The sequence below is a fragment of the Arthrobacter sp. AG1021 genome, from assembly GCF_003633665.1.
Lineage (GTDB): Bacteria > Actinomycetota > Actinomycetes > Actinomycetales > Micrococcaceae > Glutamicibacter > Glutamicibacter soli.
The window spans coordinates 1-55115 of record NZ_RBLB01000014.1 but is presented as its reverse complement, the minus strand read 5'-3'; the positions used below and the strand labels follow the sequence as shown (position 1 = coordinate 55115).

Annotated in this window: 55 protein-coding genes, 1 tRNA gene and 1 pseudogene (1 of these 57 running past the window's edge); 25 read left to right on the top strand and 32 right to left on the bottom strand. The window is 65.2% G+C overall.

Annotation, left to right across the window (positions count from 1 at the left end; genetic code table 11):
- A protein-coding gene (locus DFO58_RS18025; RefSeq protein ID WP_183043263.1) for an MFS transporter crosses the window boundary here: on the bottom strand, nucleotides 1-1110 show its 5' portion. It extends 108 nt beyond the left edge of the window; 1110 of the gene's 1218 nt are visible here — the first part of the coding sequence; its start codon is at nucleotides 1108-1110; the stop codon falls past the left edge of the window.
- A 131-nt stretch (nucleotides 1111-1241) separates the two neighbouring features.
- Here DFO58_RS18025 and DFO58_RS18020 point away from each other — a divergent pair, with 131 nt between their 5' ends.
- Complete coding sequence (locus tag DFO58_RS18020) at nucleotides 1242-1748, top strand: amino-acid N-acetyltransferase (protein ID WP_047117660.1); 507 nt, start codon at nucleotides 1242-1244, stop codon at nucleotides 1746-1748.
- 1 nt (nucleotide 1749) lies between these two features.
- On the opposite strand, the gene DFO58_RS18015 is transcribed toward DFO58_RS18020, so the two are convergent.
- Nucleotides 1750-2550: a DUF1206 domain-containing protein gene (locus DFO58_RS18015; protein ID WP_120991921.1), complete on the bottom strand. Its 801-nt coding sequence runs from the start codon at nucleotides 2548-2550 to the stop codon at nucleotides 1750-1752.
- A gap of 52 nt (nucleotides 2551-2602) precedes the next feature.
- Nucleotides 2603-3511: an A/G-specific adenine glycosylase gene (locus DFO58_RS18010; RefSeq protein ID WP_047117662.1), complete on the bottom strand. Its 909-nt coding sequence runs from the start codon at nucleotides 3509-3511 to the stop codon at nucleotides 2603-2605.
- Between the two features lie 84 nt (nucleotides 3512-3595).
- Here DFO58_RS18010 and DFO58_RS18005 point away from each other — a divergent pair, with 84 nt between their 5' ends.
- Nucleotides 3596-4198, top strand: a complete 603-nt coding sequence (locus DFO58_RS18005; RefSeq protein WP_047117663.1) for a hypothetical protein — start codon at nucleotides 3596-3598, stop codon at nucleotides 4196-4198.
- A gap of 19 nt (nucleotides 4199-4217) precedes the next feature.
- On the opposite strand, the gene disA is transcribed toward DFO58_RS18005, so the two are convergent.
- The 3 genes from disA to DFO58_RS17990 are packed head-to-tail and all read right to left on the bottom strand — an operon-like array spanning nucleotide 4218 to nucleotide 7882.
- Complete coding sequence (gene disA, locus DFO58_RS18000; RefSeq protein ID WP_047117664.1) at nucleotides 4218-5291, bottom strand: DNA integrity scanning diadenylate cyclase DisA; 1074 nt, start codon at nucleotides 5289-5291, stop codon at nucleotides 4218-4220.
- A gap of 33 nt (nucleotides 5292-5324) precedes the next feature.
- Complete coding sequence (gene radA / locus DFO58_RS17995; RefSeq protein WP_047117665.1) at nucleotides 5325-6719, bottom strand: DNA repair protein RadA; 1395 nt, start codon at nucleotides 6717-6719, stop codon at nucleotides 5325-5327.
- 20 nt (nucleotides 6720-6739) lie between these two features.
- Nucleotides 6740-7882 (bottom strand): FUSC family protein, encoded by a 1143-nt coding sequence (locus DFO58_RS17990; protein WP_120991920.1) that lies wholly within the window; start codon nucleotides 7880-7882, stop codon nucleotides 6740-6742.
- 216 nt (nucleotides 7883-8098) lie between these two features.
- Here DFO58_RS17990 and pstS point away from each other — a divergent pair, with 216 nt between their 5' ends.
- The 6 genes from pstS to DFO58_RS17960 all read left to right on the top strand — a co-directional run bounded on the left by pstS (nucleotide 8099) and on the right by DFO58_RS17960 (nucleotide 13117).
- Nucleotides 8099-9217: a phosphate ABC transporter substrate-binding protein PstS gene (gene pstS, locus DFO58_RS17985; RefSeq protein ID WP_047117667.1), complete on the top strand. Its 1119-nt coding sequence runs from the start codon at nucleotides 8099-8101 to the stop codon at nucleotides 9215-9217.
- A 115-nt stretch (nucleotides 9218-9332) separates the two neighbouring features.
- On the top strand, nucleotides 9333-10268 hold the full coding sequence (gene pstC / locus DFO58_RS17980) for a phosphate ABC transporter permease subunit PstC (protein ID WP_047117668.1): 936 nt from the start codon (nucleotides 9333-9335) through the stop codon (nucleotides 10266-10268).
- Nucleotides 10269-10276: 8 nt separating this feature from the next.
- A complete protein-coding gene (pstA, locus tag DFO58_RS17975) occupies nucleotides 10277-11410 on the top strand; it encodes a phosphate ABC transporter permease PstA (RefSeq protein WP_047117747.1) in 1134 nt (377 codons plus the stop codon).
- A 49-nt stretch (nucleotides 11411-11459) separates the two neighbouring features.
- Nucleotides 11460-12239, top strand: coding sequence for a phosphate ABC transporter ATP-binding protein PstB (pstB, locus tag DFO58_RS17970; RefSeq protein ID WP_120991919.1), 780 nt, complete (start codon nucleotides 11460-11462; stop codon nucleotides 12237-12239).
- Between the two features lie 204 nt (nucleotides 12240-12443).
- The gene (locus DFO58_RS17965) at nucleotides 12444-12920 is read left to right on the top strand and encodes a hypothetical protein (protein ID WP_052772149.1); all 477 of its coding nucleotides are present in this window, start codon (nucleotides 12444-12446) and stop codon (nucleotides 12918-12920) included.
- On the top strand, nucleotides 12920-13117 hold the full coding sequence (locus DFO58_RS17960) for a helix-turn-helix transcriptional regulator (protein WP_047117670.1): 198 nt from the start codon (nucleotides 12920-12922) through the stop codon (nucleotides 13115-13117). The genes DFO58_RS17965 and DFO58_RS17960 overlap by 1 nt, the downstream gene beginning before the upstream one ends.
- Nucleotides 13118-13141: 24 nt before the next feature.
- Here the strand turns inward: DFO58_RS17960 and DFO58_RS17955 are convergent, their stop codons facing one another.
- The 4 genes from DFO58_RS17955 to DFO58_RS17940 form a co-directional block, all read right to left on the bottom strand.
- Nucleotides 13142-14161 carry an inorganic phosphate transporter gene (locus tag DFO58_RS17955; RefSeq protein ID WP_120991918.1) on the bottom strand — a complete coding sequence of 340 codons (1020 nt, stop codon included), beginning with the start codon at nucleotides 14159-14161 and terminating at the stop codon, nucleotides 13142-13144.
- Nucleotides 14162-14166: 5 nt separating this feature from the next.
- Nucleotides 14167-14781 carry a hypothetical protein gene (locus tag DFO58_RS17950; protein WP_047117672.1) on the bottom strand — a complete coding sequence of 205 codons (615 nt, stop codon included), beginning with the start codon at nucleotides 14779-14781 and terminating at the stop codon, nucleotides 14167-14169.
- Between the two features lie 242 nt (nucleotides 14782-15023).
- Complete coding sequence (locus tag DFO58_RS17945) at nucleotides 15024-16235, bottom strand: MFS transporter (protein ID WP_231736035.1); 1212 nt, start codon at nucleotides 16233-16235, stop codon at nucleotides 15024-15026.
- A gap of 74 nt (nucleotides 16236-16309) precedes the next feature.
- Nucleotides 16310-16975 carry a hypothetical protein gene (locus tag DFO58_RS17940; protein WP_120991917.1) on the bottom strand — a complete coding sequence of 222 codons (666 nt, stop codon included), beginning with the start codon at nucleotides 16973-16975 and terminating at the stop codon, nucleotides 16310-16312.
- Nucleotides 16976-17088: 113 nt separating this feature from the next.
- Here DFO58_RS17940 and DFO58_RS17935 point away from each other — a divergent pair.
- A tRNA-Lys gene (locus tag DFO58_RS17935) sits at nucleotides 17089-17164 on the top strand.
- 63 nt (nucleotides 17165-17227) lie between these two features.
- Here the strand turns inward: DFO58_RS17935 and DFO58_RS17930 are convergent.
- Nucleotides 17228-17809 (bottom strand): TetR family transcriptional regulator, encoded by a 582-nt coding sequence (locus DFO58_RS17930; RefSeq protein WP_286163665.1) that lies wholly within the window; start codon nucleotides 17807-17809, stop codon nucleotides 17228-17230.
- Nucleotides 17810-18111: 302 nt separating this feature from the next.
- Between DFO58_RS17930 and DFO58_RS17925 the strand changes: the two genes are divergently transcribed.
- Nucleotides 18112-19035: an alpha/beta hydrolase gene (locus tag DFO58_RS17925; protein WP_082344592.1), complete on the top strand. Its 924-nt coding sequence runs from the start codon at nucleotides 18112-18114 to the stop codon at nucleotides 19033-19035.
- A 10-nt stretch (nucleotides 19036-19045) separates the two neighbouring features.
- On the opposite strand, the gene DFO58_RS17920 is transcribed toward DFO58_RS17925, so the two are convergent.
- From DFO58_RS17920 to DFO58_RS17890, 7 genes and pseudogenes are all read right to left on the bottom strand, one after another.
- The gene (locus tag DFO58_RS17920; protein ID WP_082344593.1) at nucleotides 19046-20782 is read right to left on the bottom strand and encodes a 2Fe-2S iron-sulfur cluster-binding protein; all 1737 of its coding nucleotides are present in this window, start codon (nucleotides 20780-20782) and stop codon (nucleotides 19046-19048) included.
- 46 nt (nucleotides 20783-20828) lie between these two features.
- A pseudogene (locus DFO58_RS17915) lies at nucleotides 20829-21425 on the bottom strand (dienelactone hydrolase family protein); the annotation flags it as partial.
- 66 nt (nucleotides 21426-21491) lie between these two features.
- Entirely contained in the window at nucleotides 21492-21743 is a 252-nt protein-coding gene (locus tag DFO58_RS17910; RefSeq protein ID WP_047117676.1) for a hypothetical protein, read from the bottom strand.
- Between the two features lie 65 nt (nucleotides 21744-21808).
- On the bottom strand, nucleotides 21809-23413 hold the full coding sequence (locus DFO58_RS17905; protein WP_120991916.1) for an ABC-F family ATP-binding cassette domain-containing protein: 1605 nt from the start codon (nucleotides 23411-23413) through the stop codon (nucleotides 21809-21811).
- A 267-nt stretch (nucleotides 23414-23680) separates the two neighbouring features.
- Nucleotides 23681-24382 carry a class I SAM-dependent methyltransferase gene (locus DFO58_RS17900; protein ID WP_053797159.1) on the bottom strand — a complete coding sequence of 234 codons (702 nt, stop codon included), beginning with the start codon at nucleotides 24380-24382 and terminating at the stop codon, nucleotides 23681-23683.
- Nucleotides 24383-24438: 56 nt separating this feature from the next.
- The gene (locus DFO58_RS17895) at nucleotides 24439-25410 is read right to left on the bottom strand and encodes an SRPBCC family protein (RefSeq protein WP_120991915.1); all 972 of its coding nucleotides are present in this window, start codon (nucleotides 25408-25410) and stop codon (nucleotides 24439-24441) included.
- Between the two features lie 10 nt (nucleotides 25411-25420).
- Nucleotides 25421-25759: a metalloregulator ArsR/SmtB family transcription factor gene (locus DFO58_RS17890; protein ID WP_120991914.1), complete on the bottom strand. Its 339-nt coding sequence runs from the start codon at nucleotides 25757-25759 to the stop codon at nucleotides 25421-25423.
- A gap of 299 nt (nucleotides 25760-26058) precedes the next feature.
- Here DFO58_RS17890 and DFO58_RS17885 point away from each other — a divergent pair, with 299 nt between their 5' ends.
- From DFO58_RS17885 to DFO58_RS17850, 8 genes are all read left to right on the top strand, one after another.
- Nucleotides 26059-27282: a GAF domain-containing protein gene (locus DFO58_RS17885; RefSeq protein ID WP_120991913.1), complete on the top strand. Its 1224-nt coding sequence runs from the start codon at nucleotides 26059-26061 to the stop codon at nucleotides 27280-27282.
- 235 nt (nucleotides 27283-27517) lie between these two features.
- On the top strand, nucleotides 27518-29041 hold the full coding sequence (locus tag DFO58_RS17880) for an aldehyde dehydrogenase family protein (protein ID WP_120991912.1): 1524 nt from the start codon (nucleotides 27518-27520) through the stop codon (nucleotides 29039-29041).
- A gap of 155 nt (nucleotides 29042-29196) precedes the next feature.
- The gene (adhP, locus tag DFO58_RS17875) at nucleotides 29197-30222 is read left to right on the top strand and encodes an alcohol dehydrogenase AdhP (RefSeq protein ID WP_047117683.1); all 1026 of its coding nucleotides are present in this window, start codon (nucleotides 29197-29199) and stop codon (nucleotides 30220-30222) included.
- A 188-nt stretch (nucleotides 30223-30410) separates the two neighbouring features.
- Nucleotides 30411-30824: a DUF779 domain-containing protein gene (locus DFO58_RS17870; protein WP_120991911.1), complete on the top strand. Its 414-nt coding sequence runs from the start codon at nucleotides 30411-30413 to the stop codon at nucleotides 30822-30824.
- 292 nt (nucleotides 30825-31116) lie between these two features.
- Nucleotides 31117-32190: an epoxide hydrolase gene (locus DFO58_RS17865; protein WP_120991910.1), complete on the top strand. Its 1074-nt coding sequence runs from the start codon at nucleotides 31117-31119 to the stop codon at nucleotides 32188-32190.
- Between the two features lie 184 nt (nucleotides 32191-32374).
- Nucleotides 32375-32833 carry a pyrimidine dimer DNA glycosylase/endonuclease V gene (locus tag DFO58_RS17860; RefSeq protein WP_047117685.1) on the top strand — a complete coding sequence of 153 codons (459 nt, stop codon included), beginning with the start codon at nucleotides 32375-32377 and terminating at the stop codon, nucleotides 32831-32833.
- 38 nt (nucleotides 32834-32871) lie between these two features.
- Nucleotides 32872-33306 carry a thioesterase family protein gene (locus DFO58_RS17855; protein WP_047117686.1) on the top strand — a complete coding sequence of 145 codons (435 nt, stop codon included), beginning with the start codon at nucleotides 32872-32874 and terminating at the stop codon, nucleotides 33304-33306.
- The gene (locus DFO58_RS17850) at nucleotides 33306-33638 is read left to right on the top strand and encodes a hypothetical protein (RefSeq protein WP_047117687.1); all 333 of its coding nucleotides are present in this window, start codon (nucleotides 33306-33308) and stop codon (nucleotides 33636-33638) included. The genes DFO58_RS17855 and DFO58_RS17850 overlap by 1 nt, the downstream gene beginning before the upstream one ends.
- Nucleotides 33639-33709: 71 nt before the next feature.
- Here DFO58_RS17850 and DFO58_RS17845 read toward each other — a convergent pair whose 3' ends face one another.
- The 7 genes from DFO58_RS17845 to DFO58_RS17815 form a co-directional block, all read right to left on the bottom strand.
- Nucleotides 33710-34693: a diaminopimelate dehydrogenase gene (locus DFO58_RS17845; RefSeq protein WP_047117688.1), complete on the bottom strand. Its 984-nt coding sequence runs from the start codon at nucleotides 34691-34693 to the stop codon at nucleotides 33710-33712.
- A gap of 243 nt (nucleotides 34694-34936) precedes the next feature.
- Nucleotides 34937-35098 (bottom strand): hypothetical protein, encoded by a 162-nt coding sequence (locus tag DFO58_RS17840; RefSeq protein WP_113608018.1) that lies wholly within the window; start codon nucleotides 35096-35098, stop codon nucleotides 34937-34939.
- A 36-nt stretch (nucleotides 35099-35134) separates the two neighbouring features.
- On the bottom strand, nucleotides 35135-35413 hold the full coding sequence (locus DFO58_RS17835; protein ID WP_047117752.1) for a metal-sensitive transcriptional regulator: 279 nt from the start codon (nucleotides 35411-35413) through the stop codon (nucleotides 35135-35137).
- A 43-nt stretch (nucleotides 35414-35456) separates the two neighbouring features.
- The gene (gene trxA / locus DFO58_RS17830; RefSeq protein WP_047117689.1) at nucleotides 35457-35828 is read right to left on the bottom strand and encodes a thioredoxin; all 372 of its coding nucleotides are present in this window, start codon (nucleotides 35826-35828) and stop codon (nucleotides 35457-35459) included.
- A gap of 24 nt (nucleotides 35829-35852) precedes the next feature.
- A complete protein-coding gene (locus DFO58_RS17825) occupies nucleotides 35853-36740 on the bottom strand; it encodes a sulfite exporter TauE/SafE family protein (protein WP_120991909.1) in 888 nt (295 codons plus the stop codon).
- A 9-nt stretch (nucleotides 36741-36749) separates the two neighbouring features.
- Complete coding sequence (locus DFO58_RS17820) at nucleotides 36750-37355, bottom strand: rhodanese-like domain-containing protein (protein ID WP_183043261.1); 606 nt, start codon at nucleotides 37353-37355, stop codon at nucleotides 36750-36752.
- Nucleotides 37356-37388: 33 nt separating this feature from the next.
- Nucleotides 37389-38786: an MBL fold metallo-hydrolase gene (locus tag DFO58_RS17815; protein WP_120991908.1), complete on the bottom strand. Its 1398-nt coding sequence runs from the start codon at nucleotides 38784-38786 to the stop codon at nucleotides 37389-37391.
- A gap of 460 nt (nucleotides 38787-39246) precedes the next feature.
- On the opposite strand from DFO58_RS17815, the gene DFO58_RS17805 reads away from it, so the two are divergent.
- On the top strand, nucleotides 39247-39429 hold the full coding sequence (locus DFO58_RS17805; protein ID WP_120991906.1) for a hypothetical protein: 183 nt from the start codon (nucleotides 39247-39249) through the stop codon (nucleotides 39427-39429).
- Here DFO58_RS17805 and DFO58_RS17800 read toward each other — a convergent pair.
- On the bottom strand, nucleotides 39426-39878 hold the full coding sequence (locus tag DFO58_RS17800; RefSeq protein WP_120991905.1) for a hypothetical protein: 453 nt from the start codon (nucleotides 39876-39878) through the stop codon (nucleotides 39426-39428). The two genes, DFO58_RS17805 and DFO58_RS17800, sit on opposite strands and share 4 nt — an antisense overlap.
- Before the next feature lie 17 nt (nucleotides 39879-39895).
- Nucleotides 39896-40549 carry a GntR family transcriptional regulator gene (locus DFO58_RS17795; protein WP_053797170.1) on the bottom strand — a complete coding sequence of 218 codons (654 nt, stop codon included), beginning with the start codon at nucleotides 40547-40549 and terminating at the stop codon, nucleotides 39896-39898.
- 131 nt (nucleotides 40550-40680) lie between these two features.
- Here DFO58_RS17795 and DFO58_RS17790 point away from each other — a divergent pair, with 131 nt between their 5' ends.
- A complete protein-coding gene (locus DFO58_RS17790) occupies nucleotides 40681-43512 on the top strand; it encodes an FAD-binding and (Fe-S)-binding domain-containing protein (RefSeq protein ID WP_082123727.1) in 2832 nt (943 codons plus the stop codon).
- A 60-nt stretch (nucleotides 43513-43572) separates the two neighbouring features.
- Here the strand turns inward: DFO58_RS17790 and DFO58_RS17785 are convergent, their stop codons facing one another.
- From DFO58_RS17785 to DFO58_RS17775, 3 genes are all read right to left on the bottom strand, one after another.
- Nucleotides 43573-44184 carry an FABP family protein gene (locus tag DFO58_RS17785; RefSeq protein WP_047117696.1) on the bottom strand — a complete coding sequence of 204 codons (612 nt, stop codon included), beginning with the start codon at nucleotides 44182-44184 and terminating at the stop codon, nucleotides 43573-43575.
- Between the two features lie 15 nt (nucleotides 44185-44199).
- Nucleotides 44200-44655, bottom strand: a complete 456-nt coding sequence (locus DFO58_RS17780; protein WP_120991904.1) for a Fur family transcriptional regulator — start codon at nucleotides 44653-44655, stop codon at nucleotides 44200-44202.
- Between the two features lie 126 nt (nucleotides 44656-44781).
- A complete protein-coding gene (locus DFO58_RS17775) occupies nucleotides 44782-45258 on the bottom strand; it encodes a MarR family transcriptional regulator (RefSeq protein ID WP_120991903.1) in 477 nt (158 codons plus the stop codon).
- A gap of 126 nt (nucleotides 45259-45384) precedes the next feature.
- On the opposite strand from DFO58_RS17775, the gene DFO58_RS17770 reads away from it, so the two are divergent.
- From DFO58_RS17770 to DFO58_RS17755, 4 genes are all read left to right on the top strand, one after another.
- Nucleotides 45385-46731, top strand: coding sequence for a TIGR01777 family oxidoreductase (locus tag DFO58_RS17770; RefSeq protein ID WP_120991902.1), 1347 nt, complete (start codon nucleotides 45385-45387; stop codon nucleotides 46729-46731).
- A gap of 359 nt (nucleotides 46732-47090) precedes the next feature.
- On the top strand, nucleotides 47091-48158 hold the full coding sequence (locus tag DFO58_RS18365; protein ID WP_147407333.1) for an ECF transporter S component: 1068 nt from the start codon (nucleotides 47091-47093) through the stop codon (nucleotides 48156-48158).
- 202 nt (nucleotides 48159-48360) lie between these two features.
- The gene (locus DFO58_RS17760; RefSeq protein WP_053799292.1) at nucleotides 48361-50013 is read left to right on the top strand and encodes a thiamine pyrophosphate-binding protein; all 1653 of its coding nucleotides are present in this window, start codon (nucleotides 48361-48363) and stop codon (nucleotides 50011-50013) included.
- 148 nt (nucleotides 50014-50161) lie between these two features.
- Nucleotides 50162-51139, top strand: a complete 978-nt coding sequence (locus DFO58_RS17755; RefSeq protein ID WP_047117700.1) for a hypothetical protein — start codon at nucleotides 50162-50164, stop codon at nucleotides 51137-51139.
- On the opposite strand, the gene DFO58_RS17750 is transcribed toward DFO58_RS17755, so the two are convergent.
- Together DFO58_RS17750 and DFO58_RS17745 are read right to left on the bottom strand one after the other, a co-directional pair.
- Nucleotides 51136-52437, bottom strand: a complete 1302-nt coding sequence (locus DFO58_RS17750; RefSeq protein WP_183043260.1) for a D-arabinono-1,4-lactone oxidase — start codon at nucleotides 52435-52437, stop codon at nucleotides 51136-51138. The two genes, DFO58_RS17755 and DFO58_RS17750, sit on opposite strands and share 4 nt — an antisense overlap.
- Entirely contained in the window at nucleotides 52434-53624 is a 1191-nt protein-coding gene (locus tag DFO58_RS17745; protein ID WP_120991900.1) for an alanine racemase, read from the bottom strand. Before DFO58_RS17745 ends, DFO58_RS17750 begins: the two co-directional genes overlap by 4 nt.
- Between DFO58_RS17745 and DFO58_RS17740 the strand changes: the two genes are divergently transcribed.
- Nucleotides 53592-54524, top strand: a complete 933-nt coding sequence (locus DFO58_RS17740) for a hypothetical protein (protein WP_286163664.1) — start codon at nucleotides 53592-53594, stop codon at nucleotides 54522-54524. The two genes, DFO58_RS17745 and DFO58_RS17740, sit on opposite strands and share 33 nt — an antisense overlap.
- The last annotated feature ends 591 nt before the right edge of the window (nucleotides 54525-55115 follow it).

The following is a 55115-nucleotide window of genomic DNA, read 5'->3' as shown; positions in this document are numbered from 1 at the left end:
GATCAGCAGGCCCATGGCCAGCGGGCCGATGGTGAATCCGCCGAACTGCCCTGCCGAGACGATGCCGCTGGCGCTGCCCATCCGGCTGATTGGAATGGCGCGCAGCAGGGCGGCCATCAACACCACCGAGACGCCCAGCGCCGACGCGCCGTGAAGCACCACGGCAAGCCACAGCAGCACGGCCGAATGAGCCTGCTGGGCCATCAGGAAGCCGAAGCCTCCGGCGGTGGCGAGCACTGCGAGCAGGAGCAGCAGCTTCGGCGCGGGAACGCCGCGGGACATCATCCTGCCCCAGCCCACGCGGGCGCTGACGCCCACCACTCCGGCCACTGCGGCGGTGAGGCCGCCTGCAACCAGCGAGAAATCCAGTTCGCGCACCGCAAAAAGCGGGATGTAGACGTTCGTCGCTTGGACGCCGATGCCGTTGATGAAACCGAAGAGGGCCAGCGCGAAAACGATGAAGCGTGTAGAGGCGGTATCCGGGCTGGCCGCCTGCCCGGACACCGAACGGGGCGCCGCGGGCGCCGGAGCCTGCAGCAGCGGGACCGCCGAGACCACCTTGATGGCAAGAACGCCCAGCAGCGCGGCGACCACGGCGCCAATCAGCGACGCGCCGTGCCATCCGATGACCGCAGCGAGCATAGGGAAACCCACGCTGCCGATCAGCTGGGACACCTGGACGCCGGACTGCTTGATGCCAGTCCAGGCGATGCGTTGGTTCTTCGGCACCCGCTGGGCGAGAATGCGGTTGGTGACCCCGTTGGGAAATGACTGGGCGAAGCCCGAAATGCCGGAAGCAACCAGCAGGAAGACGTACCCCGCCGGCAGCGCGGCAAAGCCCATGGCCAGCGCGGCCATGCCGAAGACCAGCAGGAGCAGCCGGATATCAGGTTGCCGATCGGCGAACTTGCCGAACGCCACGTTGCCGATGGCCGCGCAGCCGAAGCACACGGTGGCGAGCAACCCGAACTGGGTCTCGCTGATGCCCAGATCCCTGATGACCAGGTCGCTGGTGGCACTGAGTCCGTAGTTCAGCAGCGGGGCGATGCCAACCGCTGCAAGAAGGATGGATAGCAGCCCCATTCCCGGGCGAGCTGTGCTCTGCGACATTCTCATCCTTCACTTCAGCCGGTAGTCATCACCGACACCAAGTTTGGCACAGGTCACGTGGCACGGTGCGCTCCGTGACATATCGGCCGCGAAGCTCGAATCCATGATCCTGCGGGCATAGGATTTGAAAGGTGAATACTTTTACCGTCCGTTCAGCGAAGACCACCGATGTCCCTGCAATCCGGAACCTCGTGCGACCACTGGCCGAGGAGCGCATTCTGCTGGACAAGGAAGCGGTGACCTACTACGAGTCCATCCAGGAATTCGTGGTCGCTGAAGACGCAGACGGGAACGTAGTCGGTTGCGGCGGTCTTCACGTGATCTGGGAAGACATTGCAGAGATCAGGACCTTGGCCACCTCCGCAGATCTGCGTGGCAAGGGCGTGGGGCACGTACTGCTTAAGGAGCTGCTCCAGAGGGCACGCCAGGTAGGGGTGCACCGTGTCTTCTGCCTGACCTTCGAGGTGAAGTTCTTCGAGCGCCAGGGCTTCAGCGTCATGGCCGACCAGAGCGCCGTGGACCCGTCGGTGTACCAGGAAATTCTGTTGTCCCGCGACGAGGGTGTGGCCGAATTTCTGGACTTGGCAAGGGTCAAGCCGAATACGCTGGGCAACACCCGGATGATTATTTCCCTCTAGCTCAATCCTCCATGGTGTCGAACCGGGAACGGAAGACCAGAAACAGCGCATAGGACAGCAGGCCCGCGCCGACGAGTACCAGCGCAAAGGGGCCGAACTGCTGCTCGCCCAGAGCCTTCAACGCCCCGTCGATACCCGTCGATTCCTCGGGATCGCCCTGCACTGTGGAAACGATGAACAGCAGCCCCACCGCTGCCAGCACCAGGCCCTTGGCCGGATAGCCAACGACGCCCGAGACCGTAATCGCCTTGCGCAAGGCGCGATGGCCGGTGGTCTGCAGGTCCTTCAGGAATCCGCGGGTTATTCCGCGGTATACGAAATAGCCGCCGACCCCGATCAGCACCACTCCCAAGGCGATCAAGGCTCCGCGGCCTGCGGTGGAGCGCATCAGCATGGCGCTGAAGGAGCTGGTGGTCTGCCCCGAATCGCTCTGGTTGCCGAGAGCGAATTGCAAAAATGCCCCGCTGAGCCCGAGGAAAACTATCCCGGTGCCCGCGGATTTAAGCCTACTGAACGCTTTGGGTTGGGGCAGTGCTGCCTGTGCGAGGGACCAGAGGCCCAGCAGGGCAGCTCCGATCGCGCAGACCCACAGGAGCACGATCCCCCAGGGTTGCCCGGCCAGCGTCTGCAGCGCCCCGCTCTGGTCGGCTTCGGCGCTGCCACCCCGGGCCAGCACCAAGGCAAGAAAACCGAGCGTCGCGTGCAGCACCGCATTGGCCACGTAGCCGAGCCGCGCCGCGCGTTGGAACCATGGGTTCCGGGCCGTCTGGCGTGCCTTGCCGGCAGCAGAAGAAATGTCCATGACCCTAGCTTAGGGGCGCATCCGTATTCTGGCACAGGCTTTCGGCCATCGCTCAGGAGGGGAGCCTGACGCCTTCCGGGTCGGCAACCGCCAAGCCGTCCTTGAGCAATCCCGCCAGCGCCCGCTCGCGCTGCTCCAGCGGGGATTCGAGCTTGCCCAAAGCGACATACATCGCGTGGGTTTGCGCAGAAAGATCCGCCAGGAACGTCGTCTCCGGCACCGGATCTTCGTGCTCGCGCAGGATTGCCATGATGGCCCCGCGCACCTGGCGGTCCGTGCCGTGCCAGGCCTGCCCCTTGGGGGTGTAGTGCGGTTCCGGCCTTCCTGCAGTGATCCAGGCGCAGTCATCGAAGACCGGGCACAGCTCGCACTTGGGGCTGCGCGCGGTACAGACCAGCGCGCCGAGCTCCATGACGGATATGTTCCAGAGGTTCGCCTCCCGGCGGTCGTCCGGCTGCACCTCGCGGGCCCGGGCGAACTCGCTGGCGCGGGGGTTGGGTTCGGGCAATGCCATGCCGCCGAACACCCTGGCCTGGACGCGGCGGATGTTCGTATCAACCACCACGGTAGGCTCGCCGAAGGCGAAGCAGGCGATGGCAGCTGCGGTGTAGTCTCCCACTCCGGGCAGCGCCCGCAGTTCGGCTTCGGTCTGCGGCACCTGGCCGTTGTATTCGGTGGTGATCTCAACCGCCGCGGCATGCAGCCGCTGGGCGCGGCGCGGATACCCGAGCCTGCCCCAGGCTTTCAATGCCTCGGACAGCGGTTCGGCCGCCAGATCTTCAGGAGTTGGCCAGCGTTCCATCCACTCTTCCCAGACCGGAAGCACCCGCACCACCGGAGTCTGCTGCAACATGAATTCACTGACCATGACTTCCCACCCGGTGACCCCGGGGCGGCGCCATGGCAGGTCGCGTTGGTTGTTCAGGTACCAGTGATTGATCTTCTCGTGAATTTGCTGCACCCATCCACTCTAAGTCAGCTGATTCACGGTGCAGAACCGCTGGATATCACACGGTGCGGGCGTGCAATGAACTAGCCTTAAGCCATGAGCAACACATCCGGGGGCAAGCCATCGGCCCGCGTCTATCGGCGCCGGCGCATCACCGTGGCTGTTTTGGCTCTCGTGCTTGTCGGACTCATCGTCTGGGGCGTCACCGCGGTCGTCGGAATGTTCGGCGCAGACGACGAACCCAAGGGTGCGAACCCGACCCCTGTCGAAGCTTCGCCCAATGCCTCCGAGCCCTCCGGGGAAACGGAATCTAACGCCTGCAAGGCCGGGGAAATCACCATTACCGCATCCACCGACAAGCAGTCCTACGCCTCGGAAGAGGACCCGGTGCTCACCCTGGGAATCGAAAACACGTCCAAGCGCGACTGCGAGCTGAATGTCGGCACCAGCCAGCAGGAATTCCTGATTTCCAGCGGCTCGGACAGGATCTTTTCCACGGTCGACTGCCTGAGCAACGGCGAAGACGTCGTGCTGGCTTTTGCCGCCGGGCAGAAGGAAAGCGCGAAGTTCACCTGGAACCGCAACCGCTCCGCCCCGGGCTGCAAGGCGGTCAACGCCAAACCGCTGCCGGGAACCTACAAGTTCACCGCGGCGATCGGCGAGATGACCAGCGACCCGACGACATTCGTGCTCAAGTAGCCGACCGCCCGGCGCGCGCCTAGATGTAGCGGTCAAGCAGCGAGGACTCGGCCATGCGCGCAAGTCCCTCGCGGATCGAGCGGGCACGCTGCTCGCCCACGCCCTCGATCTCCATCAGCTGGCTGGTCGACGCGGCCATGAGCAGCTGCAGGTTGTCGAAGGACGCAACCAGGCGCTCGCCGATGGCCTTGGGCACCGTGCGGATCTGCGACAGCAGGCGGTACCCCTTGGGGGTGAGCGTATCTTCCTGGTCTGCTGTCGAATTCGGGAACAGGATCTTGGTCAGCGCCTCGGGCTCGATCAGCTGGGCATCGGAAATCTCGTGCAGCTTCTCCAGCGCCGCCTCGATGTCCAGTTCCTGCCCCTCGGCGTGGGAGTAGTCGCGCAGCAGCAGCTGGTTGTCCACCTGGATGCCGGCCAGCAGCTCGGTGTGCTGGGAGGCCAGCAGGCGGCCGTCCGCGCCGAGCTCGAGCACTGAACGGGAAATTTCTTCGCTGGTGCGGCGCAGCATCTCGGTGCGCTGCAGCACCGCCAGCACCTCGCGCACCGTGGCGGTGTCCTCGATCTCCGCGGCAGACAGCGCGCTGGTCACCTGGTCGAGCCGGTGGCGGTAGCGTTCGAGGGTGGCAATCGCCTGGTTGCCGCGCGCCAGCAGGCGTTCGGCCGGCTCGAGCACATGGCGCTCGCCGGCGGCGTAGAGGGTAATGGTCTGCATCGACTGCGACACCGAAATCACCGGGAAACCGGTCTGCACCGCGACGCGTTCAGCGGTGCGGTGGCGGGTGCCCGATTCCTGGGTCTCGATGGCCGCATCCGGCATCAGCTGCACCCCGGCCTGCAGAATCTGTCGGGCCGAAGCGTCGAGGATGATCGCGCCGTCCATCTTGGCCAGCTCGCGCAGTCGGGTGGGGGTGTAGTCCGTGTTGATCCGGAAACCGCCCGAGCAGATGGATTCGACCTCCTTGTCGTGCCCCAGCACGATCAGCGCGCCGGTGCGCCCGCGCTGGATGCGTTCCAGCCCTTGGGCCAGCTCGGTGCCCGGGGCGATCCGGGCCAGGGTGGAGAGTAGTTCGGGGGCGGGATGCGATTTCAACGTGCGTCCTTTCAACGGGCAGCAGCTCCCATTTTATCGTGTGGGCTTCTGCCTCTGGTTGAACGCGATATCCAGGGCCTGGGCAATGTTCTCCACCTGGAAAACGCGGATGCCGTCCGGGATGTTCTTCAGCGGCTCGGGTGTCGCCGGGGCCATGGCGAAGGAGAAGCCCAGACGCTGGGCCTCGGTGATGCGCCGCGCGATTTCCGGAACCTGGCGGACCTCGCCGGCCAGCCCCACCTCGCCGAAGGCGACGAAGTCCTGCGGCAGCGGGAACTCATTCAGCGATGAGGCCAGTGCCAGCGCGCAGGACAGATCCGCGGCCGGCTCGCTGATCTTCACCCCGCCGACCGTGGCGATGTATGAATCCATGGAGGACAGGTCCATGTGGGCGCGGGCCTGCAGCACCGCGACCACCATCTGGGCGCGCGCCGCATCCAGCCCGCTGGTGGCACGCCGCGGGGCTGGCCCGCTGCCGCGCGAGAGCAGGGTCTGCACCTCGGCGACCAGCGGCCGCCGGCCTTCCAGCGTGACCGTGATGCAGGTCCCCGGAACCGGGTTCCGGGTGCGGGTGACGAAGAGCTTGGAGGGGTCGGTCAGCGATTCGATGCCGTCCTCGTTCAGGTCGAAGCAGCCGACCTCGTCCGTTGCCCCGTAGCGGTTCTTCAATGCGCGAAGTATGCGCAGGCGGGAATGCTTCTCTCCGTCGAACTGGCACACCACGTCAACCAGGTGTTCCAGCAGGCGCGGACCCGCCACCGAGCCTTCCTTGGTCACGTGCCCGACCATGATGGTGGTCATGCCGCGGGTCTTGGCCGAGTTGATGATGGAGGCCGCCACCTCGCGCACCTGGGAGACGCCGCCGGCTGCGCCGTCGACCTCTGCGGAGGAGAAGGTCTGCACCGAGTCGAGGATGAGCAGCTGCGGGTTGATCTCCTGGATCTGGCCCAGCGCCAGCGAGAGGTCGGTTTCGGCCGCCAGATAGAGGTTGTCCGCGACGGCATTGATGCGCTCGGCGCGGGACTTCACCTGCGCTGCGGATTCCTCGCCGGTCAGGTAGAGCACCTTCAGCCCGGTGTGGGCCGCCTTGGCCGCGACGTCCAGCAGCAGCGTGGACTTCCCGACCCCGGGCTCCCCGGCCAGCAGGATGGCCGCGGCTGGCACCAGGCCGCCGCCCAGCACGCGGTCAAGTTCCGAGACCCCGCTGGGGCGGAAGGCGGCTTCGGAGCCATCGATCTGGGCAATGGGCTTGGCCGGATGCGCGACCTTTGCCGCGGGGGCGGTGCGCGCGGAGACCACACCGACCTCTTCCACGGTGCCCCAGGCCTGGCATTCGCCGCAGCGTCCCACCCATTTAACCGTGGTCCAGCCGCATTCGGAGCACTTGTAGCTCGCGGTGGATTTGCTGCGCGTGGAAGTTTTGGCCATGGGTTAATGCTAGCGACCGGCTAGGACAACTTGGGCAGCACCTCGATGGCGGCCTCGTGGTCGCGTCCGGCGGCTTCCAGCAGATCCACCAGCATCGGGCGCAGCAGCAGCACCAGTCCTTCCCCCTGCAGGCCCTCGACACCCAGCGCCCGCGGGTCGAGCTGCGCGGCGGCGGCCTCCAGCTGGCTGCGGGCGCCCTTCTCGAACTTGCGCTGACCGGCCAGATTCGGCTCGCGCACCGAGTGGGCCAGCGCATTGATACCTTCGGAGATCTCGCGCAGCAGCGGCGCCAGGCTGGCGGATCCTTCCGGGGTCAGCGCGCTGTTGCTCAGCACCGAGGAAAGCCTGCGGGCGAAAACGCGGGCGTTGCGGGCGGCCCAGTCGTAGTGGTTGAAGCGTTCGGAGAGCCGGGTGAGCTCCTCGCGGTGCCGCCGCCCGGCCGGGGAGAGCATCGCGATTTCCTGGGCCGCCCTGAACGCTCCGGGCAGCTGGTCCAGGTGCTTTTGGGTGGCGCGGGCCTTGATCAGCGCGTGGAACGCCGCCCGGCGGTCGTCATCCCGGATCGCCCAGGAGCATTCGAGCATCGCCTCGGAGAGCTCCTTGAACAGTTCCGAGAGCGCTGCCACCGGGGTGCGGCGCGGGTCCGAGGGCCACAGGATGATGATCAGCAACGCCAGCACCGAACCGGTCAACGCGTCCAGGGACCTGGAGAACGGCCCGTCCACGCTGATCGGCAGCAGCACCACCAGCGCCGACTGCATACCCAGCTGGGTGGAGAAGATCGGGCCCGAGTCCAGATAGCGGGCCACCACCAGGCTCAGCGACATCACCACCGCCGCCTGCCAGATGCCCTGCCCGAGCAGGTGCATCAGCGTATCGCCCAGGGCCACGCCCAGGGTGCACCCGAGCGCCACCTCGGCGGTGCGGCGGATGGTGGTCGCCCCGCCGAAGCCCAGCGAGATCAGTGCGCTGGTCGCCGCGAAGATCGGCTGGGTATGCCCCAGCATCGTTTCGGCCACCCAATAGGCGCCGACCGCGCCGAGGGTCATGCGGATGATCCGCGGCAGGGAGTTCCCGGCGCGGGCCAGCCCGGCGGCGTTGCGCCGGGCCAGGAAGTTCACGAGGTCTCGGCGATTGCTGCCGGAGGTGCGAGCGGTGGCCATGAGCCTAGTCTTTCATGAGCCGCGCAGGCTCCCGGGGCAGAGACACAGCAGATGCGGTGATCAGGATCACTGCAAGTTAAAGGCGTTGTTAACCTTTCGTTCACCTTCGCTGGGGAATCTGGTTACTTTGGCTCCTTAGCCTCGTAAGTGAAGCGGGACAAATGACCGCTGAAGGTTCAGATTCTTATCTACCGACTCTTATGGGGAGTAACTCTCGTGAAGCTCAATCGTCTTGGCAGTGCAGCTGCTGTTCTTTCCGTCGCAGCTCTCGCACTGACCGCTTGCGGTTCGGACAACCCGACCGGCGCCGGCGCGTCGGCATCGGGCGAAGCCCCGGCCGCCAACGCCGAAGTCACCGGCACCCTGACCGGCATCGGCGCGTCGAGCCAGAAGTCGGCCATGGAAGCCTGGATCACCGGCTTCAAGGCCGAAAACCCGCAGGCCAACGTCCAGTACTCGCCGGACGGCTCGGGCGCCGGCCGCAAGGCCTTCCTGGCCGGCGGTGCGCAGTTCGCCGGTTCGGACGCCTACCTGAAGCCTGAAGAGGCAGAAGAGGCCAAGCAGGTCTGCGGCCCGGACGGCGCATTCAACGTCCCGGCCTACGTTTCCCCGATCGCCGTGGCCTTCAACCTGGATGGCGTGAAGGAGCTGAACCTCGACGCGGCCACCATCGCCAAGATCTTCAAGAAGGAGATCACCACCTGGAACGATGAGGCCATCGCCAAGCAGAACCCGGACGCCACCCTGCCGGACACCGCGATCACCGTGGTGCACCGCAATGACGAGTCCGGCACCACCGAGAACTTCGTGGAGTACCTGAAGGCCGCCGCAGGCGACGTGTGGACCTACGACGTCTCCGGCGACTGGCCATCGGACATCCAGTCGGAGAACGCCAAGGGCACTTCCGGCGTGGTCTCCACGGCCGGCTCGACCGACGGCGCCATCACCTACGCCGACTTCTCCGCGGTGGGCGACCTGTCCACCGTGAACGTCAAGGTCGGCGACGAGTACACCAAGATTTCCTCCGAGGCCGCAGCCAAGGCCCTAGAGACCGCAACCCCGGTCGAGGGAGCCGCCAAGAACGACCTGGCCCTAGACCTGGAGCGCGACACCACCGAGGCCGGCACCTACCCGATCGTGCTGCTCTCGTACCACATCTTCTGCACCACCTACAAGGACCAGGCGACCGTTGACCTGGTGAAGGCCTTCGGCAACTACGTCGTCTCGGCCGACGGCCAGAAGACCGCTTCGGAATCGGCCGGCAACGCCCCGCTGTCGGCCAGCATGGAAGAGAAGGCAGCGGCTGCCATCGATTCCATCACCGTCGCCAAGTAGCACCCCGCCGGGAAACCGGCATCCGGTGTGGGCGGGCAACCGCCCACACCAAACCCCCTCCACCCCCGCAGCGCAAGCTGCAACACCCCTCCAATATCCGTAAAGGCTTAAGCCAATGACTACCAATGCTTTGACGAGCAAGTCATCGACTTCCGGCCGCGCCGGGGACAAGATCTTCTCAGGCGCCGCGCTCGGCGCCGGTGTACTGATCCTGATCACCCTGTTCGCGGTGGCGGTCTTCCTGCTCATCCAGGCCCTGCCGACGTTCTTGGCCGATCCGGCCGATATTTCCGGCGGCGCCGGCTTCTTCTCCTACATCGCTCCGATCATCGTCGGAACCGTCGTCGCAGCGGCCATCGCCCTGCTGATCGCCACCCCGGTCGGACTGGGCGTGGCGCTGTTCATCTCGCACCTGGCCCCGCGCCGCATCGCCGGCCCGCTGGGCTACGTGATCGATTTGCTGGCCGCCATCCCGTCGGTCATCTACGGCGCCTGGGGCTACATGGTGCTGGCCCCGGCGCTAGTTCCCGGCTACGACTGGCTGGCCACCAACCTGGGCTTCATCCCGATCTTCGAAGGCCCCGCCAGCCAGACCGGCAAGACCATGCTCACCGCCGGCATCGTGCTGGCAGTGATGGTGCTGCCGATCATCACCTCGCTGTCGCGCGAAATCTTCCTGCAGACCCCGAAGCTGCATGAGGAAGCCGCCCTGGCCCTGGGCGCCACCCGCTGGGAAATGATCACCACCGCGGTGCTGCCCTTCGCCCGCCCAGGCATCATCTCAGCCACCATGCTCGGCCTGGGCCGCGCACTGGGCGAGACCATGGCAGTGGCCCTGGTGCTCTCCACCGGCAACCTCATCCCGTCGCTGATCAAATCCGGCAACCAGACCATTGCCGCCGAGATCGCGCTGAACTTCCCCGAGGCCTTCGGGCTGCGTCTGGCCGAGCTCATCGCCGCCGGCCTGGTCCTGTTCCTGATCACCCTGGTCGTGAACATGATCGCCCGGGCAATCATCGCCCGCCACAAGGAATTCTCCGGAGCCAACTGATGAGTGCCATGACTACTTCCGAACGCAGCAACACCACGACGCAGCCGACGCCTCCGAGCCGCAAGCGCAATTCGCTGGCCAAGGGCAAGCTGCCCAAGTGGGCCATCCCGGCCATCGCCGGCGGCTCGATCATCCTCGGCGCGGCGGGCTCCACGCTGACCGGCTTCCACGTGGCGAGTTTCGCCATCTACTCCGCAGTCATCTTCCTGATCGCCGCCTCGGTGGCCACCACGGTGGTGGAGGGCAAGCGCCGCGGCAAGAACGCGACCTGGACCTACCTGATCTACGCTTCCTTCATCCTGGCGCTGATCCCGCTGGCCTCGGTGCTCTACACCGTGCTGGAAAAGGGCCTGCCGGGCATGAACATGCACTTCCTGTTCAGCTCCATGAACGGCGTGACCGGCGCGGTCGACAACCAGACGGTCGAAAACGGCACCCCGGTGCTCGGCGGCGCCTACCACGCGCTGATGGGCACCTTGCTGATCACCCTGTGGGCCACCGTGATCTCGGTGCCGGTGGGCATGCTCACCGCCATCTACCTGGTCGAGTACGGCAAGAACGGCCCGCTGGCCCGCGCCATCACCTTCTTCGTCGACGTGATGACCGGCATCCCGTCCATCGTCGCAGGCCTGTTCGCCGCCGCCTTCTTCGGCCTGATCCTGGGCCCGAACTCGCGCATGGGCATCGTCGCGGCCGTCGCCTTGAGCGTGCTGATGATCCCGACGGTGGTCCGCTCCACCGAGGAAATGCTCAAGATCGTCCCGAACGAGCTGCGCGAGGCTTCCTACGCGCTGGGCGTGCGCCGCTGGCGCACCATCCTGAAGGTGGTCATCCCGACCGCGATCTCCGGCATCGCCTCCGGCGTGACCCTGGCCATCGCCCGCGTCATCGGCGAAACCGCCCCGATCCTGGTCACCGCCGGCATCGCCAGCAACATCAACCTGAACGTGTTCGCCAACTGGATGTCCACGCTGCCCACGTTCATCTACTACCAGATCATGACGCCGACCAGCCCGACCAACGTCGACCCGTCGATCCAGCGCGCCTGGGCAGCTGCCCTGCTGCTGATCCTCATGGTCATGGCGCTGAACCTGGCCGCCCGGCTGATCGCCAAGCTCTTCGCTCCAAAGAAGGGCCGTTGAGCCAGCGCTCCGGCCCTCGACACCCCAAGAATTTTCAAGGATAAACACCATGGCAAAACGCATCGACGTCAACGACCTGAACGTCTACTACTCCAAGTTCCGCGCAGTTGAGGGCGTGTCCATCAACATCGAGCCGAAGTCGGTCACCGCCTTCATCGGCCCGTCGGGCTGCGGCAAGTCCACATTCCTGCGCACCCTGAACCGCATGCACGAGGTCATCCCCGGCGGCCGCGTCGAGGGCGAGGTCCTGCTGGACGGCGACGACCTGTACGGCCCGGGCGTCGACCCGGTGACCGTGCGCAGCCAGATCGGCATGGTCTTCCAGCGCCCGAACCCGTTCCCGACCATGTCCATCAAGGACAACGTGCTGGCCGGCGTGAAGCTGAACGGCAAGAAGATCTCCAAGTCCGACGCCGACGCGCTGGTGGAGAAGTCGCTGCGCGGCGCGAACCTGTGGAACGAGGTCAAGGACCGCCTGGACAAGCCGGGCTCGGGCCTCTCCGGCGGCCAGCAGCAGCGCCTGTGCATCGCCCGCACCATCGCGGTGAAGCCCGACGTGATCCTGATGGACGAGCCGTGCTCCGCCCTGGACCCGATCTCCACCCTGGCCATCGAGGACCTGATCAATGAGCTGAAGAACGACTACACCGTGGTGATCGTGACCCACAACATGCAGCAGGCCGCGCGCGTCAGCGACAAGACCGCCTTCTTCAACATCGCGGGCACCGGCAAGCCGGGCAAGCTCATCGAGTACAACGATACCGCCGCCATCTTCTCCAACCCGGAGCAGAAGGCCACCGAAGACTACGTCTCAGGACGCTTCGGATAAAGATTTCGTCTACCGCCTGCCGTCAGCAGGCCGGTAGGTGAACCGGAAGGGGGGTCTTCCGGGGATCCTGGAGGGGATCACCGCCAGCGGCGCACCGAAAGGTGCGCCGCTGGTTTTTAAACCTTGATGTAAAGCAACCTTGACTGTAAAGGAAGCTTAACTATAGATTGATGCCACGAGGAAGAACCGACAGGAGGAAGAGCGATGACCGAGATCAAGAAGTCGGCCTGGGGCCGCATGCGTTCGGGTGGGAACACCCGCACACTGCTTTTGCTGAGCTTCGGAGGAGGCCTGGCCGCCGCGCTGGGTGTTGCCGCGCTCGTTGCCGCCGCGGGGCCCGAGGAGCGGTTCCTTGCCACGCTGCTGGCCTTCGGGTTCAGCTTCTGGCTCCCGTTCTCCGCGCTGCTCTGGGTGCTGCTGGTTGACCGCGGGACCATGCGCGACGCGCCGCGCAACGTCGAGGACTCGGTGGAATACCGCTGGAGCGAACGCGCTTCGGCAGGGGTGTTCCGCGACATGCTGGTGCTGCTGGGTGCGGGCGCGGCTGTGCTCAGCGTCTTGGAGGTCGCCATCGACCTGACGCTGCGCTGGCCGCTGCACCTGGTGCTCGCGGGCCTGGTGGTCCTGGCAATGGTGGATTTCGGCATCCGGATGCAGCTGAGCAAGCGGGCTGAGGGCTAGTGCGCAATTCACTGGCCGAACGGCGCAAGGACAGGGGATTGTCGCAGCAGGCGCTCGCCGACGAGCTGGGGATCTCGCGCCAAAGCATCATCTCCTTGGAGAAGGGCCGCTACGACCCCTCGCTGCCGCTGGCGTTCAAGCTGGCCGCGCTGTTCGGGTGCCCCATCGAGGACCTGTTCACGCCGGATCCGGACTAGCCCGGCCAGTCGCCGGGAAAACCGCTAGAACAGCGGGCTGATGGCCAGCGTGAGCACCGCGCCGCCGAAGACGCACACCACGGGCGTCAGTACCCAGTGCCAGGCCACCCTGGCGACATTGCGCCAGAAGACCGACTCGAAGGCCTGGTTCTTGCCGGCGCCGACGATGCCGCTGGTGACGGTCTGGGTGGTGGACAGCGGCAGATGGAAGACCAGCGAGCCGACGAACAGCATGATGGCGGAGACGCCCTGGGCGATCATTCCGCGCATCGGGTCGAAGTTCACCAGGCGGCGTCCCAGCGTGTGGGTGATGCGCCAGCCGCCCAGCAGCACGCCGAAGGACAACGCGGCGCCGGCGGACAGCTGGATGGCCCAGGTGACCGGCCCTGGGTCCATGGCGTCCCCGGTGATCAGCACCAGCGCGATCAGCGCGCCGGTGCGCTGGCCGTCCTGCAGGCCCAGCCCCAGGGCCGAGGCGCAGGCGGTGACCGCCTGGCCGGCGCGCGAGACCTCGTTCACGGTGCTCGAGGTGTCGTGCCGAACCAGCCACATCGCCGGGATCACCACCAGGTACGACAGGGTGTAGGCGATGATCGGGGAGATCAGCAGCGGCAGCAGGACCGAGCCAACCAGCAGCGCCCAGGCCCCGGACATCGACGCATCCCCCATGAAGGCCGCGGCGCCGCTGGCGCCCACCAGGGCGGAGAGCAGCGAATGGGTCGAGCTCATGGGCAGGCCGCGCCACCAGCAGTAGAGCCCCCAGGCACCGGCCGTCAGCAGGCCGCAGATCACCAGCTTCAGCCCGTCGATGCCGTCCGGGACGTTGAAGTTCAGCGCGTCGACCAGCGCGGTGCTCAATCCCGAGGTGGCGATGGTGCCGAGGAAGGCGAAGAACGATGCCACCACGACGGCCACCACCGGGGTCAGCGCCCTGGTGCGCACCGCGGCGGCCACCGCTGTGGAGGCGTCCCTGAAACCATTGAGCACGGCGTAGCCCAGGGTCAGGACCACCGCAACGGCGGTAAGGGACGAAATAACGGTCATGGGTCTTAGGACTCCTTGACCAGCACGCGGCCCAGGTGATCGGCGAACTGGCGCAGGGTGTTGGCGGTGAGCATCAGGTGGTCGGCCACGCGCTGGTGGCGGTGGATGGTGCTGGCCTTGGAGAAGCCCGCGATTTCATCCACCCACACCAGGTGGGTCCTCGCCGCGCGTTTGGAGGACTGCACCATCTGCAGCCAGTTGTCTTCCAGGTCGTCCAGGTTGCCAAGGTGCTGGACGGAGTCGGAGGCCAGGTCGGCCAGCTGCGAGATGAGCTCAAGCTGCTCCGAGGAGCGCTCAGAAAGCGGGGTGGTGCCGATGTTCATGATCAGCTCTCCGGTGCCGCGCAGCTGTTCCATGGTTTCGTGCAGCAGCCTCGAGAGCGTGTACATGTCCTCGCGGGGCAAGGGGCTGATGTAGCTGGTTCGCAGGTGGGTCAGCACCGCGTGGACCAGGTCGGAGGCCTCGGCCTCCGCCGCGGCCAGGTCGCGCAGCTGCTGGGGGCGCCCCTCGGGGTTGCCGATCATCTCGGAAACGCTGGCGACCGAGCGTCGAATCGTTGCGGCGAGGTCGCGCAGCAGCTCAATGCCGCGCGAGGCTGAGGGAAAAATCTGGAACTTCACTTTGTACGGCGCACCATTCGACTAGGGCATGCGGGCAGGTACCAACGCAGAACAGTTTACGTCGTTGAAGTGAACACAAGAATTGTGGTGGTGCCGGACCGGGAACGCCTCTCGGCGGAAGGCCGCTCTAGGCGGCAGAGTTTTGGAGCCCGGGGTTACCAGCAGCCCGGCACCGACTCCTAGTTTTCTCGCTTGAAGCGCTTGCTGTCAACTGCCTGCCCGACGGCGTGCCGTTTCTCACGTTATCGCCGCAGCGACTTCTCGATTCCGCTGATCCCCAGCAGCGCGCAGCAGAACCAGATCGCCCCGGCAGGGCCCATGCCAGCCGCCACGGTACTTGCGATAATCGGCAAACCTACTTGTCCGAGCCGGTTTCCCATGAGCCGGAGAGCCAGCGCGGCACCCCGGTCGGCCGGTTCCACCGAGGTGGAGATCATGGTCATGGTCAGCGGCTGGCCAAGTCCCAGGAAGAAACCGCCGACCAGCATCGCGGCGCCCGAAATCCACAGCGAGTCGATGAAGAACGGCGCGATGGCGATGGTGGCGGCCGCCAGGTACAAGCTGGTGGTGAGCAGGGCCGGGCGGCTGAAGTGCGCGGATAGCTGCGGGATCACCAGGCGCGAGACCACCGAGGCGCAGCCGCGGATGGCCAAGAGCACACCAACTGCCACAGGTGTGACGTTATGTTGCTCGGCGACCAGCGGCAGGAAAGCGGTGAGGATGTCCAGCATTGACAGCAGTGTCAGCGCCGCGAGCATGTGGGAGGTCATGCCGCGCACCCGAAGGATGGCCCAGGCGGAGGTCTTGGGGCGGGCCGATGCCGCGGAAGCGGTGTTCTTGGTGGTCGACGGCTGGAAATTGGCCAGCAGCAGCGGGGCCGCCAGCAGCGAGCAGCCGGCACCGATCCACAGTGACAGGCTGATGCTGGCGATGCGCTCTGGGGAGTCGGCCGCGGTGCCGGTGCCCAGGATCAGGCCTGCGGCCAGCGGACCGAGGAATTGGCCGGCGGAATACGCGGCGGTGAACCAGCCGAATCCCTTGTCCAGTTCGCTGTCGGGCAAAAAGCGTGCGATGGAGGACTGGCCGCCGATGGTGAACATCAGGTGCCCCATGCCCAGCACCGCGCTGGCGGCCGCGACCAGCAGCGCGTTGGGGGACAGGGCGATGCCAGCGCCGCCGAGCGCCAGCAGGACGACGCCGCCCAGCATCAGGTAGCGGATCTGGCGCATGCGGGAGCTGAGCCGGCCCATGGAAATCGCTGTCACCAAGGGCAGCAGCGCGAAGGCGGCCGTGGCCGCGCCAACCGTCACCGGACCGGAACCCAGCGCAATGAGCTTGTAGGTCGTGACCGGGCGGATTACGTTCAAGGCCGTCTGGGACAGCAGCGCGGTGGCAATCAGCACCAGGAGCCAGCGCATGGCGCCCGAGGATGCCGCCTTGTTGTTTGCGCCCACGCACCGGCCCTTCGCTTGAGGAATTCTGCCGTCCCAATCCTAAGGCCACAGGGAGGCGGAGCCGATTTTTGTTGCTAGTCCAGCGTGCCCTGGCGCCACATTCGGGCGCAGATCTCCAGATCCTTGGCGGTGTTGTCCAGCGAGCGCGCCCGCAAGGTCAGGTTGGTGCCGCGCTCGCTGCTGGCCAGGTCCGCGGCGTCGGCGTGCTCGGTCATGCCCAGAGCCAGCACTCTGCAGTAGGCGGCGGTGCGCTCAAGGGCGTGGGCGAAGTCCCCGTTGAAGGCCCCTGAGAGAATCGAGCTGGTCATCTTCTTCAGCTCCTCGGCGCTGGGCGGCTCGGCGGCGCCGGCGACGATGCGTTCGACCTCTGCGCGGTGGGCTCCGGCGGCGAACCGTGCGGCCATGACGTCGGGCATGTTCAAGGTGGCGGTGCGGACCGCGTACAGGCGCCAAAGCGCGCCGGGCAGCGAATGCGCCGGGGCCTCGCTCCAGAGTTCGGCGAGCACCTCGATGCCCTCGTCCTCGGCGACGGCAATCAGCCTCCGGGTGACCTCCGGGTCGTCGTTGGCCAGCCCTTGCTGGACGAAGGCGCGCGCGGACAGGTGCGCGGCCTCCGATATCCGCGCGGGATCGGCCCCGCCTTCATAGGGCTCGAAGTCGATCGGGGCGAAGGGGCGGGGTTTGTGATGCCGGTACCCCGACTCGTGGGCGGTTTGCGATCCGGAACGTGCACCTCTCATGGCGACTAGGTTACTCCCTTATCCTTGGCGTTTTCCGCTGCTTGCGACGTGGATCGGCCTCGATTAAGGATGGACGGGCACTTCAGGTAATATGGTTTCTGGCCGTAGGCCGTGCGCCTTTAGCTCAGCTGGTAGAGCACTGGACTTTTAATCCATTGGTCGCGGGTTCGATCCCCGCAGGGCGCACCAGACAAAACCCCGCCACCCCGGTTTCACCGGAGGAGGCGGGGTTTTCCGTGTTCCGGCAGGAGGCTAGCTATCGAGGCAGGCGGCCAGGGCGCGGCGGATGACCGGCGCGAAATCCAGCGAGTCGTCGACCGTGATCCGGTGCAGCAGTGCGCCGTCGAGCGTGGCCATGATGAATCTCGTGCAGCCCAGGGGGTCTTTGGCGCCCAGGGCGGCCAGCGTCGCGGTTGTCCAGTGTTCGAAGACCCTCCGGTTGTCCTTCAGCGGCGCAACAAGTTCCGGAGAATGGGCCAAGTCGATGAACAGCGCGTAGCGGGCCAGCGTCCTGCTGCGGAAAATCCCGCTTTGGGTTTCCAGCATTCTGGTGAATGCCTCCTCTGCCTCCGCGCGCTCGAGGATTGGCGCAGCTTGGCCGAAATCCTCGCGTTCGCGCTGGGCAAGGTGCGATGCGACGCCCTCGAGCAATGCCTGCTTGGTACGAAAATAGTTGGATGTCGATCCTGCTGGCAGCCCGGCTGTCTGGTCGACGCGGGCATGGCTTAGTGCCCGCACTCCTTGCTCGCCGAGGAGCGCAAGTGCTGCGTTCAAGGCCCGCTGTGCCCGGGAACTTGGGTTGGAAGTGGAAGTCTCCATAATTTCATTCTCCATCACTATAATCATAGTGACAATTCATTGTGGACGTAGTATTGTGTGAGAGTGGGCAAAGCTCTCAAAGTTGAATACGCCATGTTGTTGGCGCGAGCCGGTCTGGGCGTTAGGCGACAGGAAACCCTCGGGTGCTCCTGCGGGTCCTTCCAAATGACCCGAGCGCGAGCATGCGCCCTGGCTTTTGGCCAAGGTTAGTCGATAAGCCTGGGTCCCTTCCCGCGGTCCCCGATGCGTGATTGCTTGGCGCGCGGCAACACGGCGGTGAGAAGGATCCCAAGAATTTCACTGTGGTGGGATACAAAATGACTACGGAAAGCCAAGCATGGCCGGCCATGCCGGTGGTGGCTGGGGTCGACCACGAATTCCTGGAAGTCGCCGGTGGGCAGATGCACGTGGCGGCTATGGGGTCCGGCGACCCGGTGCTCCTGTTGCACGGATTCGGTCAGACGTGGTGGCAATGGCGAGAAATCATGCCGGCACTTGCGGCTCAGGGGTATCGGGCCATCGCGCCCGACCTTCGCGGTGAGGGATGGACTCGCCTGCCGTACCGGGACATCGATAGGACTCGCCGAACTCGAGACATCCTGGAATTGCTCGACGTTTTGGAGCTGGGCGAGGTTCGCATGGTGAGCCAGGACATGGGAGCCGTTTCTGCATTCCAGCTGGCGATGCACTACCCGGAACGAATAACCAGTCACGTGATGATTGCCGTGCCGCCTCCGCAAATGCGATTTGATCTGGGCATGATGCCAGGCATGAGGCACTTGTGGCACCAGGAAGCGCTGTCCATGCCGAAGCTCGGTCCCTGGCTCATGCGCTCGGGACGAATGACCCGCCATTTCTTCTCGCCGATTTTCATGGTCCAGCCCCTGGACCAGGCAGTGGTCGACCAGTATCAGGCAATGATGAGCCATGAAAACTCCGCACGGGCCGCCGTGCCCCTTTGCCGCCGTATGGTCCTCCCGGAGCTGATGCGGATAATACGAGGCAGCTACAGGGCTGAACGCTTTGCCATGCCATCATTGTTCATTTTCGGAACCAAGGATGCTGGGTTCCCACCGGCAGTCGTGCGCAGGGCTTTCGCTGATACTTCCATTTATGGGACTGATGTGCGCTTGGAAATTATCGAGGACGCCGGGCATTTCATAGTCGACGAACAACCAGCGGCGATCATGAAGGCGATTTCCGAATTCTTCGACTCGCTCAGGCCGGACCCCAGAGAGTAGCTCCGCATGCCTAGAGCTGCAGTTCCAGGTCCTCGGCGGGAGCCGCCATGCAGGCCAGAATCTGGTTCTCCGCCACCCGGGCGCTGGGATCCAGCGGGTAGCCGACGCTGCCGCGGCGCAGCGTCAGTGCGCATTCGCCGCAGGACCCTGCCCGGCAGGAGCTGTTCGGGGTGAGCCCTCGGGCCTCCAGCGATTCAAGCAGCGTGCCGTCCTGCGGGCGCCAGGTGAATCCCGCCGCGCCGGAGGAGAAGAAAATCCGTGCCGGGGCGTACTGCTGCAGCAGCTCGCCCAGGTCGGCGGCGGGGGAGGCAAAGGTTTCCCGGTGGACGTGCTGCGGCGCGATGCCGGCCAGCTCGCAGGTCTCCAGTGCCAGCTGGGTGAATCCGGCCGGGCCGCAGATCACCACGCTGTCGCAGGACTCGATGGCCTGGGCCAGCTGCGCCGCGGTTGGCCGGCCTGCCCGGGAATCGACGTGGCTGATCCGGGCGGGCAGCCCCAGGCCGCGGGCCAAGGCGCCAGCGCGCGTGAACAGCTCGCCACCGGGCCCGCGCTCCACATGGAACAATCGCAGTTCATTCAATTCAGGTGCCTGGCCGGCTCCGCGAAGCAGCCCCAGGGCGGGGGTGATGCCGATGCCGGCGGTGAGCAGCGCGGTGCGGCCGTGCAGCACGCGGCGTGCGGTCATGGTGCCGTGGGGTCCCGAAGCCAGCAGCTTGTCCCCGGCCCGCAGGCCGGCCATCTTCTGCGAGACGGTTCCGGCGGTGCGCACGGCGATGCTGATGACGTCCCGGTGCACCGCGGTGATGGTGTAGTTGCGCCACAGCGGGTCGGGCAGGTGCACCCGCAGATGGGTGCCCGCCTCGTCGTGGGCCGCGATCCAGCCGTGCGGGTCGCGCAGCGAAATTTCCACCGCATCGCCGTCCAGCTGCCGGCGCTCGATGACCTCGAGGTAGCGCGGGGTGCGCTTGGCAGGCGCCAATGCCAGCGCGCGCCGGTCTTCGGAATCAATGCGGATCTCGTCCCCTGCCTGCAGCGTCCCGCCGGCCAGGACCGTGCCGTAGACGCCGCAGTGCAGGTGCCCGAAATGGCTTGCCAGCAGCCGCGGCCCGTTGACGTCCACTTGCGTGGTGGCGGGATTGACCGACGTGGCAGGGCAGCGCTCGATGGACTTGGTGATCGCGATCCGGGTCTCGCCGATACGCAGGACCTTGCCGATCAGCTCGAACTCGCCGAAGGCCGGCACCCCGTCCAGCAGGATGTTGCCGCGGTAGCGTAGCGGATCCAGCGTGACGCCCGCGGCCTTCGAGAGCGCCTCGACCGTGCGGGGGTTGATCAGCGAGATGCCAGAGAGGCGGGAATCGAACATCCCGTGGGAGGCGGCGACCAGGGTGCGGGCATGGCCTCCCTGCGCCGGGATGTGCGCTGCCATGTAGTCAGCGGCCGCCGAGCGCTCGCCGGCATCGGAGGAGTCGAAGGTGAAGGGAGCGGCCCCCGTGGCCGCCGGGGCTGTCACCGTGATGAATGGGGGAGCGGAGACGACCTGCCACTGTTGCAGGGACGTGTCGTTTTTCAGCGCGGTGAAGGAGCCGCAGGACTGCCACTGCCCGTCCGCGACAGGGGTGCTGCCGTTGCCCAGTGCGACGGCGCGGTCCCCGGCTACCCCGCCCTCGGCGCTCACCGCGGCGCGGGTGAGCTCCTCGGCGGGCAGGCCCTTGACTGGGAAACGGAACAAACGCTCGATTCGCATATCAAGATTCTAGTGGGCGGGGGAATTGCCGGGCAGGTTGATGGCCCTAGATGTCGGCCAGGAACTTCTTGATGCGCTCCATGACCAGCGCGCGAGCCTGCGGGTCGTGGGACGGCAGCGAGCTGTCGGTGAACAGGTGCTTGTCGCCGGGGTAGGTGAACAGCTGCGCGAGCCCCTCGCCCTGGTCGTTGACGAAGCGTTCGGCCGCCTCCAGGTCGCCCTCGCGGGCGAAGAACGGGTCGTTGTCCATGCCGTGGATCTGCACCGGCACGGCGGTCGGCCAGGGGCCGAAGCTCCATTCGGCATCCAGGTCCACGAATGACTCGAGCAGGACGGCGCCCAGCGCGCCCGGACGCTGCTGCGCGCACTGCTGGGCCAGGGCCGCGCCCCAGGAAGTGCCGATGTAGACCAGTTCGTCGGGCAGGTTCTTGAACAGCTTGTCCACGCGCTGCTGGATCTTGTCCTCGCCGACCTTGTTGGCCAGCAGGATGCCAGCCTCCAGATCCTTGGGAAGCTTGCCGGCGAACAGGTCCACCGGGTGCACGGTGTGCCCTTCGGCCCGCAGTTCCGCGGCCATTGCCTGGACTCCCGGGGTCAGGCCCTGGACGTGGTGGAATAAAACAATGGTTGCCATGGGAAAACTCCTAGGATCGGCTCGATGCGAGCCGGAATTCGGGGGTGCCGCGGTCCAGCGGGGCCGCGGCGGTGCTCAGCGTTCGTCGACCAGGTTGTCGATGCGTGCCGGCAGGTGCTCGATGGCGTGGGCCCAGCCGGGCATCTGGCTGTTGATTTCCACGCTGTAGCCCTCGGCCAGGTGGAACTCGGCGCAGGTCAGATCCTCGGCTTCCGTCCCCGCGTCGTAGATGAAAGCTCGTCGGATATCCTCCCAGAGCAAGGTGGCGGACTGGTCGATGACCAAGCCGGCGTCGACGACTTCTACGGTGCGCTGCGGGTAGGACATGGTTGAACTGCTTTCGGTCCTGGGCGTTGTGCTTTATTCAAGTCTACGCGGGCTTCCTGCATGAATCACGCCCCTGGGACCTCGACCTTGGCCAGATTCCGCGCGGAATCAAGGCTGAGCGCGTAGTCCAGTCCCAGCTGCGCGAGGAAGTCCTGGTCGTGGCTGACTACCAGCAAGGCGCCGCGGTAGGCATTCAGGGCTTCGGCCAGCTGGCGCACGCTGTCGATGTCCAGATTGTTCGTGGGCTCGTCCAGAATCAGCAGCTGATTCACAGGAACCGCTACCAGCAGGCAGGCCAGGTAGACGCGCAGCCGTTCGCCTCCGGAGAGGGTTCCCAACGGGCGGTCGACGCTGGCGCCGCGCAGCAGCAGCCGGGCCAGCGTATTGCGGATGGTCCCGGAGGGGACGTCCGGAGCCGCGCGCTGGACGTTGTCCAGGGCGCTGAGCGTATCGTCCAGTCCCGCCAGCTGCTGGGGCAGGTAGCCCACCCGGTCCACATGCAGAGTCCCGCTGATCCCGTCGGAGGGCTCGGCTCCGGAGAGCAGCTGCCGCAGCAGCGTGCTCTTGCCCGCGCCGTTGGGGCCGGTCAGCGCCACGCGCTCGGGGCCCTGCAGCAGATGCCAGCTGGTGCCGTCGTCCAGCTCAAGCACCCGCCGCCCGGCCGGCAGCCCGGGATCGGGAAGTTCGAGGTTGATGTGCTCGATCTCCCTGATCCTTGACTGCGCCTGGTCGACGTGCTGCTGCGCGGCGTCGATTTTCGCCTCGTACTGGGCGCGGGTCTTGCCGGCGTTCGCCTCGGACTTCTGCTTCAGGGAGTTGGCCAGGATGCGCGGCATGTTGCCGCCGAGCTGTTCGGCGCGGCCCTTGCGTTTGGTGCGCGCCAGCTTGGTCTCCGCTTCGGCGCGCTGCCGCTTTTCCACCTTCAGCGCGGAGCTGGCGGTTTTGGCCGCCTGCAGCGCCGCCTGCTGCTCGGTCGCCAGCTGCTCCTGGTACAGGCTGTACGGGCCGCCGAAGAAGCGCAGCTGTCCGTGATGCAGTTCGATGGTGTGCTGCATCTGCTCCAGCAGCTGCAGGTCGTGGCTCACTACGACGAGTGTTCCGGGCCAGGTGCGCAGCAGCCCGTACAGCAGCTGCCGGGTCTGGCCATCGAGGTTGTTCGTCGGCTCGTCGAGCAGCGTGACGGGCTTGCGCGCCAGGCGCAGCCCGAGGACCGCCAGCAGCATGGTTTCGCCGCCGGACAGCTCGTCGACCCGGCGCGACAGGTCCAGGCCGCCGAAGCCCAGCGGGGTCAGCTCGGCCTGGATCCTGGCTTCAAGGTCCCAGTCGGAGCCGACGGCGTCGAAATCCTCCGGGGCGACGCTGCCCGCCTCGATGGCCTGCAGCGCGCGGTAGGCAGGGGCGATGCCCAGCAGGTCCGCAAGCGTTGCGTCCGATTGCAGGGTGATGTTCTGCGCCAGGTAGGCGACGTCGCCAGCCGCCGAAACCTGTCCGGAGCTGGGGGCCAGGCGCCCGGCGATCAGCTTGAGCAGGGTGGATTTTCCGCTGCCGTTGGCACCGATCAAGCCGCTGGCGCCGGCGGGGAAGGTGCCGTCAAGCTGGGAGAGCACCTGCTCGCCGTCCGGCCAACAGAAGCTGAGGGAGGCCAGGGTGATGGGTGGGGTCAAGGCCATGGTGGCTCCTGTGAAGTCTGAGGAGGCAACCGGGAAAAGACGTCGTTGGAGGGTTCGTGGCAACAGCTGGGGAACCGGAGAAACGGAAATCTGCACCGGAAGCCGTGAATGAACGTGCGCCGCTGAATGGGGCGCGAGACTGTTCGAGGCTATGCGCAGATGAGATCCATGGTTTCGAGTGTAACAGGCGCACCCGGCCGTGGAGCTGGACAGAAAAAATCGGGGCGTGCCGCCAGGCACGCCCCGATTCACAACTTGCTGTTCAGCTTACTTCCACGCGCGGTGCACCGCGACGATGCCGCCGGTCAGGTTGCGGTACTCGACGTTCTTCCAACCCACGTTGACGAACTTGCGGCCCAGCTCTTCCTGGCCCGGCCAGGCGGCGATGGACTCGGCCAGGTAGGCGTACGCCGAAGGATTCGGCGAGACCATGTAGCCCAGGGCTGGAATCACGCGCGGCAGGAACTGCTGGTAGGCGACCTTGAGCGGGGTTACGGTTGGGGTGGAGAACTCGGCAACCACAATGCGTCCGCCGGGCTTGGTGACGCGGTGCAGCTCGGACAGCGCCTTCTCGGTGTCGTCAATGTTGCGCAGGCCGTAGGAGATGGTCACCGCATCGAAGGTGTTGTCCTCGAATGGCAGATCGTGGCCGTCGCCGTAGACGAATTCCAGCTCGGGGTAGCGCTTGCGGCCCTCGGCGAGCATGCCGTGGGACATGTCGCACGCGGTCACGCGCGCGCCGGCCTTGGCCAACGGCACGGACGAGGTACCGGTGCCGGCTGCCAGATCCAGGATGCGCTCTCCGGGCTTCGGGGCGATCGCCTCGGTGGTGATCTTGCGCCAGTAGTTCACAATGCCGCCGGTCATCAGGGTATTGAGCAGATCGTACTTTGGAGCAAGATTGTCGAACATTTCCTGAACCTGATTCGCCTGCTTGTCCAGGCCTGCGCGCACATTGTGGGTACTCATGACACTAAGTGTTTCACATTTGCCCCGGCCCTTATCGCGATTGTGGGGCGTATCGCTCAGAGCAGTGATTCAAGGCGTGCGTAGCTGGCCTCCATTCCCTCGATCATTCCGGTGGCCAGCACCATGTCGCGGGTTTGGGCGTCGGGGTAGGTGATGACCAGGCTGAGCAGGGTGCCTGATTGCACCGGGGTGAACGTCGTTTCATTGACTGTTGCCGGGTAGTCGGTGTCGATCATCTGCTCGGTGAAGGATTCGAAGCTGCGCGGGGTGCTGGACAGGCAAACGCCGGCGAATCCGAACCCCTGGCCTTCGACGCCGGAATTCGGCTCCCACCAGTAGCGGTAGCTGTCTCCCACCTCCTTGGGCAGGATGCATTCGGTCATCTGCCAGCCGTCGGGGCCCAGCAGCCAGCGCTTCATGAGCTCCGGATCGTGGTGTGCGCGCCAGACCTGCTCCTGGGTGCCGCGGATGAGGCGGCTGACGCGCACCTGGGTGTCGGAAAGCAGCTGGGCTTCGGTGGCGAAGGTCTGCGCGTAGTTGCGCAGGTCGATCAGCACCTGCTCGATCTGGCTCATGGCCGAACGCGTGCCATCGATCATGCCCATGGCGACCACCTGCTCGAGCTCCTCGGCCGAGTCGAAGTTGGCGGTGATGGTCAGCTTGGACCCCTCCTCGTGGGAGTCGAAGCTGAAGACGGTGCGGGTGGCGGGAAGGTCTTCGTTCACTGATCCGTCGGAATGGGCGAAACCGTCGGTGACCTCGAAGAACTTGTGCTCGACGACCTCGTTCCAGATCCAGTATCCGTGGAACTGCTCGCCTTCAGGCGAGGTCATGTAGTAGTTGCTCCGGCCTCCGACCGCGCCGTCGTGGCGCGTGAAGGTGGCAGGGTATTCAACCGGGCCCCAGAACTTTTCGATCTGGCGGGGGTCGAGATAGGCATCCCAGAGCCGGGAAACGGGAACCGGGAAATTGGCGTGAACGGTCAGTGTCAGCGTTTCCGGGTCCTTGAGTACGGAGGTGACAGGCATGGCGAAATCCTTAGTCGGTTTCATCTGCGAGGAAGTCATCGAGCCGACTGATGCGCTGACGCCAGATGTCCTCGTAGGCGGTTAGCAGTTCCTGGACGTGTCGGATGGTGTCCGGCTGGCCGCGGACGATGCGTTCGCGGCCACGTGCGATCTTGGTAACCAGGCCCGCCGCTTCAAGGGCGGCCACGTGCTTCTGCACCGCGGCAAACGACATGTTGTAGGCCGCGGCCAGGTCGCTCACGCGCACTTCGGCGCTTAACGTCCGCCGCACGATGTCTCGTCGTGTGGCGTCTGCCAAGGCGCGGAAGACCTTGTTTACCTGTTCATCGCTCAACTCATATACAACCATTTGGTTGTATATTACTCCCGCTGCGCGCCAGAGGGAAGGGGGCGGATCGAATTAGTTCCCCGGAGCCAGCATTGTGTTTAAAGGGGAGATAAATCACCTATTATGCAAGGTGTTAAGTCTCCTATGGATCGCGTCCGACCAGCGGCGACGCCGCCGTTTCGTGCGCGGAGTTCCAGGGGCCGTGGACCGGATCAACAGGATGATCACTACAAATCCCCACCCGCATGCCCTAGTGTGTAAGGTACGCATGGGAAAGTGACCTGCGTTACGCTGAATTTTTACAGGTATCTGGAGTCACGGTGGGCGAAACTGGCATGGACTGGTCGGCTGCGGCGAGCCAAGCGCGCAAAGCGCACGAGCTCTTGGGGTCGCATCTGGCTGACCTTGACGCGCTTCCATTGAGGAACGTCGTTCGCGAGTCGTGGCGGCGATCCCTCTCGAACCCTGCGCAATTCAGCTATCCCTCGATGCTCAGCGACGACAGCCTTCGTCTGGCGCGGGAGCGCAGCGAACTGCAGCGCATTTGGCCTGTTTTCGAAAAGTTGCTGGTTCCCGCCGCCAGCGACGCTAATCTTCTGGTGGCCCTTGCCGACGCGCAGGGGACGCTGCTGTGGGTTGCCGGCAACCACGGAGCCATGGACGGCGCTGAAAATGTCGGGTTCAGCGCGGGCGCGAACTGGGGCGAATCTTCGGTGGGCACGTCGGCTCCAGGGCTGGCGCTTGCGACGGGAAGCGGCGTCCAGGTTTCCGGCGCTGAGCACCTCTATGAGCACGTGCACCACTTGAACTGTTCCGCGGTGCCGATCCGCAACCCGCGGACCGGCCGCATCATCGGCGCGGTTGATCTGACCGGCGGTGCTGATGCGATTGCCGTGCATTCGCTGCCGCTGCTTCAGGCGGCGGTGGCTGCGGCTGAGGGGCAGCTGCTTCTTCCGTCACTGGCTGAGGAGCGGGCGGATGAGGATTTCCTCGATTTGTGCGCCAGTGACGGCCCGCGGCTTTCCGGCAAGCCGTTGTCCCTACGCCATGCGGAGATCCTGACCATACTTGCGGCCCATCCGCGCGGACTGAACAGCGCCCAGTTGGTCGAAGAGCTTTTCGAGCAGCCCGACAATGCTTCCGAAGGGACCCTGCGCTCCGAGCTGGTGCGACTGCGCAAGGCGCTCGCTGATTCGCCTGACCGCCGCATCGCCGCACGCCCCTACCGCCTGGAATGGGAACTGCAAACCACGCTGACCATGCTCTGGCAGGCCATGGAGGAGGGCGATCTGGAACGGGCACTGCAGCTGTATCCCGCCGAGATCCTCGTGCGCTCGCAGGCCCCTGGCATCGTTGCGCTTCGCTACCGCGCGCAGATTGCCCTGCGGGAAATGGTGCTGGATCGCGGCACCGCACAGCAGTTGCTGCGGCTTGGAAGGCAGAGCGCGGATTCTCAACTGTTGCTGGCCGCCCTGCGTGAATTGCCGCTGGATTCGCCGGCGCGTTCACTGGTTGTCGCCGAGATTGAAGCGCTGGACGGGTAGTCGATCCCGGAGTTCGTTCGCGTATTTTTCGCAACACGGCCCGATGCCACGGCGCTTGCCGCGGGGAGTGCGGGTCGGGCCATGTCGTGGATCCGGTGCACTCCCTGACACCGCTGTGCAGCGTTGCAACGTTGTGCAACCTTCTTGCAACGTTTATGTGACTAGAGTCACATGCCAGGACGGCGAGGCATCCAGCCACCGGCACGAAGCGAAGAGACGAAGGAGTCACGCAGCCATGAGCATCTACGCAAACCCGAACACCGATGGAGCATTGGTCAACTTCAAGTCGCGGTATGAGAACTACATCGGCGGCCAGTGGGTTGCTCCGGCCAAGGGGATGTACTTCGAAAACATCACCCCGGTTACCGGCAAGTCGTTCTGCGAGGTCGCACGATCCACCGCCGAAGACGTTGAAACCGCACTGGATGCGGCGCACGCGGCGGCACCGGCCTGGGGCAAGACCAGCCCGGCGGACCGTGCCCTGGTCCTGAACCGCATCGCAGACCGCATCGAGGAAAACCTTGAAATGCTGTCCGTCGCGGAAACCTGGGACAACGGCAAGGCCATCCGCGAATGCCTCAACGCCGACCTGCCGCTGGCAGTGGACCACTTCCGCTACTTCGCAGGCGCTATCCGCGCCCAGGAAGGCAGCCTCTCGCAGCTCGATGACAACACCACCGCCTACCACTTCCACGAGCCGCTGGGTGTTGTCGGACAGATCATCCCGTGGAACTTCCCGCTGCTGATGGCCGTCTGGAAGCTCGCCCCGGCGCTGGCCGCCGGCAACGCGATCGTCCTGAAGCCTGCCGAGCAGACCCCGGTATCGATCCTGGTGCTGATGGAACTGATCGGCGACCTGCTTCCGGCCGGCGTGCTGAACGTCATCAACGGCTTCGGCGTCGAGTGCGGCAAGCCGCTCGCCTCGAACAAGCGCATCCGCAAGATCGCATTCACCGGCGAGACCACCACCGGCCGCCTGATCATGCAGTACGCTTCGGAAAACCTCATCCCGGTCACCCTGGAGCTCGGCGGCAAGTCGCCGAACGTGTTCTTCGAGGACGTGGCGGCCAAGGACGACGCCTTCTACGACAAGGCCCAGGAAGGCTTCACGATGTTCGCGCTGAACCAGGGCGAGGTCTGCACCTGCCCGTCGCGCGCGCTGGTCCAGGAAAGCATCTACGGCGAATTCATGGAAAAGGTCGTGGTCCGCACCAAGGCCATCAAGCAGGGCAACCCGCTGGACACCGACACCATGATGGGTGCCCAGGCCTCCAACGACCAGCTGGAAAAGATCCTGTCCTACATGGACATCGGCAAGGCCGAGGGAGCCAAGCTGCTCACCGGTGGCGGGCGCGCGGACCTGGGCGGCGACCTGTCCGGCGGCTACTACGTGCAGCCGACCATCTTCGAAGGCACCAACAACATGCGCATCTTCCAAGAGGAGATCTTCGGCCCGGTGGTCTCGGTGGCGAAGTTCAAGGACTACGACGATGCGATGGCCATTGCCAACGACACCCTCTACGGGCTGGGCTCGGGCGTGTGGAGCCGCAACGGCAACACCGCCTACCGCGCAGGCCGCGACATCCAGGCCGGACGTGTCTGGGTCAACCAATACCACGCCTACCCGGCGCACTCGGCTTTCGGCGGCTACAAGTCCTCGGGCATCGGCCGCGAAAACCACCTGATGATGCTGGATCACTACCAGCAGACCAAGAACCTGCTCGTCTCCTACTCGGAAGACAAGCTCGGCTTCTTCTAAACTGCGATACCCCAACGCAGCCCATCCCCCATCCCCTGTCACCATCCCCACGCACGACCGACAGTTTCACAGACCCCGAAGGCTCGGGACGGTTCCGGAGCACCAGCTCCGGGACCGGCCCCGGTCTTCGAAAAACACTGCAAAGGACTTTTCCCATGAGCACCATGAAAGCTGCCATTGTTGAAGGCTTCGGCGAAGAACTCAAAGTAGCCGACACCTCGATCCCCGAGCCCGGCCCGGGCCAGGCCCTGGTCAAGCTCATCGCCTCGGGCGTGTGCCACACCGACCTGCACGCCGCCGAAGGCGACTGGCCGGTCAAGCCCAAGCTTCCGCTGATCCCGGGCCATGAGGGTGTCGGCACCGTCGTTAAGGTCGGCGAAGGAGTCACCGAGGTCAAGGAAGGCGACCTCGTCGGCAACGCCTGGCTGGCCAGCGCGTGCGGCAGCTGCGAATTCTGCCGCACGGGCTGGGAGACCTTGTGCGAATCCCAGTCCAACGGCGGCTATTCGATGGACGGCTCCTTCGGCCAGTACATGCTGGTGGACGCGAAGTTCGCCGCGCACATCCCCGAAGGCTCGGACCCGCATGAGATCGCCCCGGTGCTCTGCGCCGGCGTGACCGTCTACAAGGGCCTGAAGATGACCGGCGTGCGCCCCGGCCAATGGGTTGCGATCTCCGGCATCGGCGGCCTGGGCCACATCGCAGTGCAATACGCGGTAGCCATGGGCATGCGAGTTGTCGCCATCGACGTGGCCGATGACAAGCTGGCCCTTGCGACCAAGCACGGAGCTGAACTCACGGTGAATGCCTTTGCGCAGGATCCCGCCACCGTGATCCAGGAAAAGATCGGCGGAACCCACGGCGTGCTCGTAACCGCGGTCCACCCGGCGGCTTTCGGCCAGGCCATCGGCATGACCCGCCGCGGCGGAACCATCGTCTTCAACGGCCTGCCGGCCGGCGACTTCCCGGCCCCGATTTTCGACATCGTCCTCAAGGGACTGACGATCCGCGGTTCGATCGTCGGCACCCGCCAGGACATGATCGAAGCGCTGGACTTCTATGCGGCAGGAAAGATCAAGCCGACTTTCCACACCCGCCCGCTGGAAGACATCAACGCGGTCTTTGACGAAATGCGCCATGCGAAGATCGATGGCCGTGTCGTGATCGACTACACCAAGTAACCATCCAACCCCCAACCCCAACCGATTAACCAACCCAACCCAACCGAATAACCCAACCTCCCCCCAAATCCCTGTGGCCCGGCATGACATCGTCTGCCGGGCCACAGGGGCATGGACTCCCGGAGACGTTTGGAGGACACTGAGCTTAAAGCCAAGGCCAGTGATCCCGAAGACCAGAGGAGCGAGTCATGAGCACGATTACCGAAACCCGTGCGGCGATTGCCGGTGAGGAATTTTCCCGCGTCGCCTTCACCGATGAGTCCCTTCAACTGCTGCGCAAGCTGTGGGGCATCCACGGCCCGCTGATGTTCCACCAGTCCGGCGGTTGCTGCGACGGCTCCTCGCCGATGTGCTATCCGGCCGGCGAATTCCGCACCGGAGGATCCGACGTCCTGCTCGGAGTGCTCTGCCTTGACGACGGCTCCGGCGGCGCCCTGGGCGACATCGATTTCTGGATGTCCAAGGAGCAATTCGAATACTGGAAACACGCCAAGCTCACCGTCGACGTGGTGGCCGGCCGCGGCTCGGGATTCTCCGTCGAGGCTCCCGAAGGCAAACGATTCCTGATCCGCAGCGAGATCATCGAATTTCCCCAAAACTGATCTTCTGACGGAAAGCCCTGGCCGGATTCTCTCTTTTTGCGGAGCCAGCGAGGGCAATGAGCGGCGGGTCTGCGCCCGCGGTGCGCCGGACATCAACTGCATCGCCAAGTTGCGCCGGTTCCTTCGCCAGGTATCGGGATGCCCTGCTTCCGCCCGAGCGCCTGCGTCAAGCCGGCGCCGGCTTGAACCGTGATAGCCGGTATTCCAGCTCTCCACAACGGCGGCAGCCGCTAGGCTGGCACGACGCAGCCCCAAGGGCTGCGCCCCTGACCGTCCACGAGAGGTGCACCGAATGCCGAGCATTCCCTATCAATTCCGCTTCGAGGCAAACGCGGTGGACGAACTGCGAACCCGCATCGCACAGACTCGCTGGCCGCGGCGCTTCACCGCGCAGAACTGGGACTTCGGAGTCGACCAGGACTATCTGCGCGACGTGGTGGACTACTGGCGCGACGGCTTCGACTTCGAGGACGCCGAACGCAGGATCAATGCGCTCCCCAACTACCTGACGTCCATCGACGGGCTGCCAATCCACCACCTGCACTCCCGCTCGGCGCAGGAGGACGCCGTCCCGGTGCTGCTGCTCCACGGCTGGCCTGGCTCAATCGTCGAGTTCCTCGAGGTCATTCCGAAGCTGTCCGCCCCGGAATCGGCGGAACTGGAATCATTCCACGTGGTGGCACCGTCGTTGCAGGGCTTCGGGGCTTCTCCCGGGATCGGAGAACCGGGGATGACCCCGGTCCGTATCGCGCATCGGATGGCTGCGCTGATGCGGGAGCTGGGCTACGAGCAGTTCGTCGTGCACGGGGGCGACTGGGGCACGCTGCTGGCCACGCACATCACATCGCTCTATCCCCAGCGGGTGCTGGGACTGCATGTGACATTGACGCACCCAATCCCGCCGGGCGATGTGCCGGATGCCATGGCCCTGGTGCAGGACCACGAACGGGAGTGGCTCAAGGGCAACGAATTCAACGCGCTGGATGGCCGCGGCTACTTCGAGATCCAGAAAACCCGCCCGGAAACGCTGGGTTTCGCGTTGAACGATTCACCGGCGGGATGGTGCGCCTGGGTCCTGGACAAGTTCTACCAGTGGACCGACTGCGAACGCGACGGCATCAGGGACGTGCGCCATGCGGTGAGCTGGGAGAAGTCCCTGGCTAACCTGTCCGTGTACTGGTTCACTGACACGATTTCCTCGGCCATGCATTTCTACCGGGAGCAGTACCTGGCGCTGCGAAACGGGACCGGGGCGGCCGGCGAGGTCGTGGTCCCCACCGGGGCTGGCATTTTCCCCCAAGAAATCCTCAAGTCACCGGGCGTGGTACCAGCGGCGGTTCCCGCTGGTGCACTGGACCGAACATGAAGCCGGCGGACACTTCGGCGCGATGGAACAGCCCGAAGCCTTCGCCAGCGACCTGAGGGCCTTCGCCCAGACGGTTGCCGACCTGGGCCCGGTGGCCCTCGGGCAATCGAAGAGTGGTTGAACGGCGAAAATGCGGGTGGATCGGCCAGATGGTGGCGCGGGGTGCCGACACTACACTTGAAGCATGCGCCTGTGGTCACTTCACCCGTCCCTATTGGATTCCAAGGGCTTGGTAGCCTGCTGGCGCGAAAGCCTGTTGGCCCAGAAGGTGCTCGCCGGCCAGACCCAGGGCTATGCAAATCATCCGCAGCTGATCCGGCTGCGCGGGCAATCCGACCCGCTGGAGACCGTCGGCGGCTACCTGCAGGGGTTGCTGGAAGAAGCGAAGCTGCGTGGCTACAAATTCGACGCGGCCAAAGTCCTGTACCCCGCACTGCCGGAGCATGCGGGCTCTGTGCCAGTGAGCACCGGACAGATCGGATTCGAGGCGGAGCATCTGCTGCGCAAACTGCAGCAGCGCGACCCGCCGCGCGCGACTTACTTGGACTCGTTGGGTGTCGGGCAGATTCCCCTGCATCCCTTATTCACCGTGGTCCCGGGGCCCATTGAAGCCTGGGAGAAGGATGCGGCAGTACGTCATTGAAGATGCATAGAAAGTGAATGTTTGTTGCAATGAGCCACATGAGTCGAAGTGAAAATCTCCCCGAGGACGGGGAAGAAGTGGAAATCCACCTGCGGTGGAGCGACCAGGACAGCCTGGGACATGTGAACAACGCCCGCGTGGTGACACTCGTGGAAGAAGCGCGGATCCGCTGGTCGGGCCGCCATGGCGAGTCGGACCTCTTTCCCCACGGGCTGGTGGTCGCCTCGATGAACCTGGACTACCTGCGACCGGTCTACTACACCTCCAGCGTCATGGTGCGGGTCGGTGTCCAGCGTATCGGCACCAAGTCCTTCGTGGTGCGGCATATCGGGTTCCAGGACGGAGCCCCCGTGTTCGACGGCAGCAACGTCATGGTGGCGCTCGCCGAGGACAAGCTCACCCCGCGGCCGCTGAACGAAAACGAGCGCAGCTGGCTCAGCGAGCGGCTTTTCCGAACGAAGGAGGCCGTCTGATGAACGGTCCAGCAGAACGGCACGTGCTTCTGCACGCCACCCAGGGACCGGAGGACATCGCGCGGGCCGTGGCGGCGCTCGCGACGCTGGGCGAATCCCTGCCCGATGCCCGGATCAGCGTCATCGTGAACGGCAAGGCGCTGGCCGGGGTGCGCAAGGATGCCGAGCCCATTGACCCGGCCAGCCGTACACAGGTTTTCGCCTGCGAACTGGGCATGAGCCGCAACGGCATCACAGCTGACGACCTGCAGGAAGGTTTGGGCACGGTGCCCTCGGCGGTGGTCGCCTTGGCCGCCGGGCAGCTGGACGGCGCTGCCTACATCCGGATCTGAGCGGACGGTCCGCAGCTTAAGCAGACCACGCCATGCCGGTTGCCGGCATGGCGTGATCCTCTGGTGCGAGTTTAGAGCATTTCGGCACGCAGCTGCGCGGCCGACTTGGGCGAGAGCAGACCCGGGGCGACGTCGAAGACGGTCTGCGCACCGGTGAGACCGGCTTGGTTCATGCGGTGCACGGCCCGGGCGTAGGCCACCAGCACGCTGGAAGTGAACTCGGGATTCGAGCCCAGCGCCAGCGAGTACTCGATGACCTGCTTCTGCTCATCGCTGGTGTTGCCGGAGCGGATGACGAATCCGCCATGCGGCATGTCCGCATGCTCGCGGGCCAGGGTCTCGGCGTCGATGAATTCAACCGTGGTGTCGTACTGGTCGAAGTAGTGCTCCATGGTGACGATCGCCTCGCGCACCGCTTCGGCGTCGGCGCCGTCCTCGAGCACCACGAAGCATTCGCGCTGGTGCTTTTCGCGGGTGCTCAGCGTTGGGCGCAGGCCGGCGCGGACCTTGTCGATGGCTTCCTGGCTGGGGATCGTGTACTGCACGCCGCCGGCGACACCCGGGACGCGGCGCACGGCGTCGGAGTGCCCCTGGCTCAGGCCGCGGCCCCAGAAGGTGTAGGTCTCGCCGTCGGGCAGCAGCGCCTCGCCGTAGACGCGGTTGATCGAGAACATTCCCGGATCCCAGCCGGCGGAGATCAGCGCGGTCTTGCCGGCGGCCTTGGCCGGGGCGTCCACGGTTTCGTAGTATTCCGGGATGCGTGCGTGGGTGTCGAAGCTGTCCACGGTGTTGTACAGTGCGGCGTACTTCGGGCCCTGCTCCGGCAGGTCAGACTTCGAGCCGCCGCACAGGATCAGCACGTCGATCTGATCGGTGTGCCGCTCCAGCTCGGTGATGGCGAAACGCGGCGCGGGGCTGGCCAGCTGCAGTTCCTGCGGGTCGCGGCGGGTGTAGACGCCGACCAGCTCCATGTCGGGGTTCTTCGCGATGGCGGCCTGTACGCCGCGGCCGAGGTTGCCGTAGCCGGCAATGCCAATACGGATTTTTGCAGTCATGGAGCTTGTTTTCCTTTGGGGTTTCATCCGGGGACCTGCGGTGAATGCCGCCTTCGCTTGCGGGCATCCGGCATGCGGCACGCACCTGGTCAGTGCTTCGGATTATTCCAAAGAACGCGGGCGCAGGGTAACTGCGAGCTGACTATGTCGTCGGGCCGCGCCCCTGCTCCTTGCAAACCGCTTAAATGAAGCGGCCCCGTGCGGACCTCGGGGTGGAGGTCCGCACGGGGGCATAGGCCGGGTTTAGCGGCCGAACAGGCGACCGAAGAAGCCCTTGCTCGGCTCGTTCTCGTGGCCTTGGCAGCGGTCGCGGGCTGGAACGCCGCGCATGACCGAGTCAACGTGCTGGCCGCACCCGGCCCAGGTGGTCTTGCCGCACTTCTTGCATGAAACCTGTCGGCACATGAGATGCCTCCTTCTCTGGCTTGTAAGCCATAAATACTAGGAAAGTGAAAGGAAGAGCTTTTCCAGCTCTTCGACGGTCAAGCCGTCTTCTGCTTCGGCGGTCTTCTCCGGATCAACCAGGCAGTGCTGCATGGCCGAGGAGACGATGGCGAATCCTGCGCGGTCCAGCGCGGTGGACACGGCAGACAGCTGGGTAACCACATCGCGGCATTTGCCGTCGTTCTCAACCGAGTTGATGACAGCGTCAAGCTGGCCACGGGCCCGCTTCAAGCGGTTCAGGATTCGCTTGCGTGTGGCGTCGTCTGCGTTGCGCATGATGTGCTCCATTTCGAAAAAGACCGTGGGGCGGACCCCGGGATTAAGACTGGGACTTCTGTGCGTCGGCCATTTCGGCGTGCACGGCTTCCATGTCCAGGTTCTTCAGCGACGTGATCAGTTCCTCCAGGCCGCGGGAGTCCAGTGCGCCGGGCTGGGAGTAAACCAGCACGCCGTCCTTGAACGCCATCAGCGTCGGGATGGAGGTGATCTGGGCGGCGGCCGCCAGGTTCTGCTGCGTCTCGGTGTTGACCTTGCCGAAGGTCACGTCCTCGTGCAGGCCGGCAGCGGTGTCGAAGACGGGCGCGAAGTTGCGGCACGGGCCGCACCAGGCTGCCCAGAAGTCGACCAGCAGCATGGGGGAGGACTTGACGGTTTCAGCGAAGTTCGTCTCGGTCAATTCTAGCGGTTTCATGGGTACTCCTTGGGTAGATGTGAGCTAGTCCGCAGCCGGTGCCAGCGGAGCAGGGGCCTTGCGCCAGGGGCAGATCGTGGCCAACGCAGGGATCTTGGTGCAGAGCACCCAGATAAGCGCGGCGACTGCGGCGGCAATGGCGAGGATGAGTCCTGCCGGATGCGGCAGCTCCTGGGACAGGACGAAGACGCCCATGACCAGGACGAAGTAGCCGAATCCTCGGCGCAGCTTCTTCTCCGGCACCATGGCGGTCAGTCGCGCTCCGATCAGCGAGCCGATGATCGCAGCTGCCGTAATGGACAGGGTCAGCGGCCAGTTGACGGAGGTGGAGTTCAGGTGCCCCAGCATGCCGGAGGCCGAGTTCAGCGAGATGACCAGTAGGGAGGTGCCTACCGCGTGCTTCATCTGCAGGCCTGCCAGCAGCACCAGGGCCGGGACGATGAGGAATCCGCCGCCGGCTCCCACCAGGCCGGTGACCAGGCCGACCACCAGGCCGACGGGAATGTACATCAGCAGCGAACGGCCCTTGGCCTCGGCACCGGAGCCCTTCTTCCGCCCGCGGATCATGTTCCTGGCGCTGGCCAGCATGATGACGGCGAAGGCCACCATCAGCACCGCGCCGGGAATGGCCGCGCTGGCCAGTCCGCCGAGGAACGCGCCGCTCATGCTTGCCGCAGCGAAAACCAGGCCCGGGACCCAGCGGACGTTGCGGGCTCGCGCATGCGGCAGCAGGCTGGCCAGCGACGTCACACCCACCACGAACAGCGAGGTGGTGATGGCCTGTTTGGCGTCCATGCCCGCGACATAGGTGAGCAGTGGAACCATCAGGATGGAACCGCCGCCACCCAGCAGACCCAGGGTCAGTCCGACGACAACCGACAGGGCCAGGACCAGAATCATTATTGGTTCCACTGCCGCCTCCTACTTGCCGTTCGGGTTCAGCAGTTGCCCGGCATTGGGGATCTGGGCCAGGGGGTTGGCCTTGCCGGCGGTGCTGACCTGGTTCCACGGCATCTTGGACAGCAGGCTGGCCATGGCGCAGGAGTTGCTGGCAGCGGAGTAGGCAAGGCCCGCTCCGATGGCCGCCGACAGGTAGCCGAGCTTGGGGCTGATCAGCTTGGAGCCGAGGAAGCCCAGCAGCACCAGCGAACCTGCGGTCATGCGGACCTGGCGGTCCATGGCCCAGCGCTGGGTGCCGCGCACCACCTCGCCGCCGGACTTCTCGTAGGCGGCGATGCCTCCTTCCAGCACGCTGCCGGCTTCGATCTCGATGTCGATCAGCTTCTGCTGCGCCTGGGAGGCGCGGGTGCCGGACTGGCAGACCAGCACGATCTGCTTGCCCAGCTTGCGGGTCACATCATGGGCGTGTTCCGACACCAGGTCCAGCGGCAGGTTGTAGGAGCCTGGGATATGCACGGTCTCGAACTCCGCGGGGGTGCGCACGTCCAGGACTGCCACTCCGGACTCATCTGAAGCCAGCAGCTTCTTCAGGGTCGGCGCGTCCATGACATCGATGGGGGTGCTCATGCTTGGGGGTGTTTCCTTCGTGGTGGGGGTGGGTTAGGCGTTGGTCTTGTTCATGGCGGCGTCCCAGCCGGCGTAGCTGCCGGTCAGCTCGACCACGTCGTACCCGGCATCGCGCAGGGCGCTGGCGACGATCGAGTTGCGCAGGCCGCTCTGGCAGTAGGTGACGATCTTGCCGTCGGTAGGCAGCTCGTCCAGGGCCCACAGGGCGCGGCCGCCGGAGATGTGCTTGGCGTTTGGGATGGCTCCGGCATTGAATTCGCTGCGGCCTCGAACATCCAGCAGCAGGGCGTGCTCGAAGTTCTCCAGATCGGCCGGGTCCACGCTCGGCGGGGTGAAGGCCGGCAGGCCCTCGCGGGTGGTGGCGTAGCCGGAGACCGCGTCGATGCCCACGCGCATCAGGTGGTCGCGCATTTCCTCGGCTGCCTTCAGGTTCTCGGCGAAGAGGATCAGCTGGCGGTCGTCGGCTTCCGGATCGAAGGCCCAGGCGCCGAAGTTCGCCATCTTGGAAATGGCAGGGATGGCCAGTGCGCCGGCGACGGTGCCTTCGGCCACTGCCACGTGGCCGCGGGTGTCCACGAAGACCGCGTCGTTCGCTGCGGTCTGCTCGATGATCTGCTCTGCGGTGAACTCGACCAGCTCAGGCAGGGTGCCGAGTACCTTGGCACCGTCGCGGTTCTGGCGCTTCATGCGGGCGAAGTAGGCGTGGGCATCCGGCTGTCCGTCGAGCAGCTGCGCGATGAAGCCTTCCTCGTCGTTGTTGGCCAGGTAGCTGCCCCACCAGGCGAAGTTGCGCTCGTAGCCCACGGTGGTGGATGGTACTGCGCCCAGTGCCTTGCCGCAGGCGCTGCCCGAGCCGTGGCCCGGGTAGACCTGGATGTGGTCAGGTAGTTCCAGGAAGACATTCTTCAGCGAGGCGAAGAGGTCCTTGGCTCCGGCGAAGCGGGTGTCCACACCGCCGGCTGCCTCGTCCAGCAGGTCGGGACGGCCCAGGTCGCCGGCGAAGATGAAGTCGCCGGAGAGCATGTAGCCTGGCTGGTCGCTGAAGGCGCCGTCGGTGACGAGGAATGACAGGTGCTCCGGGGTGTGGCCCGGGGTGTGGCGTGCGGTCACGGTGATGTTGCCCAGCTTGATGGTGTCCTTGTCCATCAGGCGCTCGGCCTCGAAGCCGTACTGCCAGTCGGCTCCGCCTTCGCCCGAGACGTAGGTGGTGGCGCCGGTGGCTGCGGCCAGCTCGCGGGTGCCGGAGAGGTAGTCGGCGTGGATGTGGGTCTCGGTTGCCGCAACGATGCGCATTCCGTTCTTGGCTGCAAGCGCCAGGTACTCGGAGATGTCGCGGCGGGCATCGATGACGATTGCTTCGCCCTTGGCCTGGCAGCCGATGAAGTAGCTGGCCTGTGCCAGGTCTTCGTCGTAGAAGCGTTCCAGAAGCATGGGATGTCCTTTCGTTGGGGTGTCTGAATCCACCATAAACCATACCCCCGGGGGTATGTCAAAAATAGGGGTGGGGGTATACGTGGAGTTGCGTTAAAGGATGGCCCCCACCTGGGCCTGGCAGGCGCCAAGACTGGCAATCGCCTTGGAATCGGGCAGTTTGCGTTTCGACTGCCCGAACGGTGGGTAGCGTGAAAAGACGTTCAGCCGGCGGGTGTCAAACCCCCGGCGTGATGACTAAGGAGAGGAAAAGATGTTCGACCGCCATCCCACCGACCCGCCCATCAATCCCACCGATCCCACCGGGCCCATTGCGCCTCCGAGTGACCCCACCGCCCCGGACGGTCCGGTTATCGACCCGACGGCGCCGCCGGAGCCGCCATTCGACCCGACCGCTCCGCCGGTCCCGCCGGAGCCGGAAACCGCCCCGGAACGCTAGCTCAACGAAAGGGAAGAAGCCATGGGAGAAAAGCACATTCCTGAAAAAGAGCACCCGATCCCGGGTGAGGGCCCTGCATCCCAGGATCATGTCTCGGACCCGAAGCGTTCTGATGACGCCGGGCACGACTGGAGCGACGAAGGGGGAGCTACCGAGGAGGGCTCGGCTGCGCCGAGCGACGCCGGTGAGCGCGACCGGGACTAGGGGCGCGGGAAGAGCGCGAGCCAGCTGGCGATCCGCTGCTGGTCCGCGGTGCTGAATAGTGCCAGGCGCTGCACCTCTTCGCCGGCCGGCATCAGGAGTCCCGCCTCGTCCTTCGCCGCGTGCGCCAAGGCATCGCCCGCGGGGGAGCCTGTTCCCGCGTGCGCGCCGGTGGCGATGAACAGCGTGCTCGGTGAGCCGGACAGTGTTTCGATGATGCCGAGTCGTCCGCCCAGGAAGGAGCCCAGCTCGTCGGCGCGGAAGTGCCCGGTGGCATCCCTCGTGACCACTTCGACTGCGGGGATCAGCTTCTTGCCGCGCCGGCCCACGCCCAATTCCCGGGCTCGGAAGGTCGCTTGGCCTGCCTGCAGCGGTTCCAGGCTATCCAGCGCCCGCTCCGGGGCGCGCCCGGTTCCGGAGGCGGTTGGCTGCTTGCGTGAAAATAAGCCCATGGTCGTTCGTCCTTTCGCTAGCTGAGGGTGTCCAGATGCGCGGCCAGCTTGGCGCTCGCCGTCTGCAGGTGCTCAGCCAGCACTTGGGCCGCCTCCTGCCGGGACCCTGTGGAAATCAGTTCCAGCAGGCGCGCGTGCTCGGCGGCGATGTCCTGGGTGGACAACAGGGTGGCGTCCTGCACGTGCGTCATGCACAGCCGGATTTCATCCGTGAGCTGCGCGTAGATCGCGCTGGTGCGCGGCGAGCCCAGTGCCTGGACCAGGGCCGCGTGGAAACGCACGTCCGGTTCCACGATCTCGATGGGCGAGGCGTTGGATAACGCGGTGATCTGCGCGTTGGCCGCCAGCGCTGCCTCGGGTACCTGGCCGGTGCCGGCCAGCAGGCGCACGGCCTCCGCTTCGATGATGGCTCGGGTCTGGTAGATGTCGCGGGCATCGGCCGCGGACAGCACCCGCACCTTGGCGCTCTGGTGGGCGTTGCGCGTGAGCAGCCCGCTGGACACCAGGTTCTCCAGCGCGGCCTTGGCAGTGGGGCGGGCGACCTCGTAGTAGGCTGCCACGTCGACCTCGCCCAGCGGGGTGCCGGGAGAAAGCTCGCCGCTGAAGATGCGTTCGCGCAGCGACCTGATGACGGCCTGCACCACCGAAACCACTCCTAGACGGGCAGCCACATGCGTCCTTTCGGGCAGAAGTACATTGGACCTACCAAGTATCCCATGGCGCGTACTACTATGGCATGTGTACTTGTAAGACAATTTCCCGCAACGGTAGGCCACGCCTACGATCCACACAGGAGCGCACCATGGCATTGAGCACGCCAGCACTCGGCGAAACCACGGTTTCATCCAGCATCCTCGACCTGGTCGGCGAGCCCGACCGGGTGAAGACCCGATCCATCGACCGCGTGGCCTATGCCTCGGACGCGTCGCACTACCTGTACACCCCGCAGGCGGTGGTGCTGGCCAAGGACGCCCGCGAGGTCTCGCAGCTGCTGGCCGCTGCCAACCGGAACAACCAGCCGGTGACCCTGCGCTCAGGCGGCACTTCGCTGGCCGGCCAGGCCAGCGGCGACGGGCTGATGATCGACGTGCGCAAGAATTTCCGCGGCATCACCGTGCTGGACGGCGGGCAGCGCGTACGTGTCCAGCCCGGCGCCACCATCCGCCAGGTCAACGCCCGGCTGGGCGTCTACGGCACCAAGCTGGGACCGGATCCCGCCAGCGAGGCCGCCTGCACCGTGGGTGGCGTCATCGCCAACAACTCCTCCGGCATGGCCTGCGGCACCGAGTTCAACACCTACCGCACCCTCGAATCCATGACCTTCGTGCTGCCCAGCGGCACCATGGTCGACACCGCCGCCCCGGACGCCGACGCCCTGCTGGCCGCCGCCGAACCGCAGCTGGTGGCCACCTTGGAAAAGCTGCGCGACCGGGTGCGCTCCAACCCGGATTCCGTGGCGAAGATCGAGAAGCACTTCGCGCTGAAGAACACCATGGGCTACGGCATCAACGCATTCCTCGACTTCGACTCCCCGGCGCAGCTGATGGCCCATCTGATCATCGGCTCCGAAGGCACGCTGGCCTTCGTGGCCGAGGCGGTGTTCCGCACCGTGCCGATCCGCAAGCTGGCCGTCGCCACCCTGGCGGTCTTCGACAACCTGGATCTGGCCACCCGCGCGCTGCCCGAGCTGCTGGATTCGGGCGCCGCGACCCTTGAGCTCATGGACTCCACCTCGCTGCGCGTCGGGCAGTCGCTGCCCGGCGTGCCCGAAGCCATCATGGGCTTCGAGGTGGACCGGCAGGCCGCCCTGCTCATCGAATACCACGCAGACAACGACGAGCAGCTGCGCGGGCTGCAGGATGCCGGGCAGAAGCTGCTGGACACCGCCGCGCTGCGCGCCCCGGCCGTGCTCTCCCCGGACGCGAAGAACCGCCAGGCGGCCTGGAAGTTCCGCAAGGGGCTGTACGCCTCGGTGGCCGGAGCCCGCGTCTCGGGCACCACCGCGCTGCTGGAGGACGTCGCGGTGCCGGTGCCGTCGCTGGCTGAAACCTGCGGCAGCCTGCAGGAGCTGTTCACCGAATACGGCTACGAGGACTCGGTGATCTTCGGCCACGCCAAGGACGGCAACATCCACTTCATGCTCACCGACCGCTTCGAGGGCGAGCGGGCGCTGAACCGCTACAACGGATTCAACGACAAGATGGTGGACCTGATCCTGTCCAAGGGCGGCAACCTGAAGGCCGAGCACGGCACCGGCCGCGCCATGGCCCCGTTCGTCCGCGCCCAGTACGGCGAGGAGCTCTACGACGTGCACCTGGAACTCAAGGCCGCCTGCGATCCGCGCCTGATGATGAACCCCGGGGTCATCATCGACGAGGACCACTCGGCCCACATCCGCAACATCAAGCTGAACGCCACCATCGAGGTGGAGGCCGACCGCTGCGTCGAATGCGGCTACTGCGAGCCGGTCTGCCCCTCCAAGGACCTGACCCTCACCCCGCGCCAGCGCATCGTGGTGCGCCGCGCCATCGCCAAGGCGGAGGCGGAAGGCAACCGGGAGCTGGCCGCGGAGCTTGAGAAGGACTACGACTACAACGGCGTGCAGACCTGCGCCGTGGACGGCATGTGCGTCACCGCCTGCCCGGTGGGCATTAATACCGGCCTGCTGGTCAAGCGCCTGCGCCGCGAGGACGCGAACCCCGCGCTGGCCGCAGGGTTCAAGACCGCCGCCAAGGGCTGGGGCGGCGCCACGCGCGCCGGCTCGCTGGCCCTGAGCGTGGCTGACAAGTTCCCCGTGGGCCTGGTCCGCGGGGTCACCGATGCGGCGCGCAAGGTCATCAGCACCGATGTCATGCCGCGCTACGACGCGGAACTGCCCGGCGGCGGCAAGGCCCGCAAGCCGCTGGCCGGAATCCTGGGCGCCGCCGGCACCGAACCGCTGGCCATCTACCTGCCGGCCTGCGTGAACTCAATGTTCGGCCCGGCCGGCGAGGGCCAGGGCGTCGCTTCGGCGTTCACGCAGCTGCTGCACGCGGCCGGCGTCTCGGTCTACGTCCCGCAGGGCATCGAGTCGATGTGCTGCGGCACCCCGTGGAGCTCCAAGGGCTACGCCGACGGCCACGACCTCATGGCCCAGCGGGTGCTCGACGAGGTGGCGGCGGCGCTGCCGGGCAGGAACCTGCCGGTCATCTCCGACGCCTCCAGCTGCACCGAGGGCTTCGCCCACACGCTGGAAGAGCACGGCTACACCGTGGTGGACCTGCTCGCCTTCACCGCCCAGCACCTGCTGGAAAAGCTGCCCGAGGGCCGGAAGGTCTCCTCGCTGACCCTGCACCCGACCTGCTCCTCCACGCAGATGGGGCTGAATCCCGATTTGGAGAAGGTGGCGCGGGCGGCCGCGGACACCGTGAACGTGCCGGTCAATTGGGGCTGCTGCGCCTATGCGGGCGACCGCGGCATGCTGCATCCGGAGCTGACCGCCTCCGCCACCGCCGCCGAGGCAGCCGAGGTGCGCGAACTCGATGCCCAGGCCCATGCTTCCTGCAACCGCACCTGCGAGCTGGGCATGACGCGCGCAACCGGCAAGGACTACCGCCATGTGATCGAATTGCTGGCGGAAGCAGTCGCGCGGTAGGCGCAAGGCCGGACGGCGGCGGGGCCGGGTGCGATATTCGCATCCGGCCCCGCCGCCGCCTTATTCTCCCGGATGGAAGCGCTTGACCCGGTGCAGGGTATTGACGTCGGTATGGCGCATTTCCGCGCCGAGGGCCACCAGGCGCAGCAGCAGGTCCGAGGTGTAGCTGAAGCTGCCGTCCTCGTGGAAGGTGAAGGAGCTGCTGAACTCCTTGATCTCCGCGCGTTCCATCAGGTACTTGTTCTGCAGCACCCCGTAGGAGGGATCTCCCGGGGTGGCGTTGAAGTGCACGGTGGTGTCGCGCGGTCCGGCGGTGCTACCGGCCAGCACCGCGATGCCGCGGCCGAAGACCACGTTGCGCATCACCTGGCTGTTCTCGCGGTCCCAGAGCAGGAAGCCGATTTCGTCGTGGAACGGGTCCATGGCCTCCTCGCCGTGGCGCCAGGCCGTCATCGAGTAGTTCAATCCCCACAGGGTCTGCTTGCCGTTTTCCTGGATCGGGATGGGCTTGAACACCGCGCGCTCGTAGTAGCCGGTTTCGCTCGTTTCGTCGGTGAGGTTGTGGTAGGAAAGGTCGACCCCGGCATTCCCCTCCCATTCGCCGACGAGCGGGGTGAGTGGACCGAGCTTCTGCGGTCCCTGGATGGTCGAGGTTCTTGCCAAGACGGTCATGGCTGGGTTCTCCGATCAGTGAGTGGTAATCGTGGTGCCGTGTGGTGCGGCCGGCGGGATGCCGGGTCGGCATTCAGGGCAGAGCCCCCAGTAGGTGACTTCTGCTTCCTCGATCGCATACCCGGTAGCGTCCAGGGGCCTGAGGCACGGGGCCTTGCCGACAGGGCAGGGGACATCGGCGATGCGTCCGCAGGCGCGGCAGACCAGATGGTGGTGGTTGTCCCCGCGGGCCAGCTCGAAAACCGCCGGGGATCCGGGCAGCTCGATGCTGCGCAGGATTCCGGCGCCGGTCAGGGTGTGAACGACATCGTAAACGGCCTGGGTCGACACGCGGCCGATGCGCTGCCGCGCGCCGGCGGCGATTCGCGCGACATCGATGTGGGAGCGCAGGAGCAGCTCGTCGAGGACCGCACGCCGCGGCCGGGTGACGCGCATTCCCAGCTCCCGCAGTCGCGTTTCGAGCTCTTTCATGCCGGCCTTCCCGCAATTGAATTGATCAATTCCAATGTAGGCACAACATTTGCATTAAGCAAGAGTTGCCTCAAGCAAGTCTTTGGATGTGCGAGCTCATGGTCAGGAACGCTGGATTGGCGACGGCTACAGGGGCAGGTGAGTGCTGTTCGGCTGGAGGATGCTGTGGCCAACCAGGCCGTGCAGCTTGTCCAGGGCAGCCGCGCAGGCGGCCCGCTCCGCGGGTTCCAGCAGGTCCAGGGCCTCGCTCAGGTCCTGTCGTCGGCGTTCGGTGACCTGCTGCACGACCTGGCGGCCCGAGGCCGTCAGCTCCAAGGTGACCACACTGCGGTGCGCGGGGTCCGAGCCCCGCGTCAGGTGCCCGGAGGCATTGAGCCTGTCGGCCAGCCGGGTGATGGATGAATTGCCCACGCCCAGTGCCTTGGCGCAGTCGCTGGATGTCGACCGACCCCGGCGTTGCAAGGTCAGCAGCAGACGGAACTGGGGCAGGGATACCTCGAGCTGTTCAACGCTGCTCAGCGCCAGCTCCACGAGGTCCTGCGTGGCGCATTCGAAAGCCGCGAGCTCTTGCTCCGAGGTCTGCGGCCGATCCTGGATTCCCATGGAAACCAGTTTGTCACAGGAGCGCCGGCCGGCAGGGTCTGCCGCGTGGCATCGGGCGTGGGCGGAGCTCCTTGAAACTTGCTTGAAGTCGTATCCGCAAGTGGCGAAAACTGGTTGAATGTGGGCATGGCCGTCATTCTTGAAACAGCAATACCGTTCCCCGCCGACGAAGTGTTCGCCTGGCACGAGCGGCCCGGCGCGATGAGCCGGCTGCTTCCTCCATGGCAGCCTGTCCGCGCAGTGCGCCAAGCGGAAAACCTGCGCGACGGCAGCTCCGAGCTGGCGATGCCTGCCGGATTGCGCTGGCACGCCCGGCATCTTGCCGACGGGTATGTGCCCGGTCGCGTCTTCGTGGACGAGCTGGCGCCGCAGGGGCTCGCTCAGGCGCCGCTGCGGCCGATCCGCTGGCACCACGAGCACCACATCCTGCCCGACGGGCCGCAGCAGTGCGTGCTACGCGACGAAGTCAGCACCAATATGCCGCAGAACATGGTGCGGCGCATGCTCGCCTACCGGCACCGTCAGCTGTCCGAGGACCTGCGGGCCCACCAGCGCGCGGCGCAGCACGGCCTGAAGCCGCTGACCGTCGCACTGACCGGTTCGCACGGCATGGTGGGAACCTCCCTGGGTGCTCTTCTCGAATCGGGTGGGCACCGGGTCATCCGGTTGGTTCGTTCGGCCCCCCAAGGTCCGAATGAACGCCTTTGGAATCCCGAGAGCCCCGACGAATCCTGCCTGGATGGGTGCGACGCGGTCGTCCATCTGGCCGGGGCGAGTATCGCCGGGCGATTCAATAGTGAGCACCGCAGGAAGATCCGCGACAGCCGCATCGAGCCCACGCGCCGGCTGGCGCAGCTGGCTGCGCAGTCCGGTGTCGCGGTCTTCATCAGCGCCTCGGCCATCGGCCTGTACGGCGCCGACGCCGGAGAAGACGAGCTGACCGAAGACGCCCCATACGGCCGGGACTTCCTTGCGGAAGTTGTCCGCGACTGGGAGCAGGCGGCCCAGACGGGGCCCGACGGCGGCATGCGCCGGGTCCAGGTCCGCACCGGTCTGGTGCAAAGCCCCACCGGCGGGCTGCTGCGCCAAATGCGTCCGCTCTATGAAGCAGGGCTGGGCGGCAGGCTGGGCGATGGCCGGCAGTGGCAGTCCTGGATTGGACTGGATGACCTGGTGGACATCTACCACCGCGCACTGTGGGACAGCGAACTTCAGGGTCCGGTCAACGCGACCGCGCCCACCCCGGTGCGCAACAGCGAGTACTCGGCCGTGCTGGCCAAGGTGCTGCACCGCCCCGAGATCTTCCCGGTGCCTGCCTTCGGGCCGCGGCTGCTGCTGGGCGACGAAGGTGCGCAGCTGCTGGCGTTGGCCAGTCAGCGGGTCGTTCCCGCGAAGCTGTCAGCCCGAGGCCACACCTTCCGCTCCGAAGAGCTTCCCGATGCGCTGGCCCACCTGCTGGGCCGAGAGCTCTAGGCGCAGGTCCTGCGTCGGCACCCTTGGCGGGCTGTCAGCAGCGGGGTCTTGCCGTATTCGCGATAAAGTGTGCCACATGACCTCCTGAACATATATGCGAGTTGTCGTATGCACCGCAGGCCTTGAACTCGATGTCCTATTGCGAGACGGTCGCCGGTCCGGAAGGCCTGCGCGCCCCCACGTCATAAGGTATCGCGCGCGTACGGCAACCGTGCGTGGAATTCCGTCTTCCCGGATGATTCCGAACAATTCCAACCTTTCGGATACGATCTGACTAGCATCTTTATTTGGCGTCCAGAAACGCCGAAAACCGTCGGCAGTCGCCGACGGCCAGTCCGGCGATCGCTTGGAGGGCGGCCATGACGCAACACGCGGAGTCCCAAGATGTTCCGACCGACGCTTTCGATGCGATCGCCAGGGATCTCCAGACGCTGCGGATCGAAGCAGGCGACGTTCCCTACGCGGAAATCGTCCGCCGTATCGGGAAGTTGCGCGAGCTCTGCGGAGTAGATGCCGTCGCCGCGAGGCCTGCCCGAACCACTGTCTATGATGCTTTCCGCCTCGGCCGGACACGTATTAATGCCGAGCTTGTGGGGGAAATCGTGCAAGCCCTGGGCTGTTCGCCGGAGGAAGCGAAAACCTGGGAACGCAGATGCCTCCAAGCCCGTCTCGACAAAGCAGCAGCCAAGCGGCAGGCGTCCGCCGCCCCGCAGCCATCGCCAGCCGGGCCGACAGTTCACATCGTTTCCACTCTCGGACAGGAAAATACAGCTCCCAGCAGGCGACGGATATATATACTCCTTTCGGCATGCTTGATGCTGAACCTGGCGGGTTTCTGGCTAGTTGATGCGGCAGGGCTTCGGCTTTATCTGGACATGATCGGCACCGCTTTAGCCGCCATCGCCTGCGGGCCGTGGGCAGGGGTGCTTGTCGGTCTGGCGACCAACATCATTGGGCTGTCGATTACCGATTCATCGGCAGCGGCCTTCGGCCTGGTGAACATGACCGGGGCACTGGTCTGGGGGTACGGGGCGAAGCTGATCAAGCGCAACTCGGCGTTGCCGAAGTACGTTCTGCTCAACGTCGTGGTGGCTGTTGCATGTTCGGTGGTATCGAGCATCATCCTGGTTCTGCTTTTCGGAGGTATGACGGGGCACGCTTCGGAAACGACGATGCAGTCGATCCTTGCCAGCACCAGCTCGCTGGGCCTGGCGGTGTTCGAAGCCAACCTGATGTATTCGTTGGTGGACAAGCTGTTGACCGGATTCATCGTGATTGCATTGCTCGGACTCGTCAAGCAGTGGATCCGCGTCCCTGTCTACGAGCATGTTTCAGAGCATGCGCTGGATTCCCTGAACCGCGCCTACCGCTTGACGAAGACCGGATTCGGTTCCTTGCGGGCCCATCAGGGACGGGCCCTGGGATAGCCCGTTCAGCTCCGCGAGGAGCCCGGGACGCCCGCGCCTAGCGCAACACCACGATTCTGCCCTATCATCAATGAGTCAGGAAGCGCGACCAAGCGGATTCCGGCGCTCTCAAAAGGGGCGATACCCGTTGCCGAAACGCAACCGGTAGCGGCAGACATATATGGAATTTTCTTCAGCACCATACTTTTGAAAAGAGTCCATGATGTCTAGCGTTTCTGCCGCCATCGCCCATGCCCTCAAGCCACTTGCACCGCAGATCTTCGGTCTGATGGGCAACGGCAACGCACATTTCCTCGACGCGGCCGTGCGCCAAGGGTTCACCTATACCGCAGTTCGCCACGAATCGGCCGCGGTATCGGCCGCGGACACCTATTTCCGCATCTCCAACAAGCTCTCCATCGCTTCCACCACCTACGGCGCCGGCTACACGAATGCCGTGACCGCGCTGGCGGAGGCCGCCGCTGCACGCACCCCGCTGCTGTTCGTCACCGGCGACGCACCGACCTCGGGACTGCGCGGCTGGGACGTGGATCAGGCCGCCATTGATACCGCGGTACGCGCCCCGCGCTACGTGGTGGACCGGGAAACCCCGGGAGCCATCGCGTTGCAGGCCGCCGCGCATGCACTGCGCGAGCAATGCCCGGTGGTCCTGGCCATCCCCTACGACCTTGCCGCCCTCGAGACTTCCGAAACGGAACTTCCGGACTTCGCCGACCTCGGCCCCACGCCGCCCGCCCCGGAATTGAACTCCACCCAGCTTGAACAGGTCAGCTCGCTGCTGGCAGGCGCCCAGCGCCCGCACATCCTCTACGGCCGCGGCGCCATCGACGCCGCACCGCTGGTCAAGGAGCTGGCAGCCAAGATCGGCGCCACCACCTCCGGTACCCTGCTGGCCCGTGACCTGCTGGACTACCCCTACGATCTGGGAATCACTGGCGGCTTCGCCACCGAGAGGAACGCCGAGATCATCGCCCAAGCGGATGTCCTGCTGACCCTCGGTGCATCGCTGAACCAGTTCACCATGCGCTTCGGGGGCCTGGTCAACGAGTCCGCCACCCTGATCCAGATCGACCTGGCTGCCACCGCCACCAATCCACGGGTGGACTACTTCGCCACCGCCGATATCAGCGCCGCCGCCGCGCACCTGCTCCAGTCGGTGCCAGCGGCCGAAGCCTCGTGGGCCAAGGAGCTGGACCTCGCCGCGCTGCGTACCCGCCCTCTCGGCGACGCTAAGACCGCCGACGGCTTGCTGGATCCGCGCCGCGTGGCCAGCGAAATGGAGCGGATCCTGCCGGCCAACCGCGTGCTGGTGCAGGATGGCGGGCACTTCATCGGCTGGGGACCCATGTATTGGTCCACCAGCGGCGCCCGATCGCTGACCTGTGTCGGCACCGCCTACCAGTCCATTGGCCTGGGTATCGCTTCGATGGTAGGCGCCGCCGCCGCGGCCGATGGACGTACCGTGGTGCTGGCATCCGGCGACGGCGGCTTCCTCATGGGACTGGCAGACCTGGAATCCATCGTGCGCACCGTCACAAGCGGTGTCATCGTCATTTACAACGATTCGGCATACGGAGCCGAGGTGCACCAGTACGGATCGATCGGGCTGCACGAGGATCCGATGCTGATCCCGACCGTGGACTTCTCGGCACTGGCCCAAGGCATGGGCGCCACCGGCATCAAGGTTGAAACCTTGGATGACTTCGGCAAAGTCAGCGCATGGGTGGAAGCCGGGGCGCAGGGCGTTTGCCTTGTGGACGCACGCATCTCGGCGCATGTCCGAGCTCCGTACATGGAGGAAGTCCTGGAGGCGAACCGCAAGGCCGCCGGCGCTGCAGCATCACAATCGGATTAAGATGCTGGTCAGCGCGGTCCCCACCGCGTAGGGTTGCAGGGTGCACAAGTTTTTGGTTGGAACAGCGGGCCTGGGGATCGGGGCGCTGTTAATGCTCCCTGCAACCCCGTCTTTAGCCGCACCCACCGGCCCGAATGACGGGGCCGGTGTGACCGCACCCCTGCTGTCCGAAACTTCCCTGCGCGTGGCCACGATGGCAACCGACCTGAGCGGGGAGGAACCCGGAGACCTGTATCGGGATCTGCTGACCCGGACAGACACCGAAGCCCTACGCGTGGCCGATGCAATCAGCGTCGCGAATCCCGACATCGTGGTGCTGACCGGCATGGATGCCGATCCGGATGCGGTAAATACCTTCATCTCGGACTACCTGAACAGCCCGGACGACGAACATACCGATGTCGGCTACGCCTACTCCTATCTCGCAATCGGCTCCAGCGGAGTGCAGAGCGGCGCGGACCTGGACGGAGACCGCGTGGTCGGAGGCCCGGGCGATGCCTGGGGCCAGGGCGCATTCGCCGAACAGTCCTCGACTGTGGTGCTGTCCAAGTATCCGATCAACCAGCCGGACGTCGTTTCCGTGTCGGCGCTGAAGTGGGACGAGGTGGCAGGCAACAAGCTCTCAAGCTCCGAGCTGAGCGGTGCCGTGGCCGCGTCCATTCCGGTGATGCACAACGGGCTGTGGGACATCCCCATCGAGTATCGCGGTGAACGCGTCCATATCCTGGCGGCCCAAACCGAGCCAGCCCAGAGCAGCTACGGCTTCGGCGCACCACGCCAGAAGGACCAATTGAAGGTCATCTCCGACTACATCGCCGGGGAAGACTACGTTGTCGCAGACGACGGAGCCAAGGCTGGAGGCATCGACGAGAACCGCATCGTGGTGACCGGTGCATTGGCGCAGCGCACCGAGTTCACCGCAGCCGCGTTGGCTCTGGGCGATGAGCTCGGCCGGGATGACGCGTTGAACGACTCGGGGAACTTCGTCATTCCCAACCGGGGCTGGAACGTGCTGGGCCAGGGCCGCATCGGCGCCGAAGCCCCGGAAGATTTCCAGTTGCTGCCGGGCGCAACGCCCGAGAGCATCGAAACCTCCGACCTGATCTGGACCGACGTCCAGTTCTAGGCGTTCAGCAGTTCACGCAGGTAGCCGTTGACGAACCGTCCCTGGGGATCGACCTGCTGCCGCACGGCCTGGAAATCCTTGAACCTCGGATACAACTGGGTGAGCTCGGCCGCCCGCAGCGTGTGCTGCTTACCCCAGTGCGGACGTCCGCCGTGCGAACGCAGGATTGATTCCATGTCCGGGAAATACTGCGGGACCCGATCCCGGATATAGCGGTGCACCGCGATGTAAACGCTGTTTCGGCCGCTGGCAGTGCCCAGCCAGGTGTCGTCGCCGGCAGTTGTCCGGACTTCCAGCGGGAAAACGACAGGTGCGGGTCGAAGCTCGAAATAGCGGCGCAGTTCCGCAAACGCGGCAGCGAAGTTCTCCAGCGGCAGCGCGTACTCCATCTCGGTGAACTTCACCCGCCGCGGGCTGATGTAGGTCTGGTTCCACGACGCGGTGTAGCTGCGGTCTGAAAGGACCCGGCTGGCGAACCAATTGAGCCGGGGAATCATGCGCGGCATGGCGGCGCCTAGCGAACAGATTGCCTGCAGCCCGCCATTGGACAGCAGTTCATCGTTCACCCAGGTCCTGAGCCTGTCCGGCATCTTCGCCAGGGCATCGCCCGGCAGCCGCGTATTGGTTTTCACCTGGGCATTGCCGGTACCCGGGAACCAGAAGAACTCAAGATGGTCTTCCTGGGCCGCTCTTTCGACAAAACTTTCGGCCAACGGGTCGATGGCCTCGATGGTCTCGGTTGCGTGCATCATGTAGTGCGGGACGCACCGGAGCCGGACATGGGTGATGACACCCAACGCGCCCAATCCGACACGAGCCGCCTGGAACAGGTCCGGGTGCTCCGTGGCGCTGGCACGCACCTGCGTCCCGTCGGCCAGCATCAACCGCAGGCCGGTGACCGCGCCGCTGAATCCGGTGAATTTCAGGCCGGTGCCGTGGGTTCCGGTGCTGATGGCACCGGCGATGGACTGCCGGTCAATGTCGCCCATGTTCTCAAGCGCCAACCCGAAGGGCTCCAGCAGGTCAGGAACCTGCCACAACCTGGTCCCGGCCCGGAACGTCACCTCATGCGTTAGCGCATCAACTTCCTCGATTCCTTGGAGGCCGTCGAGATCCAGCAGGATGTCGTTGGTCTTCGCCAGCGGGGTGAATGAATGGCCGGCGCCCACGGTGCGTACGGTGTGCCCCTTGAGCGCCGCCGATTCGAGCAACCCGCCCAGCTGGTCCAGGGAGGTGATCGACTGGCGCATCGTCGGAGCGGCAGTCACGGTGCCGGAGAAATTCTGGAAGGTGCTCACAGGAAGGCTTTCCCTTCGCCTCGATAGGTTGGCCATTGGCCGCTGATCTTGGTCTTCGAGTAAACGGCCACCTTGTTGACCCGTTCTGCCGGCTCCCCGGATTTTGCATGGCGCAGCCATACGGTATCGCCGATGTTCAAGCGGTGCGCGGTCGGTCCGGTGAGCGGGGTCTGGACCTCGCCTGCGCCTTCCAATGGAAGGTAGCGCAGCTTGCGGGGGTGCTCGATGCTCGGCAATCGGTCCTTGCCTGCCGGACCTGATGCGGTCCAGCCGCCGCCGAGGATGGTGATCGTCTGGTGATCCGGTCTGCGGACTACTGGGAACCCCAGGAACAGGGCGGGGGAGGGGGAGAACGAGCGGAAGGAGTCGAACAACGCCGGGGCGAAGAGGCCGGAGCCCGCTGCCAGCTCCGTCACCGCTGCTTCCTGGGTGGTGGTTTCAAAGGATCCCGTGCCTCCGGCATTGACGAAACGCAGGTCCGCGATTCCTCGCACTCGGCTCACGGCCTCGGCGCGCCGCTCGGCAAGCTCGGCAGCGCTGCGCTTCCTAAGCGCCCGGGCGATCCAGGCCTTGGGGGCGAACCCTCCATCCGGGACCGAGGCGATCTGGGATTCGTAGGCCATGAGCCCGTCCAGTTCGAACCCCTTCCGGCGCTGGACCTCCTCGGCGAGTGAAGCCAGATCCTCCGGCTCGGCTAACGGAGACCGCGCTGCCCCGATACGCAGTCCCGCCGTCGGATAGTACGCGGCATCCAGTTCAAGGGCGACCTTCAGTGGGTGATGGTGCGGGACGATCCGATCGATGAGATCCAGTTGCGCAACGGAGTCGACCATCACCGTGATCTCAGCGCGGGCTTGCTCGCTGGTTGCCCAACGGCTGATAGCCTCCGTGTCGGTCTGGGGATAGGCCACCACCAGGTCCTTCAGCCCATGGCTCGCCAGCCAGAGTGCTTCGCCCAGGGTAAAACACAGCACTCCGCTGAACCCGTCGGCGGCCAGTGCCCGTTCAAGGGCCTTGCGGACGCGCAGGGATTTGGAGGCGACGCGTATCGGGGTTCCTCCGGCTCGTTCGCGAAGGGCGATCACGTTGGCATCGAAGGCATCAAGATCCAGCAATGCTACTGGTCGTTCGTTGACCCCGGCTTGTTTCACAGCGTGGTTGTACCGTTTGGCCTGCGCGTTCTTCATATCCCAACTCTTCCATCGGTGTTTGGGTCTTTCAAGGACTGGGTCGAACATGATTGGCATTCCGAGGATATTCAGGTATCGGAAGCATCCGATTCACGGAAACTTACAGGTTTGGCTCGATATGCTGGCACCATCATGAGCAAAGATCCCATTTCGATGACGGTCATCGGCAACGATGGCAAACCACGTACTGTAATCCAGGACGCCATCATGAAAGGTGTCGGCGTCCAGCGACCGCTGGTTCTTGCATATTTGAAACGGCTGCGCCGCAAGCACCCCGAGGCCACGGCGGCAGAACTCGCCAAGATTGCCGAGCGCGACTACTTGAAAATCGTGACCGGTTCGGGAGCAGCCGTTGGCGGCACCGCAGCCATCCCCGCGGTGGGCACCGGTGCCGCACTGGGCCTGTCTGTGGCAGCCACCCTTGGATTCCTCGAAGCTTCTGCACTATATGCGCAGACCCTTGCTGAGCTCCACGGAATTGCCATCGAAGACCCGGAACGATCCCGAGTGCTGGTTATGGGTGTGCTGATGGGTGAGGAAGGCAGCGCCATGATCGCCGGCCTCACCCGGCAGGCGGCCGGGCGCGGCGGCGGGCCGATCAAGGGGTGGGCCAAGGCCTTCGGCGCGAACAAGTCGACGAGCTTCTATGCTTCACTGCAAAAAACGATGCAGAAGTCGTTCATGCGCAAGGTTGTAGGCACCCAAGCCGCAAGCGTTGTCGGCAGGATCGTTCCCTTCGGCGTGGGAGCTGTCATCGGTGGCGCCGGCAACCGTTTCCTGGCCAAGCGTGTTGTTGAAACTGCAGCAGTCGCCTTCGCTGGGATTCCCACCATGGCCCCAGACCAGCTGGAATTGGATGATCCGCGGATCGTCGACGTCGAAGTCATCGAAGAATAGTAAAGGTCAAGCGCAACCCCGTAAATATAGAGTGGCTGCCCGGGACCGGGAGTTTTCATGTGTCGGGCGGGTGTCGAGCGGGGCGCAACGGGATAAAGAATTCCGGTTAGGGCGGGCCGCAGTCGCTTAAAACCGCGCGTTCTCGGGCGTTAAGCGCATAAAAAGCCAGTAATGAACACGATTCTGTTTTTATGTGTCCACGCTCACCGCCCCGCAGCACCCCGCCGATTTGCAGACCCCCGACAACCCGTGTATAGTTTTTCCTTGTCGCCACGAGCCGGACGGAACACCAACCGACCAGGACGAGGCGGCGAAAACCCCGGAAAATCAAGGTTTTCCACACCATGTGTGGATAAGCTGGAATTGAATGGGAATCAAAGAATACTGGTTCAAATCACAAAGAATCGATTTGACTTTCAGAATTCAATGATTATAAAATATGAATATAACGCTGGACGATATCGCCTCCTGGAATAGGGGTGGCGGAGAACCGGTAAGTGTTTGTTGTTTGAGAACTCAATAGTGTGCCAAGTTTGTTGATACCAAATTATTTTTTGTTTGGTGAATACGAAACATTTTGCTTGGGATGAT

What these genes read in the sequence shown, in the direction of transcription:
- DFO58_RS17770 (WP_120991902.1), top strand. Translation starts at nt 45,385, where the DNA reads ATGGCCGTCATTCTTGAAACAGCAATACCGTTCCCCGCCGACGAAGTG.
- DFO58_RS17905 (WP_120991916.1), bottom strand. Translation starts at nt 23,413, where the DNA reads ATGGCCTTGACCCCACCCATCACCCTGGCCTCCCTCAGCTTCTGTTGG.
- DFO58_RS17805 (WP_120991906.1), top strand. Translation starts at nt 39,247, where the DNA reads ATGGGAGAAAAGCACATTCCTGAAAAAGAGCACCCGATCCCGGGTGAG.
- DFO58_RS17855 (WP_047117686.1), top strand. Translation starts at nt 32,872, where the DNA reads ATGAGTCGAAGTGAAAATCTCCCCGAGGACGGGGAAGAAGTGGAAATC.
- trxA (WP_047117689.1), bottom strand. Translation starts at nt 35,828, where the DNA reads ATGAAACCGCTAGAATTGACCGAGACGAACTTCGCTGAAACCGTCAAG.
- DFO58_RS17925 (WP_082344592.1), top strand. Translation starts at nt 18,112, where the DNA reads ATGACTACGGAAAGCCAAGCATGGCCGGCCATGCCGGTGGTGGCTGGG.
- DFO58_RS18005 (WP_047117663.1), top strand. Translation starts at nt 3,596, where the DNA reads ATGAGCAACACATCCGGGGGCAAGCCATCGGCCCGCGTCTATCGGCGC.
- DFO58_RS17790 (WP_082123727.1), top strand. Translation starts at nt 40,681, where the DNA reads ATGGCATTGAGCACGCCAGCACTCGGCGAAACCACGGTTTCATCCAGC.
- DFO58_RS17840 (WP_113608018.1), bottom strand. Translation starts at nt 35,098, where the DNA reads ATGTGCCGACAGGTTTCATGCAAGAAGTGCGGCAAGACCACCTGGGCC.
- DFO58_RS17760 (WP_053799292.1), top strand. Translation starts at nt 48,361, where the DNA reads ATGTCTAGCGTTTCTGCCGCCATCGCCCATGCCCTCAAGCCACTTGCA.
- pstA (WP_047117747.1), top strand. Translation starts at nt 10,277, where the DNA reads ATGACTACTTCCGAACGCAGCAACACCACGACGCAGCCGACGCCTCCG.
- DFO58_RS17990 (WP_120991920.1), bottom strand. Translation starts at nt 7,882, where the DNA reads ATGGCCACCGCTCGCACCTCCGGCAGCAATCGCCGAGACCTCGTGAAC.
- DFO58_RS17860 (WP_047117685.1), top strand. Translation starts at nt 32,375, where the DNA reads ATGCGCCTGTGGTCACTTCACCCGTCCCTATTGGATTCCAAGGGCTTG.
- DFO58_RS18365 (WP_147407333.1), top strand. Translation starts at nt 47,091, where the DNA reads ATGACGCAACACGCGGAGTCCCAAGATGTTCCGACCGACGCTTTCGAT.
- DFO58_RS17920 (WP_082344593.1), bottom strand. Translation starts at nt 20,782, where the DNA reads ATGCGAATCGAGCGTTTGTTCCGTTTCCCAGTCAAGGGCCTGCCCGCC.
- DFO58_RS17940 (WP_120991917.1), bottom strand. Translation starts at nt 16,975, where the DNA reads ATGAGAGGTGCACGTTCCGGATCGCAAACCGCCCACGAGTCGGGGTAC.
- DFO58_RS17870 (WP_120991911.1), top strand. Translation starts at nt 30,411, where the DNA reads ATGAGCACGATTACCGAAACCCGTGCGGCGATTGCCGGTGAGGAATTT.
- DFO58_RS17775 (WP_120991903.1), bottom strand. Translation starts at nt 45,258, where the DNA reads ATGGGAATCCAGGATCGGCCGCAGACCTCGGAGCAAGAGCTCGCGGCT.
- DFO58_RS17745 (WP_120991900.1), bottom strand. Translation starts at nt 53,624, where the DNA reads ATGAAGAACGCGCAGGCCAAACGGTACAACCACGCTGTGAAACAAGCC.
- DFO58_RS17835 (WP_047117752.1), bottom strand. Translation starts at nt 35,413, where the DNA reads ATGCGCAACGCAGACGACGCCACACGCAAGCGAATCCTGAACCGCTTG.
- DFO58_RS17865 (WP_120991910.1), top strand. Translation starts at nt 31,117, where the DNA reads ATGCCGAGCATTCCCTATCAATTCCGCTTCGAGGCAAACGCGGTGGAC.
- DFO58_RS17815 (WP_120991908.1), bottom strand. Translation starts at nt 38,786, where the DNA reads ATGCTTCTGGAACGCTTCTACGACGAAGACCTGGCACAGGCCAGCTAC.
- DFO58_RS17890 (WP_120991914.1), bottom strand. Translation starts at nt 25,759, where the DNA reads ATGGTTGTATATGAGTTGAGCGATGAACAGGTAAACAAGGTCTTCCGC.
- DFO58_RS17785 (WP_047117696.1), bottom strand. Translation starts at nt 44,184, where the DNA reads ATGACCGTCTTGGCAAGAACCTCGACCATCCAGGGACCGCAGAAGCTC.
- adhP (WP_047117683.1), top strand. Translation starts at nt 29,197, where the DNA reads ATGAGCACCATGAAAGCTGCCATTGTTGAAGGCTTCGGCGAAGAACTC.
- DFO58_RS17820 (WP_183043261.1), bottom strand. Translation starts at nt 37,355, where the DNA reads ATGAGCACCCCCATCGATGTCATGGACGCGCCGACCCTGAAGAAGCTG.
- DFO58_RS17780 (WP_120991904.1), bottom strand. Translation starts at nt 44,655, where the DNA reads ATGAAAGAGCTCGAAACGCGACTGCGGGAGCTGGGAATGCGCGTCACC.
- DFO58_RS17930 (WP_286163665.1), bottom strand. Translation starts at nt 17,809, where the DNA reads ATGGAGAATGAAATTATGGAGACTTCCACTTCCAACCCAAGTTCCCGG.
- DFO58_RS17955 (WP_120991918.1), bottom strand. Translation starts at nt 14,161, where the DNA reads ATGACCGTTATTTCGTCCCTTACCGCCGTTGCGGTGGTCCTGACCCTG.
- pstC (WP_047117668.1), top strand. Translation starts at nt 9,333, where the DNA reads ATGACTACCAATGCTTTGACGAGCAAGTCATCGACTTCCGGCCGCGCC.
- radA (WP_047117665.1), bottom strand. Translation starts at nt 6,719, where the DNA reads ATGGCCAAAACTTCCACGCGCAGCAAATCCACCGCGAGCTACAAGTGC.
- DFO58_RS17900 (WP_053797159.1), bottom strand. Translation starts at nt 24,382, where the DNA reads ATGAGTACCCACAATGTGCGCGCAGGCCTGGACAAGCAGGCGAATCAG.
- pstB (WP_120991919.1), top strand. Translation starts at nt 11,460, where the DNA reads ATGGCAAAACGCATCGACGTCAACGACCTGAACGTCTACTACTCCAAG.
- DFO58_RS17910 (WP_047117676.1), bottom strand. Translation starts at nt 21,743, where the DNA reads ATGTCCTACCCGCAGCGCACCGTAGAAGTCGTCGACGCCGGCTTGGTC.
- DFO58_RS17880 (WP_120991912.1), top strand. Translation starts at nt 27,518, where the DNA reads ATGAGCATCTACGCAAACCCGAACACCGATGGAGCATTGGTCAACTTC.
- DFO58_RS17800 (WP_120991905.1), bottom strand. Translation starts at nt 39,878, where the DNA reads ATGGGCTTATTTTCACGCAAGCAGCCAACCGCCTCCGGAACCGGGCGC.
- DFO58_RS17895 (WP_120991915.1), bottom strand. Translation starts at nt 25,410, where the DNA reads ATGCCTGTCACCTCCGTACTCAAGGACCCGGAAACGCTGACACTGACC.
- DFO58_RS18015 (WP_120991921.1), bottom strand. Translation starts at nt 2,550, where the DNA reads ATGGACATTTCTTCTGCTGCCGGCAAGGCACGCCAGACGGCCCGGAAC.
- DFO58_RS17850 (WP_047117687.1), top strand. Translation starts at nt 33,306, where the DNA reads ATGAACGGTCCAGCAGAACGGCACGTGCTTCTGCACGCCACCCAGGGA.
- DFO58_RS17845 (WP_047117688.1), bottom strand. Translation starts at nt 34,693, where the DNA reads ATGACTGCAAAAATCCGTATTGGCATTGCCGGCTACGGCAACCTCGGC.
- DFO58_RS17965 (WP_052772149.1), top strand. Translation starts at nt 12,444, where the DNA reads ATGACCGAGATCAAGAAGTCGGCCTGGGGCCGCATGCGTTCGGGTGGG.